The following is a 57,215-nucleotide window of genomic DNA, read 5'->3' on the forward strand; positions in this document are numbered from 1 at the left end:
ATATAGCTCTTGAAAATGACGAAGCTTGCGCTTCATTCAAAAATTGTAAAACTTATTTTTGCCTCATCGTTCAGTTTTCAAAGTTCGTCAGTTTAAATGGTGGGCCTAAGTGGACTCGAACCACCGACCTCACGCTTATCAGGCGTGCGCTCTAACCGGCTGAGCTATAGGCCCATAATAAAAATGGTGCACCCTGAGAGATTCGAACTCCCGGCCTTTAGATTCGTAGTCTAACGCTCTATCCAGCTGAGCTAAGGGTGCATATTGGTGCGGTCGAGAGGACTTGAACCTCCACGGTGTTAACCACCACTAGGCCCTCAACCTAGCGCGTCTACCGATTCCGCCACGACCGCAGCGTATTAAGGTGTTACGAGGGATAAAAAATGGTGAGTCATGCAGGGCTCGAACCTGCGACCCTCTGATTAAAAGTCAGATGCTCTACCAACTGAGCTAATGACTCAAATTATAAGCTGGGCCGGAAGGGATCGAACCTTCGCATGTCGGAATCAAAATCCGATGCCTTACCACTTGGCTACGGCCCAACGTAAATGGCGGTCTTGACGGGATTTGAACCCGCGATCTCCTGCGTGACAGGCAGGCATGTTAACCCCTACACCACAAGACCGTTATACGTGCTTAAATTTGAAATGGTGGAGGATGACGGGATCGAACCGCCGACCCCCTGCTTGTAAGGCAGGTGCTCTCCCAGCTGAGCTAATCCTCCGAATGATGGTGACCCGTACGGGATTCGAACCCGTGTTACCGCCGTGAAAGGGCGGTGTCTTAACCGCTTGACCAACGGGCCAGATGTATGTGTTTTCTAAAATTTAAGTGGCGGAGACGGAGGGATTCGAACCCTCGCACCGGTTTCCCAGCCTACTCCCTTAGCAGGGGAGCCCCTTATAGCCTCTTGGGTACGTCTCCAAAATAAAATGGCTCCGCAAGTAGGATTTGAACCTACGACCTACCGGTTAACAGCCGGTTGCTCTACCACTGAGCTATTGCGGAACGTTGCTTGAATTTATCGAAGTAACGATTTAAATTGTAACCGCAAACCAGAAACCTGTCAATCACTTTTTTAGAAAAGCTTTAATATTCCATGTCGTCTCTCGGCGACTTCTATAAGATAGCACGGGCAGAATAGACCGTCAACACTTTTTCATAAAAAAACCCGAGCAAAATGAAAAACATTTTGCTCGGTGCTAGTTCCTTCTTATTTAACCTTTCGGCTCCAACATCGTGAGACTGATCCGTCCACGATTGGCGTCCACTTGTTCAATCCATACGGTGACGATATCACCGACTGCAACGACATCAAGCGGATGCTTCACGTAGCGATTCGACAATTTCGAAATATGGACAAGTCCGTCTTGCTTCACCCCGATATCAACGAACGCCCCAAAATCGATAACGTTTCGCACCGTCCCTTGGAACTCCATCCCGACTTGAAGGTCTTCCAAGTTCATAACGTCCGTCCGAAGTAACGGCTTCTGAATATCTTCGCGCGGGTCACGCCCTGGCTTCGCGAGCGATTTCAAGATATCTTCGACCGTCGGCAATCCAGCATCCAGCTTCTCACTCAATGCTTTGGCATCGACCGTCTTCAATCGATCTCGCAGTTCAGCCGTGCCGACCGCTTGCTTTGAAACACCGAGTTCCTTCAATAGAGAGAGTGTCAGTTTATAACTCTCTGGGTGAATCTCCGTCTGGTCGAGCACATCGCTCCCGTTCGTGATCCGTAAGAAGCCGGCCGCTTGTTCATACGCCTTGGCCCCAAGCCGTGGTACTTTCTTGATTTCTTTCCGTGTATCGAAGCGCCCGTTTTCGTCGCGGTACGCCACGATGTTCTTGGCTGTCGTCTTATTCAACCCGGATACATATGTGAGCAGTGATTCCGAAGCCCGGTTCACATCGACACCGACCATGTTGACGACACTCTCAACCACGAACTCGAGCGACCCTTTCAACTTGTTCTGACTGACGTCGTGTTGATATTGTCCGACGCCGACAGACTGCGGGTCGACTTTGACGAGTTCCGCCATCGCATCTTGAATGCGTCGAGCGATTGAAACGGCTGAACGTTCCTCTACTTTCAATTCCGGGAATTCAGACCGGGCAATCTCTGAGGCAGAATAGACACTTGCCCCCGCCTCGTTGACGATGGCGTATGCAATTTCTCGTTCCGCTTTTTTCAGCCAAGTCGATACGAACTGCTCCGTCTCACGGGATGCGGTCCCATTCCCGATGACGATGACCGAGATCGGGTACCGCTTCACGAGCGACGTCAACACTTTCTCTGAGCCGGCGACATCGTGCTTCGGTGCCGTCGGATAGAAAACACCGACTTCTTCGACTTTCCCGATTTCATTGACGACGGCCCATTTACAACCGGTACGATAGGCCGGGTCGATTCCTAGAACAACGACCTCCCGAAGCGGCGGTTGCATGTAAAGCTGTTTCAAGTTTTTAGAGAATACGTCGATGGCCTGCTCTTCAGCCGTCTCGGTCAACTCACTCCGAACCTCACGTTCGATTGCCGGGAATACCGACTTCTTGAAAGCATCCTTCACGGCGAGGGTAACGAGTTCACGTTTCTCCGTCGGCAAGCGGTCGAATTTACCGAGCGCTTGTCGCATAAAGCCCGTCTCGTCAAAGACGATTTTCACTTGTAACACATCCGTGCGCTCTCCACGGTTCAAGGCGAGGATTCGATGCGGGACGATCCCCGCGATTTTTTCTTCATATTCGTAATACTGGGCGAATACCTCTTTCTCGTCTTCCGCCTGTTTTTTCTTCTGTGAACGAAGGAGTGCTTCTTTCCGGACTCGTGTACGGAGCGATTGTCGAAGCGTCGCCACTTCGCCCCACTCTTCTCCAATAATCGATTGCACGAACGGAAGCGCTTCTTCAAGAGAAAGGTCCCCCGTTAACGACTGCGCTTCGGTCACTGAGTACGGTGTTGGTTGGCGATACCAGTCAGCGAGCGGTTGGAGCCCTTTCTCCCGTCCTTGTTCGGCTTTCGTCCGTCGCTTCGGACGATACGGTAGGTAGATGTCATCGACTTGTTGCAGGCTCGTCGCCGCTTCAAGCGCACGGGTCAACTCTGGTGTCGCCTTCTCGAGTTCTTCAAGTTTGGCAAGGACGTCCGTCTTACGTTTTTGCAAGCTCTCTTCATATTGTAAGGCGTCGAGGATCGCTTTGATTTCCACTTCATCGAGATTCCCGGTCATTTCCTTGCGGTACCGGGCCATGAACGGAATCGTCGCTCCGTCCGCGGCAAGCTGTTGCACCGTCTCGACTTGACTCGTCTTCAACTTCAAATCTTTTGCGACTTTCGTAATCAATCGAATCACTTCCTTTTCTCTTCTCTCTTGAAGTGTAGCAAACTCACGCGGAGACGACAAAAAAACGATGACCGTTTAGTCATCGTTTGAGAATACTTCATTGAGCGGGACTTTGATGGCCTCGCGTAATTTCTCGAGCGCACGACGCTGCAAGCGCGACACGTGCATCTGCGAAATCCCAAGGAGCTCACCCGTCTCTTTTTGGCTCATGTTTTTGTAATAGGCGCATTCTAAAATCGCCTGTTCTCGTTCGTTCAAGACACTGAACGCTTTTTCAAGGATGAGACGCTGGTCGACCGATTCGTAGCCACGTTCTTGGCTCCCGACGAGGTCGAGGAGCGTGACTGTCGAACCTTCGTTGTCCGCTTCGATTGAGCTGTCGACGGAAAGGGCTTGATAGCTTTTCCCCATTTCAAGCGTCTCGAGAATCTCTTCATCTGAAACACCGAGGTAATCGGCGATCTCATCGATGCGTGGTGAACGTTGCAATTCGGTCGTCAATTCTTCAACCGTCTTCTTGATTTTCGGTCCGAGCTCTTTAATTCGGCGTGGAACGTGGACGCTCCACGTCTTGTCGCGGATAAAACGCTTGATTTCACCGATAATCGTCGGAACGGCGAATGATTCGAAACTGCGTCCAAACTCAGGGTCGAAACGGCGGAGAGCAGCGAGCAATCCGATCATCCCGACTTGAACGAGATCGTCATGAATGGCCCGGCCTCGCGAAAACTTTCGCGCGAGCGCCTCGACGAGATCCGAGTAGCGGTTGATGAGGAGCATTTGGACTTCTTCATTTTGATCGTCCTGTTGATACCGCTCAATCCACTCTAATACTTCATCATCACTGTGATGGCGTTGTTGAGATTTTGCTGGCACTCTGATCCACCTCGTCCCTATTAAGGAGTTTCGTCATCGTCACCTTGACACCATTGTCCTTGTTGATCGAGACGTCATCCATTAAGGCTTCAATGAGGAAAAGACCGAGTCCTCCTTCGTGAAGCGATTCGATTTCAGCCGTCTCTTCGACTGGCGCCGCTTGGCGTTTCACGTCGTCGGCAAATGTTTTGCCCGAGTCTTCAATCGTCATTTCGAGACGATCTTCATAGACGCCGCACGTGAGCTTCACTTCACCCTCTTGATCTTCATAGGCATGTTGAACAGCATTGCCACAGGCTTCCGAGACCGCGATTTTAATATCTTCGATCTCGTCGTACGTATATCCCATACGGTTAGCGATTCCTGAGACGACTAAACGGACCACACCGACATACTCCGGTTTGGCCGGGAACGTCATCACCGTCTGTTCGATGTTACTCATTGCGTGCCACCTCTTACGTTTGTATTGATTGAAAGCAATTTGTGAAGTCCTGTCAATTCAAAGAGACGGTTGACGCGGTCAGTGACGCCGACGAGCGACAACTCTTTCTCGTTACGTTTGGCAATTTTAAGGGCACCGACAAATACGCCGAGTCCAGTTGAATCCATATAGTCCACTTCATCCAAATGAACGGTAACATCTTGTTCCGTAATGGCCGGGTGCAAGACTTCCTTCAATTTTGGTGCGGTATATGTATCCACTTCTCCGGATACGTAAAGGTGTAATTGATCTCCAATGACTTGCTCGCGAATCGCTAAATCCATCGTATATTCCCTCCTAATGTGCGTACAGAAAAATTGAGTACGATTAATCAAAATTCCCGTTTTACAGAATTCTAAACTATTTTTTAAGATTTCTTTGAAAAAAAACCGATACCCATGTATCGGTTTCCTTATATGTAAGCTAGAGAGGGATTAATCCCAAACTAATCTCTAGCGCTCGGTCAACTTTGTGCATCGTCTCATCATCGAGATGAGTGACTTTATCTGTCAGACGACGCTTATCAATTGTTCGGATCTGTTCAAGCAAAATCACGGAATCTCGTTCGAGACCATGTTTGACTTGATATACCTCAACATGAGTCGGCAGTTTTGCTTTCTGGATCTGAGCCGTAATCGCAGCGACAATGACGGTCGGGCTAAAGCGATTGCCGATATCGTTTTGAATGACGAGAACCGGACGAACTCCACCTTGCTCTGAACCGACTACGGGCGACAGATTCGCATAAAACACGTCACCACGCTTTACGATCACTCCGCTCACACCCCGCTTACTTGACGTAAGAGAGCATGTTCGGCTTCCGTCTCAATCATCAGCATCTCTTCTGCCATATTCAAATTAAACGCGGCCATCTCTTGATAGCCTCTCGCCAATTCTTCGCGCAGTGTTTGTTGTCGATCAGCAATTTCTTTGGACAAGTACGTCACTACATCGTTCAATGACAATGATTCACGATCTTTCATCGAAATCGGACCCACATGTTGCGAGAACCGATCTGGAACGGACGCTAAAGCACCCGCAGTTCGCTGTTTCAACATCTTACACCTCCAGAATCGTTTCAATGACTGGCGGAAATCTTCCCGCGTTCTTTACCAATATAACACGCGAGTTTGGGAAAATATAGAGGATTCCCGAAAGAATTCAGATAATTTCACACGTTTTCCGCTTTACACATAACGTCTCGGGAGACGGCTCGTCAATTGGCAGACGACTTCATAGTTAATCGTCTCAAGATGTGTGGCCAGTTCATCAATCGCGACCGGTCCGCCGATGAGCGTGACGACGGTCCCAACCGGAACCTCTTCCGGAAGCCTCACCATGAAGCGGTCCATACAGACACGGCCGACAATCGGACAACGATGTCCGTTGACGTCGACTTCGAAGCCGCTCGCTTTGCGGATCCAGCCGTCGGCATATCCGACCGGCACGGTGCCAATCCACTCGTCTTCGCTCGTCGTATACGTCGCCCCGTAGCTGATCGTCTGTCCGGCCTCGAGCTGCTTCACTTGCATGAGCTTGCTCTTCAACGTGAACGCCGGGCGCAAAAATGAATAGAAGGAAGCCATCTCGGCCGACGGATACAATCCATAGAGCGCGATCCCGACGCGGACCAAGTTATACGGCACGTCTTGTCCCGCCATACGAATCGCTCCGGCCGAGTTCGACGTATGAATATACCGGAATCGCGAATGGAGGCCGTCCATCAATTGAGCGAATCGGTCCTGTTGGTCATAATACAACTGGCTGTCCGGCTCGTCCGCCGTCGCGAAATGCGTATAGATGCCTTCAATGACGACGCGGTCATCGGCCGCCTCGAGAAGCGCATCAAGTTCGGCGCGGGTCCGCAGACCAAGACGACCCATCCCAGTATCGACTTTCACATGGACAGTGAGCGGACGATCAGTCAAATACGCGCTCGCCTCGCGCAACCAGTCGGCCGAAAAGACGGACAACGTCACATCATGCTCGGCCGCGACACCCGCATATTCTGGGAATTGGGCTTCCATGACGAGAATCGGTGCTTCAACCCCAGCCTCTCGGAGCTCGATGGCTTCTTCAAGCAAGGCGACGCCGAGCATCGTCGCTCCGTTCTCGAGCGCGATGTTCGCGACTTCGATGGCTCCATGTCCGTAAGCGTTCGCTTTGACGACGGCCATGAGCGCTTGCGGGATCCGTTTTTTGATTTCGATTACGTTATGCTTGATTGCCGTCCGATCAATTTCAATCCAACTTGGACGAAACATCGTGATCCCCCTCTTCGATAATAACTTGGGCCACAGCGTACTGCTCACTATGGCTAATACTCATATGAATCCGGCCCGGGTGAGGCGCCGTCATGCAAGGGCGTCCCATCTCGTCCGGTAAAATTTCAATGTGTCGCCACGACAGGCCCCGGGCAATACCGGTCCCGACCGCTTTGGCATACGCTTCTTTCGCCGCAAACCGTCCGGCGATGAATTCGATGCGGCGCTGTTCCGGATAGGCATCCGCGAGCGCCCACTCGGCGTCGGTCAACAGACGCGCGACGAAACGGTCGTTCTTGATGGAGCGGGCAATCCGCTCGAGCTCGACGATATCGATTCCGATTCCCACAATCACAGGACACTCGCTCCTTCCCTTTTCCACTCGTTTCCTTATACAATTAAGGAAAGAGGTGATGCTATGTTTAGTCGTACTGAGAATGTTCAAACGTTCATACGGGCATATCCGCTCGTAACGCTGTTCATTGTAATCCAACTGCTCGTGTTTGTCATCGATTCTTTGGTGCCCGACCTCCGAATCGTCGCGCTCGGCGGCTCGTTCCATCTCGCGCTCGCCCAAGGGGAATGGTACCGTCTGTTGACGGCCAACTTCATCCATCTCGGACTCGGCCATCTGCTATTCAACTCGTTCGCTTTGATTATCTTCGGACCTGCCATGGAGCGCATGGTCGGTCACATCAAATTCGCCGTGTTTTATATCGTCGCCGGTGTGCTCGCCAACTTGTTGACGTTCTTCACCGTGAGCGAACTGTTTTATCTACAGGCCGGTGCGTCAGGTGCGATTTTAGCGATTCTCGGCTTCTACGTGTACATCGGCCGGTTCCGCCGGACGCTCATCTATAGCCAGGACGCGCGGCTCGTCTATATCTTCGTCGCCATCAGCGCCGTGTTCACGCTCATCGGTGCGAACGTGTCGCTCTGGGGACATGTGTACGGCTTCTTGGCCGGGTTCTTGCTCGCGATTCCGCTCTCGCGGTTCGCGGTCCCGTACTCGCGTCCGCTCCGGTACGGCAAGTACAAGCCCCGCAAGTATGCCCCACCGATCATTCATACGGGTGAGGGCAAATGGATTTTCTATGTGATTGTCGGACTGGCCGTGTTCGGTCTGTTCGCCCGCTTCTTATGACAGCAATAAAGAGAGGATTCGCCGCTGAGGCGAATCCTCTCTTTTTGGTTAGGCGAGCAAGGTGATCATGAGCGCCTTTTGGGCATGTAGGCGATTCTCGGCTTGATCGAACACGACCGACTGCGGACCGTCGATGACGTCGGCCGTCACTTCTTCGCCGCGGTGGGCCGGAAGGCAGTGCAGGAAAATCGCCTCTGACTTCGCTTGCTGCATGAGCGCGGCATCGACTTGGAACGTCGCGAACTGCGTCAACCGTTCCGCCGCCTCTTCCTCTTGTCCCATGCTCGCGAACACATCTGTGTAGATGACGTCCGCCCCCGAGGCCGCAGCGATCGGGTCTTGCCAAAGTGTGACGCTGCCTCCGGTCGTCGCCGCGAGTTCGTTCGCCCGTTCGAAAATGCCGGGCTCGACCGTATACGCTTCCGGCGAGGCGATACGGATATGCATCCCGCTGAGTGCGCCCCCGATCATGAGCGAATGGGCCATGTTGTTCCCATCGCCAATATACGTCAACGTTTTTCCTGATCTCGTGCCGAACATTTCCTCAACCGTCAACAAGTCGGCGAGCACTTGGCACGGGTGATGGGAATCGGTCAGGCCGTTGATGATTGGAATCGAGCCTGCCGAAGCGAGCGTCTCGACCGTCTCGTGGGCGTACGTCCGAATCATGAGCGCGTCGACATAGCGGCTCATCACTTGAATCGTATCCGTCAGCGGTTCTCCACGTCCGATTTGTAAGTCACTGCTGCTCAAGAACAGCGGATAACCGCCGAGTTCGACGACACCGACCTCGAACGACATCCGGGTCCGGGTCGACGCCTTCTCAAACAAGAGCGCCACTTTCTTGCCGGCGAGCGCGGATTGGAACGCTTCCGGCTGTCGTTTCACTTCGGCCGCAAGTGCAAGCAAGTCGTCGAGTGCGGACGGAGTCAGTTCCTCGAGTGTCAGTAGATGATTGATTGTTTTCGTCGTCATAATGGTAGTCCCTCTCCTGTCTGCATCGTTTGAAGTGAACGGACCGACATCGGTTCCGCTTGCATCGCTTGTTGATAGTACTCGGCGAGATGTATCTCCGAAATGACATGGACGCCGTTTCGGACCGCCGCCTCACGTGCCACTTGTTCTTCTGGCGCGTTCGAGAAGAGGACCGACACGTTTTGGAACTCAATCGTCTCATCGAGCGGCGCATCCCCATATGAGGCCCACCCTTCACCGTACACCGTGTGCTTCCGGTTCATGACGCGCGTCGTCGTCGCATCGTAACAGAACCGTTCCGACACGTAAGGGGTCATGCTGAATTGGAATGTCTCTCCGGTCGAACGCATGACCGGTCCAGTGAGCGGGTCGACGCCCGGCAATTTCAAACTCGAGAACACCGGTGTCTTGATGGCATAGCCGTTCCAGACCGGACGTGCGTCCGGGACGACGGTTGCCAACTCATGTCCAAACGCCGCGAGCGTCGCCCATTCGATGAGCGGTTCCCCGGTCACTTTACTGACGATCGGGACCGTTCGCGAGGCTCGTGGATTGATTTCGAGCACGTAAATGATGTCGTCTTTCAAGACAAATTGGATATTGAGTGCCCCTCGATATGTGAGTGCTTGTCCAATCGTTTGAACGATGGTTTCCATCTCGGCTTGTTGCGCGAGGGACGTATTGACCGGTGGTAGAATCATCGTCGAATCGCCCGAATGGACACCTGCTGCCTCAATCTGTTCGAGCAAGGCTGGGACGTAAACGGTCTTCCCGTCGGTGACACAGTCGACCTCAAGCTCACGCCCATCGATATACGCGTCGACGAGCAGTGGATAGTTCAAACTCGAGGCGATCCGCACCAAGTCCTCATTCGTCCGGATGATGTACATCCCTTTCCCACCGATGACGTAGGAAGGACGAACGACACATGGGTAGCCAAGACGATTGATTGCGGACGATAACGCGTCGGCTGACCCGACCTCTTCTCCAGGGATATGCGCCACACCGATCCCGTCGAGGAACTGATAGAACCGATCCCGATCCTCCATTTGATCGATGACATCAGCCGAGGCACCGAGCAGGCGATATCCTTTGTCTTCTAACGCATGCGCGAGCGCAATCCCGGTCTGACCGCCGAACTGAATCAACACGTCCTGACATCCTTCGGCTTCCAACACATGTACGACATCTTCAATCGTCAACGGTTCGACGTACAGTTTGTCGGCGACCGTGAAGTCGGTCGACACCGTCTCTGGATTGTTGTTGATCATAATCGTCTCGACCCCGAGCTTTTGAAGCGCCCAGACCGCATGCACCGAACTGTAATCGAACTCAATGCCCTGCCCGATCCGAATCGGACCAGACCCGATGATGGCGACTTTCGGTCGCTCACTCGGCACGACTTCAGACGTCCCGTGCCACGTCCCGTAAAAGTATGGCGTCCGACTCTCGAACTCGGCGGCACACGTATCAATCATCTGATAGACCGGATAGATGTCGTGTTCTAGCCGCATCGATGCGACCGCTCCGGCTGTGACGTTCAGCTGCTTCGCAATTTGGGCATCGGTGAAGCCGAACCGTTTCGCTTGTAGCAGGTTCGCTGGCGTGGACAAATCCAAGTTAGTCGTTGTGACAAGTCTGTCGAACATCGTCAAGAAGTGGGAGGCGATGCCCGTCAGCGCTTCAAGTTGTGACACCGTGGCGATGCCCCGGTCAAGTAGCGCGAGACACGCCAGAAGACGACGATCGGTCGGAGCCGAAATTTCAGCGTATAGCGCGTCTTCATCAGCGGTTGCCATCCAACTCGGATAGAGCGGACTCTGCTCGACACCGGCCCCGCGCCACGCTTTCTGCAATGCCTCTTCAAGCGTTTTGCCCATCGCCATGCTTTCCCCGGTCGCTTTCATCTGCGGTCCGAGCGTCCGGTCCGTCCCGCTGAACAAATCGAACGGGAACGTCGGCACTTTCGCCGTCACATAATCGAGGGCCGGTTCGAAGCTCGCCATCGTCCCGTTCGTCACCGGGTTGATGCAATCGTCGAGTCGTTCGCCGAGCGCGAGACGGGTCGCAATCTTCGCAATCGGATACCCGGTCGCCTTCGACGCGAGTGCCGAACTGCGCGAGACGCGCGGATTCACTTCAATCACGTAATAGGCGTCTTCCGTTGGATGGACGGCGAACTGAATGTTACATCCGCCGACGACACCGAGTGCCGACACGATTCGGAACGCGGCGCTCCGCAACGTCTGATGCATCGCATCCGACAACGTCTGGGCCGGGGCGAATACGACCGAATCTCCTGTATGGACACCGACCGGGTCAATGTTTTCCATATTGCAGACGATGATGCACGTCCCGTTCGCGTCACGCATGACCTCATACTCGAACTCTTTGTAACCGGCGATGCTCTGCTCGATCAAACACTGCGAGATGGGACTCGCTTCGAGACCACGTTTCGCAAGCGTGTATGCCGCATCGATCGTCTCGGCAATCCCGCCGCCAGTACCGCCGAGTGTGAACGCCGGACGGACGATGAGCGGGATGCCTGTCTCGGCGATAAAGCCGTCAAGGGCCTCAATAGATTCGATGGTCGTGCTAACCGGGAGCGGCTCCCCGAGTTCGTTCATCTTCTGCTTGAACCGTTCGCGGTCCTCCCCGTCACGAATCGTCTCGAGCGACGTCCCGAGGAGAGAGATGCCGTATCGTTCGAGCACGCCGGCCTCATCCAAAGCGAGCGCCAAATTGAGCGCGGTCTGCCCACCGACCGTGGCGAGCAAGTGGGTCGGTCGTTCCGCCTCGATAATCAACTCGGCCTTCTCTAACGTCATCGCCTCGATGTATGTGTGGTCAGCCAAACCGGGATCGGTCATAATCGTGGCCGGGTTCGAATTGAAGAGCACGACCTCACAACCAGCTTCTCGAAGCGCTTGGCACGCCTGTGTACCTGAATAGTCAAACTCGGCCGCTTGACCGATAATAATCGGGCCCGAACCGATGACGAGTACTTTTTTATGCATAGACGTTCACCCCTTGCTGAATCATTTCGTCAAAGCGATCAAAGATGGCTTGCGCTTCCTTCGGTCCCGGACTGGCCTCCGGATGGAACTGGGCCGATAGAATCGGAGCGGTCCGGTGCAACGTCCCTTCGACCGACAGATCGTTCACGTTCTCAAACAATAGTTCGAGCGGCGTCGCTTCTAAACTATCCCTTGTGACGACGTACCCATGGTTTTGCGACGTCATCCACACTTCACCCGTCTGGACGTTTCGGACCGGATGGTTGGATCCGCGGTGTCCGTACGTCTGTTTTTCAATCGCACACCCGAACGCGAGCGCGAGCAGTTGATGTCCCATACAAATGCCGAGTGTCGGATACGCCAGTGCCACTTCACGAACATTGTCGAGATAATCGACCAAATCCCGCGGGTCTCCCGGACCGTTCGACACGAGAATGCCGGTCGGTGCGAGCGCATGGACTTGGGCGGCTGTCGTATCGAACGGAACGACCGTCACCGTGTAGCCCCGCTCCACCATCGCTTGGACCATCGACGCCTTCACGCCGAAATCCAGGCAGACGATATGTCCGTTCACCCCATCACCGTGACGCACATGACTTGGCGTCGAAACGGTCTCGGTGATTTGATGTAAATCCCCGTCAAACGATGTCTCGATTTCAGAAGTCATCACACCCCATTGATCCCCGTGTTCACGGAGCGCATGGACGAGCGAACGTGTGTCGATATCAGAAAGTACGGGCACACCCGACTGTTCGAGCCAGTCTTTCAAGTCGGTCGCCGCCCCGTTCCCAGCTAGCGTCTGGACGAGCACGCCCGCCACTTGAATGTCTGCACTCTCCGAGGCTCCAGCATCGAGTCCATATTGCCCGATGAGCGGATACGTGAACGCGACTATTTGACCGGCGTACGACGGATCGGTCAACACTTCTTGATAACCAGTCATCCCAGTGAAAAATACGACCTCCCCTTTCGCCGAGCGTGCACTCGTCTCCCACGTCCCGTTGAACTGTTGACCGCTTTGTAACGTCACTGTCCCCGTCATGACACCATCTCCTTTGTAATCACGTGCTGAATGATGGCGAGCGCCTCATCCACTTCGGCTTCTGTAACCAGTAAAGACGGCAAGAAACGGATCACGTCCGAACCTGCCGCGACGACCAAAAGGCCAGCGTCTCGCAACTGTTCAATCCACGTCGCGATCGGTTGCGTCGCAACGAGCCCGAGCATCAAGCCGAGTCCACGCACCTCGGTGAACGTCTCTCCGTCGACAAATTGTTCCAAGCCCGCTCGTAATCGCGTGCCCATCGCATTGACATGGGCAAGTGCGTCCGCCTCGAACAAGATGTCGAGCGTCGCTTCCGCCGCGGCCATCGCGAGCGGATTGCCGCCGAACGTCGAACCGTGACTACCAGCCGTGAAGACGTGCTCCGCACCCGCCGCTGTCAAAATCGCTCCGACGGGAAAACCACTACCGAGCCCTTTCGCGAGCGTGACGACGTCCGGCTTAAGCGGTGTCTGTTCAAACGCGAAACGGGTACCTGTTCGGGCAATCCCGGTCTGCACCTCGTCGACGACGATTTTGACACCATGCTCGGTTGCTTTCGCTTGAAGCGCTTCGAGCCATGCCGTGTCAGCGACGACGACCCCGCCCTCGCCTTGGACGATTTCGAGCCAGACCGCAGCCGTCTCCTCGTCAATCATCTTGAGCGCGTCCATGTCGTTGAACGGGGCGTGCACAAAATCGGCCACCATCGGCCCGAACCCGGCTTTGACCTTGTCTTGTCCAGTCGCCCCGAGCATCGCGAACGAGCGACCGTGGAACGATTTCGTGAACGTCACGATTTTCGTCTTGTTCGTCCATTTCCGAATCAATTTGAACGCCCCTTCGTTCGCCTCGGTCCCGCTGTTACAGAAAAACGCATGCGTCAAATGCGTACCTGACACGAGCGTCTCAGCGACGCGAGCTTGTCCGCTGATGTTGTACAGGTTCGAGGTGTGCCACACTTTTTGCAGCTGCGCCTCGAGCGCTTGACTCACGTGCGGATGACGATGGCCCGTCCCACAGACGGCGATGCCCATGACGAAGTCGAGATACCGGTTACCGGCCGTATCGGTCACGTAAGAGCCGCTCGCCTGTTCGATTTCAATAAGTCGCTGTCCGTATGTCGGTAGTAGTGAATGCATGATGCACCTCCTGTAGTGTTGTCCCGGGATGATCCGGTTGCTTGCCGTCACGGATGACGGCGACTTCAATACCTCCTGTTAAAGCGCCTAGGAGCGCATCGGTCTTTGGAATCATGCCCCCATAAATTTGACCCGACGCGATGGCCGTTTCGATGTCTTCACGCGTGAGCGTTTGACGGAACGTCCCATCGATGCGAATACCCGGTACGTCAGTGATCATTTCAAAACGATCGGCCTGTAACGCCACGGCGACCGCAATTGCACAGTCATCTCCGTTACAATTCAACGTGCCTTCCGGTCCTTGTAAGAGTGACGTCACGACGGGCACGTAGCGATTCGCGAGCAACAGCTCGAACAAGCCCGTCTCGACCTGGTCGACTTCGCCGACCGCTCCGAGTTCCACCAATTGCTTTCCGGTCAACGTCTGTCCGTCCACACCCGAGAGACCGACGGCTTGAATGTCATGACGCCCGAGAGCAGCGACGATTTCGGTCTGCATCTCCCCCGCGAGCACACGCTCGGCCCCCGTCAACACGTCCGCGGTCGTGACGCGACGCCCGTCTCGGAATACCCGCTCGATCTGTTGCAACGCACAGTACGCCGACAACGCCGGTCCACCCCCATGGATGAGCACGAGTTCGTGCCCGGCATCAAGCCACGCCTTCCATTCCTTAAAATAGTCCGGATGGAGCGTGTCCCAGACGCTCCCGCCGAGTTTGACGATTTTCCGCTGTCTCATGTCCGGTAACTCGCATTGATTTTGACGTAATCGTAGGTCAAATCGCAGCCATACGCCTGACCTTGCCCTAACCCGTCCTGCAAGCGGATGTGAATCGAGACGACGTCTTGTCCCATCTCTTCTGTCGCGAGCGCCTCATCGAACCAGACCGGCGCACTTTCCATCAGGACGTGCTGTGACCCGATACGGATATCGACATGGTTCACGTCAATCGGTTGCTCCGAGGCACCGATGGCGGCGATGATGCGTCCCCAGTTCGCATCTTGTCCATAGACGGCCGTCTTCACGAGCGACGAACCGACGACTTGTTTCGCAATCATTCGAGCCGCCTCATCCGTCTTCGCCCCGACGACCTCGACCTCAATCAGTTTCGTCGCCCCTTCCCCGTCCCGGGCAATCGCCTTGGCGAGATCCGTGCACACGTCGGTCAACGCTTGGCGGAAGCGATCATAGGCGGGTGTGTCTTCGATGATTTCGTCCATCTCGGCCAATCCGCTCGCCAACGCGAGCACCATATCGTTCGTCGAACTGTCCCCGTCGACGGTGATGCTGTTAAACGAGGCGTCCACGCTTTGTTTCAGCGCGCGTTGCAAGACGTCGGGCGCAATGACGGCATCGGTCGTGATAAAGCCGAGCATCGTCGCCATGTTCGGATGAATCATCCCCGAACCTTTGGCCACACCTGCAATCGTCACGGTGGCATCACCTTCGGTATACTCAACGCCCGTACATTTCGTTCCCGTATCGGTCGTCAAAATCGCTTCTGCGAACGACTCCGCGCCCGTCTCTTCTTTGATCGGTTCAAGCAAGTCGATGCCGCTCAAGAGCGTCTCCATCGGTAACGGTTGACCGATGACACCTGTCGAGGCAATCGCCACTTCTTCCGGTTTGACCCCGATATGTTCGGCCGCTTTGTCGCGCATCGCATACGCGTCCTCGAGCCCTTGCGGACCGGTGCAGGCGTTGGCGTTCCCGCTGTTGATTAGGACGGCACGAATCTTCCCGCTCGTCGCAAGAAGCGATTCTTTTGTCACTTGAATCGGCGCCGCTTGGAACTGGTTCGTCGTATAGACCGCGGCGGCGCTGGCCAGCTGTTCGCAGACTAGCAACGCCAAATCTTTACGTTTTCGTTTCAACCCGGCGTGGACGCCGCACGCTTGAAACCCTTTCGGCGTGACGACATGGACGACAGGGCTAATCGTTGTTTCAATCATCCGTTTGACCTCCTTATATGTATTGGGGCTGTTCATTCAACCCGGCTGTTTCGTTTATCCCAAAGCGGACGTTCGCGTTTTGAATCGCTTGTCCGGCCGCACCTTTTTGCATGTTGTCGATGACCGAGACGATGGTCAACCGGTTTGTCCGTGCATCGGCGTACACCCAGATGTCACAGTAGTTCGAGCCGACGGCCGTCCGAATCTCCGGTTCGCCTTGTTGCACCCGGATGAACGGTTCGTCCGCATACGTCTCATCCAACACGTGCACCCAGTCCGCCTCGCTCTGCATGACTGTCGGCACGACACTCATCGTCGCCATGATGCCCCGATTGATTGGCAGCAGATGTGTCGACAGCGACACCGTCGCTGGGATGCCAGACACTGCGTGGAGCGTCTGTTCAATCTCTGGGATGTGTTGATGCGTATGAACTTTATAAAGTTGCACGTTCTCGTTGGAGCGGGCATGGTGCGTCTTGGCGCTAAGTCCCTTCCCGGCTCCCGTGATACCGGAGCACGCCGAGACGATGATTTCGTTCGGGTCAATCCAACCGCCGTTCACGAACGGTAACAAGCCGAGGGCGACCGCCGTGGCGTAACACCCGGGATTGGCAATCCAATTCGCCGTCTTCACGACGTCCCGATTCCATTCCGTCAATCCGTATACGGCCTGCGCCTGAAGCGATGCCGGTACGGCCGGTTTGTCGTACCACGTCTCGTAGCTCGATGCCGGCAGACGCAAGTCGCCGCTCAAATCGATGACGACTCCTTCATACTCGGTCAACTGCGTCACATATTGCGCTGACACCCCACTCGGCGTCGCTAAAAAGATGATGTCGATGTTCTTCAATGCATCCACTTGGAACGGCTCGAGCGTCAAATTGTCGATTTCTAACCATGGATACAGTTCTTCGAGCGTCAATCCCGCGCTCGAATCGCTCATCGCCCGGACGAGCGTGAACTCGGGATGCTTCCCGATGAGCTTCAACAGCTCCATGCCGGCGTACCCCGTGACGCCGACGATTCCACAAGTGATCATTTGCCGAACCTCCTTAAAAGAATAAATTGATTAAAACATACGTATATTTATACTGTCAATTGTATTTTTATACAAAATAAACAGAGCGAGGCTCGCCGGAGCATAAAAAAACGGCCCGGTGCAACAGCACCGGACCGTGAACATGAATTAGATTTGATTTTTATGACGAGCGTCTTGAAGCGCATCGACCAAGTCTTTCACGTCTTCGACGAGATTTTGAATCGTATCTTGGTTCTCTTCATAGAGCGCCTTCAAATCCATGACGCGATCTTTCAAACTCGCTTTCGACGAGGCTTGGAGGCCGACCGAATGAGCTTGTGTAGACGTATCGTGTGACTTGAGTCGTGATTTCATATGCTTGAGCTGACTGACTTGTTGCTCACGCGTCTCTCTGTGGAGAAGCGATGCCCCGGCTCCGATGATGGCACCTGCGGCCATTCCCATCCAGAAGTAGTTCTTGTTCATAAAAAATCCTCCCCTAACGTGACGTTATGTTTATTATAGGTCATCCGCTCCATCGACGACATAGTGTTTTATGATCGGACCGGCTCCTTTTTGTTCAACGGCTTCTTTCAGCCATTCTTGGAACAAGACGTAATCGGTCGAATCACGGAAACGATTCCCGCCCTCGGTGAATTGGATGAAGATAATCCCGTGGTTGTCGTCCGGGTCGACACCGAGCCGATAGGCGGCAAAACCGCTATGGCCAGAACCCAAACGTGACTTTTCTTTCAACAAACGATGGAACAAGAGCGACCGGGCGTTCGAATCGACCGGAATGTTCGCATAGACAATATTCCCTTTCGGGGCGAATTGTCCTTCCGCTTCCTCGATTTGAAACGTCTTTCCACTCTGGAACGGGGACTTGTCCCCTTCGGCGAGCAGAATCGTTTCTGTCCCGTTCGCGACGATGACGCCGGGTTGTTGACGCAATCGTTCAGCGACCGTACCTGAGGCGAATGTCATGAATAGCTTAGACAAGCTCCTCACAACCTTTCGCGAGCATGATGTCTTTCTCCGTGATGCCGCCTTCGTCATGCGTCGACACGGTCAACGTGACGTTCCGATACTCGATTAAGATGTTCGGATGATGGTCGAGCGTCTCAGCCAAATCGGCGACGAGATGGACGAATTGAATCGCCTCCGGAAACGTCTCGAGTCGATACGTCTTTTGTAACTCCCCTTCGACAACGTCCCAGCCGTTTAAGCGGGACAGTTGCTCTGACAGTTCGGTTGATGACAGCAGCATGTGCTGATTCCCCTTTCGCAAACAGTTCTTCTTACACCTAGTACCCGACCGCGATCAAAAATAATCTTTTTCGCTTCACGTAAAATGATTTAGAATAAGAAGGATAGCCAACTATTCTTTACATGAGAGAGGAGTTCTCACCATGCGAGCATTGATTGTGATCGACTACACGTTTGATTTTATCGCAGACACGGGTCGTTTGACTTGTGGAAAACCAGGGCAAGACATAGAAGAACGAATCGTCCAGTTGATTGAGGAGTTTGCCGACGAGGATTATGTCGTCGTCGCGAACGATGTCCACGACGCTGGTGACACGTATCATCCCGAGACGACGCTCTTCCCGCCTCATAACATTCGTGGGACGGAAGGCCGCGAACTTTACGGCGCTGTAAAAACCGCGGCGAGCCGGGCCGACCATTGGATCGATAAGACACGCTATAGTGCCTTCGCCGGGACCGACCTTGATTTGCGTTTGCGCGAACGGGCCATCACGGAGATCCATCTCGTCGGTGTGTGCACAGATATTTGTGTGCTCCATACGGCAGTCGACGCGTACAACCTCGGCTATACAATCGTCGTTCACGCCGATGCCGTCCAAAGCTTCAACCCAGTCGGTCACGATTGGGCGCTCGAACATTTTGTCACGACACTCGGGGCAACTGTGACCGGGAAGTGACATAAAACAGAAAGGAACGATTATGTTACATCGCAACCTAGCGCTTCACACCGATCTATACCTCCCACGTTGGATGTATATTTATTGGAAACAAGGCCGTCACAACGAACAAGTTGTGTTCGACCTGTATTACCGCTCGAATCCGTTCAGCGGAGGCTACGTCGTCTTCGCCGGCCTGCAAAACATCGTCCACTACTTGGAGAACGTCTCGTTCACGGAAGAGGACATCCGTTATTTGAAACAGCAACTCGACTTCGAGGACGAGTTCGCGGACGTGCTCCGCAACTTTAAGTTCACCGGCTCGCTCTATAGCGTCCGCGAAGGAGAAGTCATCTTCCCGAACGAACAAGTCGTCCGTATCGAATCGACGATTTTTGAGGCGAAGCTGTTCCAGACGGCGCTCTTGAACATTGCCAACCACGAGTCCCTCATCGCGACGAAATACGCACGCATCCGTCAAGCCGCGCCGAATGAGACGCTGCTTGAAGGCGGAGCCCGTCGCGCCCAAGGTGTCGATGCCGCGTACTACGGAACTCGGGCCGCCTATATCGCCGGCTTCGACGTCACGAGTTTGGTTTCGGCTGGACGCGACTTTGATGTCCCGACCGGGGGAACGATGGAGCACGCCGATATTCAGTTCCACGACGAGGAGCTCGAGGCGTTCCGCTCGTTCGCCGAGATGTATCCGGACAACACGAGCCTGTTGATCGACACGTATGACACGCTCAAGTCGGGTCTCCCGAATGCGATCACGGTCGCCAAGGAACTCGAGGAAAAAGGCTATCGCTTGAAGTCGGTCCGACTCGACTCGGGCGATTTGGCTTACTTGTCGAAACGGGCTCGCAAAGCACTCGACGCGGCCGGACTCGACTACGTCAAAATCGTCGTCTCAGGCGACCTCGATGAGTACGTCATTCAAGACTTGCGGATGCAGGGCGCTGAAGCCGACACGTTCCTCGTCGGGACGCGCGGCATCACGGCGTATGAACAGCCCGCACTCGGCATGGTATACAAGCTCGTCGCCCGCGAAGGCGCCGACGGGAAGCTGAAGCCGGTCATCAAAGTCTCGTCTTCGAAAGTGAAGACGACGACGCCGCACAAGAAAGAATTGTATCGCATCATCGATAACGAGACCGGGAAATTCAAAGGGGATTATATCGCCCTGGCTGATGAGCCGGTCGAAACGTATAACGAGATCGACTTGATTGACGTCCGCGACCCGGCGTTCCGGATCAAGACACGCAACTTTAGCGTCAAACGTTTGCTCGTCCCGATTTTCCAAGACGGCGAACGCGTCTATGACTTGCCGAACGCGAAAGAGATTCGCGCGTATCATCACGAACAGATGAACGGTCTATGGGAAGAGTACAAACGTCTCCGCTTGCCGGAAGTGTACTCGGTCACATTCAGCAAACCGCTCTGGGACTTAAAACTCGAGATGATTCGTCAAACACGGATCCCGAAATAAAACGAGAGGCTACGGATTTGTTCCGTAGCCTCTTGTTTATGCTGTCGTCATCTCGTTCGCATGGATTTTATCTTCTTTTCTCCGAAAGTAAAGTGCGATTGAAAGAGAGATCAAAATCAATATGAAGTAAACGGTCCGTTGCCAAAACGTCGCTTCCGTATCCCCTTGGAACAACGCGATGATATAGTCACTCCCGCTCACGAAGAACAGTCCCGCGAGCAAGAGAAAGATTCGATATCCGGCCCGACTCCGCTCTTGCTTTACTTTGAAGAAAAGGACACCATAATAACCGATTGCTAGAATCGTGATATACCCGATTATGCCAACAACCCAACTCATCTTGATGCCTCCTTATCCTCTATTTTTTTACTTCGCTTCCCCGCTATCGTAACACAATCTTCGAACCAGACTATGTTAAGATGGATTAAAGAAAATGTGGAAGGGATCGATACGATGAAAACGTTCCGCCTAGTCCAAGTTCGCCTCGTCCAAGACGAGTATGGCAACGAGTTGAACCTCCCCGTCGAACTGCTCGATGGGTTGATTATCTCGAAAGAGCATGACAACGAATGGCTCCTCGAGATGCTCGTTCCGACCGAATTTGCCGTCACGCTTCATCACTATTTGAATAAGCGAATCCTGCTCCTTGCCGAAGCCGTCATCACGTCACCGGCGAACCGCCCGGCCGCCCTCGCGTTGACGTTCACGAGCGAGCGTTCGCTCAGTGACCACCACACGTTCGTCGCCGAAGGGCTCATGCTGATGCCAAAACAAGATCCGACCAAGCAAGTGCTCGATTCGTTGATTTCCGAAGGCGTGGCCAACGCCGAACTTAAACCGTCCTTCTTCGAAAAACAAGTCGAACAGCAGCAATCGTTCAGCCGTTCCGCCTTCACACAGCTCGTCAAGACAGGATCGTTCGAATAAGTCGAACGGTCTTGTTTTTCTTTCCCCGTTTTTATAAAACTCTCAACCCAAAAAGGCGAAGAAATTTCTTCGCCTCAGATGTAGATGAAAAACAAGATGACCATCATCGTCATCCCGACGACTTTGAGCATCGTGCTGCCGAGGAAAGCAAGGACGGTCCCAACACCGATACTCCATGCTTCACGCGTTGACTTCCCGAGCGTGAGTTCCGCTAAAAATGCGAAGATGAACGGGAAGATGAGCACCCCGACGAGCGGGAAGATGAATGGTCCTGCAATCAACCCGATCGTCGCCCCCCATTTCGCCCGTTCCGAACCGCCACGTTTATCGACCGTAGCCCGGGTGACGATATAGTCGACCACGAACAAGAAAATCAAGAACAAACTCTGCCAGAGCCAAAACGTCCATGTGAGCGGCTCGAATGAGAAGCCGAAGCCGTAAATCACATAACCGATGAATAAGAACAGGACGCTCGGAATGACCGGATAAATCAATCCTGCGAACGCGACAACAAATGATGCGATGATGAAAATCCAGAGCAATGTCGTCATGAGCTTCTCCTCACTTTGCGACGATCACATTCGTAATATGGTCGGCGACATTGACCGCCTTGACCACGAACTGACCATCTTGATGTTCAATATAGTTCGAGCAGGCGTTGCGCATCGCATGGCGGAACGTATACGTGTCATCGATTGCCGATAGCGCGGCTTTAATCGCATGCGAATGACAGACGACGATGACACGTTTTCCGGCATGTGTCTCGACGATGTCATGCATGCCACTCAAGACGCGGGCGCGCATCTCGTCTTCGGACTCGAGACCAGGGACACGGTCTTGGTCATCGGCTTGAACAGCCTCATAAATGCCCGGTACCGGTTTTCCCGATGCTGCCCCGAATTCACGCTCGATGAAACGTTCGTCTTGAATGATGTGTGCTTCGTCGATGCCGCACGCCTCCGCGATGTAACGCGCCGTATCGACGGCCCGCGACAACGGGCTCGCCACGATGACGTCCCACGATTCTTGACTTAAAAAGGCCGCACTCTCTTCGGCCTGCCGATGTCCGAGTGCGTTGAGCGGAATGTCTTCCCGTCCTTGAATGATTTCTTGAAAGTTCCAATCGGTCTGACCATGTCGGACCAAGCATAGTTCTGTCACGCGAGTCACTCCTTTTTGATTCCTAAATCCTACCCCATCGTACCATCTTTGCGCAAAAGCGCAACGTCACATCATCGCGTCATCGATGAAACGATCGATGCGGGCCATGAGCTGCGTCTCTTTGATTGGGTTGTCGGATTGGAGGAAGCTCGCCAACGAATGCGTCCCGTTCGGGAAGGAAATCAACTGCACGTTCGCACCGACCTCACTCGCATGTTCGACGAAGTGGAGCGCCTGTCCGAACGGGACGATCGGGTCTTTCTTTCCGTGCAAGATGAGGATGGGCGGGGCATCGTCATAGAGATGCGTGACCGGAGAGCACTTCACCATCAGTTCACGCCACGCCTCGCGGCTGCCCTCATAAAACTTCAAATGCGCGAGCCACGTCTGGATGAACTTGAACAATAAGAAGTTCGTCGGCGGATAGAGCGCAATGACTCCTTTGATTGGCGGGACGTCATCTCCAAGCTCACCGGTGAACTGTTTGCTTCGATCGAGCGCCGTCGCTAAGACGAGTGCCGCACCGGCCGAGTCGCCCCAGACGATTAACCGGTTGATGTCCAAGTTGAGCAGACCGTCATGCTGTTTCAGATAACAGAGCGCATCGGAGACGTCGATGATGTTGTCCGGGAAATAGACCCCATCCTCGAACAGCCGATAGTCGATGCTGATGACCGCGAACCCTTTGGCAAGAAAATGGTCGAGCAACGGATGGAACAACGTCACCATCCCTCGATTCCCGCGCACGAACGCTCCCCCATGGGCATACACTGCGACCGGGAACGGTCCATCCCCTGGCGGATAATACACGTCAAACTGGAGCGGACGGTCGTCGACAATCTTGTACGTGTGCGTCCGGCGTTTACGGGTCGAAGGACGCACCGGTAACTCGGGCTCTTGCCAACGCACGAGCGATCCATACTGGTTCCATACGCTGGCTCCAGCTGCCGTGGCGGCCGCGAGCGCCGCCCCACCAACGAACCAGGCGGTCTCCTTTCTCATATACATCCACTCCTCGTTCTTTTTTTAATCATATTCCCTTTTTCTCGAAAAACCATCCATCTGAAGTCGGACTTGACGTGCACGGATTCGCCCCCTATAATATAACTCGCAGTCACAGAACGTAACGGTTACGATTTAAAGGTTCACATAGAGAGGACAGGTGGAAGAGTTCATGAATAAGAAGTTATTGGGTGTTGCCGCTGCCGGCACACTTTTATTAGGTGGATGTGCCAGTAATGAAGAGAGCGGTGCGACGGAGGAGACGAGCGACCAGTTGACCGTCTATGCGTCAACGTTCGCCTTGAAATCGTTCGCCGAGGAAATTGGCGGCGACCGTGTCCGCGTCGAGATGGTCATCCCGCCTGGCGCTGATCCCCATACGTACGAGCCGACCTCGAAGCAGATGACCGATATCGCCGAGGCGGACTTGTTCTTGACGGTCGGCCATGACCTCGAGCCATACGTCGAGTCGATGGAAAAGAGTTTGGCCAATGAGAACGTCACGTTTGTGAAGACGGCCGAAGACGTCACACTCCTTTCGGCTGAAGGCACGGTCCACGTTCACGGTGAAGATGAGCATAGTGAAGACGAGCACGGACATGAGGAAGACGAGCACGCCGAGGAAGAAGCCGGTCATAGCGAAGATGACGGGCATAACCACGGCCAATATGATCCCCACGTCTGGCTCGATCCAATGAACGCTGTCTCGATGGCGGAAGCATTCGAAGCGGCATTCAGCGAACAGGCACCTGATTATAAAGATGAGTTCGCGGATCGTTTAAGCGCCTTTAAAGAAGAGGCCGACACGCTCGACGCCGAGCTCAAAGCAGCAGTCGACGCTGGCTCGAAATCAGAGCTTCTCGTGACACACGCGGCCTATGGTTACTTGGCTGAACGGTACGGTTTTGAGCAGCTCCCGATCACCGGCCTCACCCCGTCAGAAGAACCATCCCAACAAGCGCTCAAACGCGTCATCGAGGAAGCACAACTTCACGATTTGACACACATCGCTTTCGAGGACACGGTCACACCGAAAGTGGCTCAAGTCGTTCGAAACGAGATCGGTGCGGAAACGGTGACGATTTACAACTTGGAGTCGGTCACGAAAGAGCAGATGGACAAGAGTTACTTCGATCTCATGCGTGAGAACGTCAAAGCGCTTGAGACGGCATTGAAATAAGAGTTACTAAAAACAGCTCGGTGCGCAGGCGCCGAGCTGTTTATGTATGTTCTGGTTCCCGGTCGATTTGTCGAAGTCTCGCCCAAATGACACCACAAACGAAAAGCGGAACCGTCAGCATCAAGGTTTGGAGAAGTGTATCGATTAGCACGTTCGTCGGGTATATCAGTTCAATGAACACGAAACAAAGCACCGTCAAACAGAGAACCGTTGCGAGCAACTTCTTCAAACTCAGCAATGGATTGCGCTTGCGCAGGAAGAGTATGCTATTCCCTATGGCGAAGCCACAGTTCACTACAATCAAGAGGTAGAAGAAAATCGAAATCGGATGATTATAGGCCGGACCCGTCGAGATGACGTAAAACCATATAATTAAAAATGCAAACACGGTGACCAGATTGATTCGACCTACATTTTCCCGATCTGCCCGATACGCAAAGATTGGGCTTAAGATACCGATGACAAAAGTCATTTGGGCAAAGAAATCAAGCATATGTCCACTCCTTGATAAACCATTTGTAATAGTTTACCAATTCTCAAAATGTTTTCATAGCCTTTTCATTCGTAGTAAACCAACACGAGTTCATCCCGTTCCATCGCTTCTTCGCAGAATCGTTTTAACAGCGTCCATTTGAGCCAAACGTCATCGAGCCCCTCATGGTCAACGAAAGCCATATCGGCGACATCCTCTTTCGAGAACGCATTCATCGCATCTTTGACGATGTGAAGCAGTTGCGGTGTCAAAATCCCGACGACGACCGCCTGTTTCTCATTGACGATCAATTCTTCCCCGATGACGGCCATCTCTAAGTTGTACGTGTCGTCCCCATCGATATAAATCTCGATTTGTCCAAGAATCTTTTGGAAACGTTCGATGTTCGGGAGCGTCAACGTCTCATACGTATCACGTAGTTGACTGTGCACGTGCAACAGCCAATCTAAAATCATTTCCGGGTCTTGTTCGAACGAGACCCATACTTCCGGGGAAATGCGTATATAGTGTGTCGTCTCCATGATTGAACGCCCCCCTTTTCTTCAGTTTACCCATCTTTTGGGTGCAAAAAAACCGTCTACGCGCTTTCGTAGACGGTTTGTCGTTTATGAACGGATGGTACCTGTTTTGACTTCTTCCTCTGATTCCCAAGCTTCGATGTGCTCGCGGCCTGGCAAGTTGTCAATCGAATCGGCGTAGAAGACCGGATCTTCACCTTGACGGCGTTGCTCCAAGTAATCGTCGAGGACGAGACGGGCAACTTTCGCGAGGCGGAAAATCGCATACAAGTTAACGAGTGCCATGAGGCCCATGAACACGTCCGCGATTGACCAGACGAGACCAGCCGAACGGACGGCTCCGAAGAGGACCATGCCGACGACACCGATGCGGTAGAGCATGACGTAAATCTTTTTATCCGAGATGAACTGGATGTTCGTCTCGCCATAGTAGTAGTTTCCGAGAATCGAGCTGAACGCGAACAAGAAAATCGCGATCGTGAGGAACGATGTCGCCATCGGACCAATCTCTGCCGTGAGCGCCGCTTGTGTCAATTCGACACCTGCGAACGACTCTGAACCGGCGACACCTGACAACAAGATAATCATCGCGGTCGACGTACAAACGAGCAGCGTGTCGACGAAGACGCTGAACGACTGAATCAAACCTTGTTTGACCGGGTGCGATACTTCAGCAGTCGCCGCCGCGTTCGGGGCTGAACCCATTCCCGCTTCGTTCGAGAAGAGACCACGACGAATCCCTTGGAGCACCATCGCCCCGATGGCACCACCGAACAATTGTTGCAGCCCGAAGATTCCTTCTGAGAAAATCAAGCCGAATACTTCCGGCAACAACGAGGCGTTCGAAATCATGATCCACCCTGCGAGCAAGATGTAACCACCGGCCATGATTGGAACGATGATACTCGAGAGCACGGCAATCGATTGAATCCCACCGAAGATGATGATGGCTGTCACGACAGCCAAGACGAGACCGACTGTCGTCGTGCTAATCCCGAACTGGTTGCTGACTGACAGCGAGATCGTGTTCGACTGAACCGAGTTGAAGGCGAAGCCGAACGAGAATGTAATCAAGATGGCGAACAAAATCCCGAGCCAGCGCTGACCGAGCGCACGTTCCATATAGTAAGCCGGGCCACCGCGCCATGTGCGACCGTCGCGAATCTTGTACACTTGCGCGAGCGTACTTTCGACGAACGCCGAAGCCGATCCGATGAGCGCGATGAGCCACATCCAGAAGACGGCTCCCGGGCCTCCGAGCGCGATGGCCGTCGCGACACCCGCGATGTTCCCTGTTCCGACGCGTGCCGCCGTCCCGATGGCGAACGCTTGGAATGACGAGACCTGGCCTTTTTCACGCTTCATGCCGTCTTTGAACAAGAGACGGAGCATTTCAGGAAACATCCGGAACTGGACGAACCCCATGCGAATGGTGAAGTACAAACCTAAGGCGACAAGGACAACGATTAGCACTGACGACCAGAGCAGGTCGTTGGCTGATGAAACGAGATTTTCTACGAATTTCTCCATCTTTTAATCCTCCGTGTATGTGTAAGTTATAAGAAAAAGTTATGTCAACTTTATTTACATGAGTAGAATTATAGGAAAAACGTTTTAAAAATGCAATCTTTTTCGACAATTTTCCCCATCGCGAGTGAGCATGAAAAGGCGACCGGTCACGTGACCGATCGCCTAACTTCCAACATTTGATTAGATAAACAGGTTCAAGTTACCGCCTTCGGCTGCTCCGAGGTACGCTGCCACACCACCGAGGTCGATACCGTCGATTAACTCTTCTTCTTTGATGCCCATGACGTCCATCGACATCGTACAAGCGACCATTTTGACGCCTGCCTCTTGAGCCGATTTGATCATTTGGTCAAGGGATGGCACGTTTTTGTCGCTCATCACTTTCTTCATCATCTTCTGACCCATACCACCGAAGTTCATATTCGAGAGCGGAAGCTCACCCGCATGCGACGGCATCATCATGCCGAACATCTTCTCGAGGCCTTGCTTTTTCACTTCTGGCGCGTCTGGTTTACGGATGACGTTGAGTCCCCAGAACGTGAAGAACATCGTCACGTCTTTGCCCATCGCCGCAGCACCTTGGGCGATGATGAACGAAGCGAGTGCCCGGTCGAGGTCCCCACTGAAGACGACCATCGATGCGCCGTCGCCTGCTGGCGCGCCCGCTTGGACGGTAGCAGGACCATTTCCTTTTTGAAGCACCGCTTCGACGCGACCATTCACAAATTGTTTCGAGACGAGTTGGTTGCCCGTTTTCTTCGCCCATGCTTCGATGTCTGCGAAGAAACCTGGATCGCTTGCGAGGACACGGAGCGTCTCTCCTTCGCCGAGCTCGGCTACTTTTTTATTCACTTCTAAGATCGGTCCCGGGCATTGCAGACCGCACGTATCTAGGAAAATCGGTTCCCCGACTGGTTGATTCGTCATTGCTGGCGGTGCCTCCTCCGTTGCTGTAGCGGCAGTCTCATTGACTGCCTGCGTGCCTGCCTCGATGGCATCGAAATCACGTTTTACTTGTGACCACGTCTTGTAGCCACCGCTCAAGTTTTTCACCTTGAAGCCGTTTTGACGCAAGATGCGGGATGCGAGATATCCGCGAAGCCCGACTTGGCACGTCACATAAATCGTTTCATCTTTGTTGTAGTGATCCAAGTTCTCGCGTAGCGAGTTGAGTGGTACGTTGATCGAGCCAGGAATTTTACCAAGTTCGTGCTCCGACTCGTCACGGACGTCGAGCAATGTCGCGCCATTTTGAACCAAGTCGTCAATCTCATTCCAGTGCACGACTTCGTTATCGCCGAGGACGACGTTCGAGGCGACGTAACCGATCATGTTGACCGGATCTTTCGCCGAGCTGAACGGTGGTGCGTAGCTGAGTTCAAGGTCTGGGAGGTCAAGCACCGTCAAGCCGCCTTTCATCGCTGTCGCAATCACGTCGATACGTTTATCGACGCCGTTCATCCCCACGCCTTGCGCGCCGTAGATTTCACCTGTCGTCGGATGGAACAACAGTTTGAGTGACACGGGTGTCGATCCTGGGTAATACCCTGCATGTGAACCCGGGTGGACGTGGACGGCTTCGAATTCTTTCCCGGCCGCCGTCAAACGCTTCTCGTTCCAACCGGTCGAGGCGACCGTCATATCGAAGACTTTGGCGATTCCAGTCGCCATCGTTCCGTTATATTTGACGTCACGACCGTTGATGATGTCGGCGACAAGACGCCCTTGGCGGTTGGCCGGCCATGCGAGCGGAACGACCGTCGGCTCTTTAAAGATATAGTCGAGCACTTCGACGGCGTCACCGATGGCGTAGATGTTCGGGTCTGACGTGAGCATCTTCTCGTTGACGCGGATGGCGCCACGGATGCCTGTCTCAAGTCCTGCTTCCGTTGCGATTGACGATTCTGGTACGACACCGATTGATAGGACGATCATATCAGTATCGATGACGCGACCGCTCTTCAAGTGGACACGTTTCCCTTTCTCAGAGAACGAATCGACACCGTCAGAAAGCTTAAGATCGACGCCATGGAGACGCATATGCTCCTGAACCGGTGCGACCATCTCACGGTCGAGCGGTGTCATGACTTGATCGGCCATCTCGACGAGTGTGACGTCGACGCCACGTTCCCGTAAGTTTTCAGCCATTTCAATCCCGATGAAACCACCACCGATGACTGTCGCATGTTTCGGCGCTTTGTCATCGACGTAGCTGCGGATTTTATCCGTATCCGGGATGTTGCGGAGCGTGAAGATATCTTCTGCTTCTTCGATCCCTGGGATGTTCGGACGAATCGGTTTCGCACCTGGTGACAATACGAGTACGTCGTACGACTCCTCGTACGTCTCACCTGTCTGGACGTGTTTCACCGATACCGTCTTCTCGGCACGGTTGATTTTTGTCACTTCCGTCAAATTACGGACGTCGAGTTGAAAACGCTTGTTCATCCCCTCGACCGTTTGGACGAGCAATTTTTGACGATCTTGAATCACGTCACCGATGTAATAGGGAAGTCCACAGTTCGCGAACGAGATATACTCGCCCCGGTCGAACATGACGATTTGGTTCTCTTCATTTAAGCGTCGAAGACGGGCGGCTGCCGAAGCACCACCGGCGACTCCACCGACGATTACGATTTTTTGACTCATTGCTCATTTCCTCCTTTGACGACTTCACCTGGCCAACTCATCAAGCCATCTTCTATATTGGCCACTTTATAACCTTTCGCTTCCATTTGCCAAGTCGCTTGCGTGCTGCGAGCGCCTGAGAGGCAAAGGACGATGTACTCTTCTTCAGGATTGAGCGAATCAATCCATTCCGACATTTCGGAGAGCGGATAGTTTGCCGCGCCCTCAATGTGCGCTTCTTGGAACTCGTCCCGTTCACGAACGTCGACGATATTTACCGGTACTTCAAAATCCATTTGCCGTTTCAACGCAGATGCTTTCATGTCTGTTTATCCATCCTTTGTATCTATAAAGTTTCACTTATTTATTCGTCAGCTTGGTAGCGGGCGTCCGTTAAAAGTTTGTGATTTTATGAACATATCGCTTCCACGTCATTAATATACCCCCTGCGGTATTTGATTGCAAGCGATTTGTTTGTCGAATCGGTAAACGTTTGAAAAATCTTCACATCAAACGTTGTTGCTCGACACATACTCCCCCACGTATTAAGATGAGACTACACATTAAATAGTTGGATTACTGAACGATTTGAATATAGAGGTGAAGCGAATGGAACAGTATCAATACGATGCAAAAGTGTTGAACCGGATGAAACGGGTCGAAGGACAAATTCGGGCCATCATCCGCATGATGGAAGAAGGGAAAGAATGTCGTGACGTCGTGACGCAGTTAAGTGCGGCCCGATCAGCGCTTGACCGTGCCTCGACCATCATCGTCGCGAAGAACTTGGAGCAGTGCATCATCACTGCCCAACAAGATGGCGAAGATACGTCGGAAACCGTCGAAGAAGCCATCAAAATGTTGATGAAACGCTAGTTCCCCTTGCTTTCCCTACGCAAATGGGCGAAAGTTAGAGTAACGACTTTTAAGGGGGACTTGTTTGTGAACTTCGAAGAAAAAGTAGAATCATTTAAAGCGCTCGTCGCTGAACGCAATATGACGTTCAAAGAGAGCGAAACTGAAACGCACGTCACATTTTTGACGCGTGAAACGACTAAATCCGGGGCTCAACCCGTTATGATTATCGCCTTCAACAAAAAGACGACAGATGCGGAGCTGTATGCCGCGACGGTCACACACGTGCCGGATTACGTCGAAGACCTACCGATTCTGAACGCGTTGAACGAGTTCAACCAAGAGTTCAAATACTTCCGCTGCGTGCTCGACAGCGACCGTGATGTCACGCTCGCCTCGACGCTCGACCTCGACCTCGGCTTCTCGCCAGAGATCATCTTGCAACATTCATTCATGATGTTCCAAGCGGCCGACGAAGTGAACGAGTACATGCAGAAGTTGTATACGCAAGTCCAATAACAAACAGCCGCCCCGGACGAATCCAGGGCGGCTGTTTTTGAATCATTCTTTCGAGCGGACTCGTATAAGGAGAAAAAGGAGGAATTGCTGATGATGACACGTTACACCCATTACCTCGAAGCACTCGAAGGAATCAGGGGGGCGACAAAATGGTTCACTGACGATTTCCGACGTTTGATGGCAATCAACTACGCCATGCACGATGCCCCGTTCGATTCGAAACGGTTCGAACACGCTCAAGCGGTTCTGAAACAAAAGACCGGCATGTTCTCAAAATTTCGCGGCAGCAATAATTTCGTCTGGCTGTCGTTTCTCGACGCCAAGTATGAAGACATCGAACCGGCCATCGACGAGGTACTCCGGCTCGACACGTTGCTCGACCGAAAGCACTTCCGCTTCAGTATGTTACGGCCTTTCATCGCGAGCCAGCTGATTAACGTCGAGGAGCCTGAACGCCGGCTCGATGAGGCGAGCGCGCTCTATCAAACGTTCAAACGAAACCACCCTTGGCTGACGACCGAGGAGGACCTGTTGTCTGCCCTCGTTCTCGTTCAAGCGTTCGATGACCACGATGCGTTGAGTCAACGGATTGAGGCGTATTACGAAGCGTTGAAAGTCGAGTTGTCCCGCTCGAACGAGCTCCAACTTGTCTCCCATCTGCTCGCTTTTAGCGACTTGCCCTCAGACGAGGTCATCCGCCGCTTTTTGGACTGGCGTACGCGGCTCCAAGGACAAGGAATCGCCGTCAAAAACGAGCATCTGCCAGCACTCGCCCTGTTGGCCATCGTCGCGGCCCCGAACGACAACGATGAGCGCGACCTGATGGAAATTACGAGCGCCGAGAAAGAACGAAATCGTTGGTTCCATGCCCACGCGTTGACGGTCGCTCTGCAGCTCGTTGCGGCGAACAACATTACGGAAGACGCGAGCGATTTACTGTTGCACGGTACGTTCGCCCATTTGCTCGCCATGCAACAGGCCGCAACGGCCGCGGCGACCGTTGCCATCATCTCAAGTACGTCTTCGAGCGACTAATCCCCTCAACTAAACAAGTACCAACTGAGACAACCGAGCACGAACACCGAGTTGGCGATTTCGACGATCCCGATCTTCATGATGGGGATCTTTTTGCCGTAGAACGCGATTGCTCGGATTAGGCTCGGCGCGTAAGCGAGCGCGAGCACTGGGTAGCTGAGCACGACAAAGAGGGTGACGAGGACGACGTGATACCCCCACGATACGTTCCGATAGAAGCGGCTCTTTTTCTCCCGAATCATCGTCTTGACGAAAAAGATGCTTCCGAGGAAATATAAATACGGCAAAGCAAATACCCACAGCATCGTCGCGTCGAAGGCGCGCGCCCCGAGATAATAGCTCGCCATCCCGCCGATGCAAAACGAGGTGACGGCGCTGACGTCATTCCAGACGTTACGCTCGTCCTTGATTTTGGCGAAATAAGCGTTGACGAGACCGAATGGCATCATCGCAAGGACGAACCAGACGAGACGCCAATCAGACAGAAACACGGGGATGGCCGCGACGATCGCAATCGTCAAATACGTGATGACCGTGCGCAACATCTGCTGCGATTTCTTCCGTTGCTTGATGAATTGGAACAAGAAAAATGTCCCCATATAAACGAACAACCAGGCGATGGCGAACGGGATGTGCGCGAGCGTCCACCCACCGACAATCCCGCCGAGTAAGAACGGTAAGATGAGCATCGACCAAGCGCCGTGTTGTTTTGGAATCATCCATTTCATGTGACTCCCTCCTTCTACGTTCAGTGTAGAAGAAAGACGGCTATAAAACTGTGATAAATTTTACAAAACAAAAAACGATCTCAGGCGAGATCGTTTTTTGGTGCAAGCTTGGGTTTGATGACCGTCGGCTTGGTATGTTCGACCACGTCGTCCGTCAACATCTTCGTGACGACACGACCCGCGATCGAGACCGCGACGAGCGTATACAGTGCATTCGACAGTGGCAAATAGATGAGCGAGATTGCCAAGACGATGACATCAAACGTGATGAGAATCGTCCCGACCGATACGCCGGTCCATTTCGATAAGCCGAGGGCGAATAAATCGTCGCCTCCGGTCGCCCCGCCCGATTTCAAGACGAGACCGAGACCGTAACCGGTCACAATCCCGCTCGCGATGGCGGCAAACAACGTTGCCGGCCACACTTGGATATCGAACGTGAGTAAATCCAAGCGATCCCATATGGCATAGCTGAGCGACAGTGACGTCGCGGCAAGCACGGCTTGTCCCACGAAGCGCCAGCCTTTCCACCAAAGGGCGATTAAAAAGAAGGGGATATCGAGTACGATCATCGAGATCGCCGGATCGATATCAAATAGATAGCGGCCGAGCAATGCTAGCCCGACGAACCCTCCTTCTGCCAAACCAAACTGTTCATTCAAATAATAATAACCGAACGCCATGATCAGCGTTCCGAGCACTATGGTAGCAACTCGTTTCATTCCGATTGTCCTCCCCGTTTTCAACGGAGAGGAGGATCCTCAGTCGTAGCCGCGGTTCCATCTGTTCCATCTCCGATCTTCCGTTTGTTGATTTTTACATTGATGTTGCTTGTAAAAAAATCAACGCTAGAAGTCCGGTAATTGAAACAGAGGCCATGTCCTCTCGGTATCCATAAAGACCTTCCTTTCCCAAATTGCGCGTAGTCATGTGACCAGTCTAACACAATTCCGGAGTTGTTTCATTAACTGTACATTTAGTGTAAGTTACGTTTCGGTAAATCTTTCTTCCCGAACCACCACCAGTTCCAGTCCCCGAACAGTTTCATCAAGGATGGGACGAGCAGCATTCGAATGATCGTCGCATCGATGAAGATGGCGAGCGCGATGCCGACGCCGAGCTGTTTGATCGGGCTGACGCCGGTGAAGGCGAACGCGCCCGTGACAACAATCATGATGACCGCGGCCGACGTAATGATTTTACTCGTCTTGGCGAGTCCCATCTCGGTCGCGTAATCGTTATCGCCTGTCTCCCGGTAATATTCCTCGATCCGTGAGACGAGGAACACCTCATAGTCCATCGACAGACCGAACACGAGCGAGAAGATGAACACCGGGGTCAAGATACTGATTGTCTCGGCATCGTACACGTAGCCCGACTCGAAGATGATGACGAGCAGACCGAACGTCGCCCCGAGACCGAGCACGTTCATGATAATCGCCTTAATCGGAATCAAGACCGAGCGGAACGCCCACATGAGGATGACCATCGTTGCCAAGATGACGGTCACGACCGCATACGGGATACTGTCATAAATCTCCTCATAGATTTCTTCGTTGAACGCAGCCGGTCCCCCGACATTAAAACCGCTCTCGCGCCAATCTCTGACGAACGCCTGGGCGTCTTTGTCGCTCGGCGCGACGTTGAAACTGACGTTGACGAGGGCGAGGTCCGTATTCCCTTCGAGCGTGACGAGGCGTTCGAACGCCTCGAGCTGTTCCGGCGCCGCTTCAGCGAGTTGTTGGAATTCGGCTGGTTCGAGCCCGGACGCCGTTAAGAACGTCGTCACGTTGTCGACGATTGGATCCTCGGACAGCTCATCGGTAAGTGCCGTCAATTCATCGAGAATCATCGAGTCGGTCAAATCGTTCGCCTCAAATAAAAGCACCGCATCGGTCGACGTCTCTCCGAACACGTCGTCCCAACGTTCAAGGGCGGCCCGAGATTCATATGACGTCGGAAGTGCGTCGGCACCCGGGATGTTCAGCTCAAGGTCGCGGACGAACCAGAGGCTCGGTAACAATAACAACAGCGCGACGATTGTCATGACGACAGGACGTCGCATCACAAAACGGGCCAACTTCTGCCACCGCACCTCGGAGCGCGTCTCATTCGTCTTGATGAGACGCCCTTTATTGATGGCATCCCCGACGATATATAAGGCAGACGGCAACAACGTGAGCGCCGACAAGACCGCACCGGCGACCGCCATCAATGCGCCGAGCGCTACCGCCTGAAACACGTCGACTTGGATGAATAGCAATCCGGCCAGTCCGACGAACACACAAAGTCCCGAGAACAGAATCGACCGGCCGGCCGTTGCGACCGTTCGGACGATGGCCGCCTCACGTGAATTCCCATGCGCGAGCTCTTCCCGGTAACGGTTGACGAGCAAGAGCGAGAAGTCGATGCCGAGCGCGATAGCGATCATCGCGACCGCATTCAAGACGAAAATGGACAGTTCCATCGTCTGGGCAAAGAAGAACAACGAGCCGGCCGCCACGATGAACGTAATCAAGCCAACGAATAAAGGCATGACCGCAGCGAGCGGTGTCCCGAAGACGAGCAAGAGGACGAGCAATGCGACCGGAATCCCGATCAACTCGGCCCGAATCAAGTCATTCTTCGACGCCTCATTCAAGTCATCCGCGAAGACCGGTTCTCCGGTCAGTCGCACGTCTGTATCCGTATCTCGAATCAAGGCGTCGCGAACATCAGCGATGGACGCTTCAGCCGCATCGTAGTCCTCGAACTCGAGCAATAAGTAAGCCGCGTCTCCAGAGCGGGCGTCTGGGTTTTCCGTTGGTGTAATCACACCATCGACCCCGTCGACCTCAGCGAGCCGATCGCGTTGCTGTTCGATGACCGTCTCTAAATCGCCACCTTCCAACAAGACGATCATCGAGGCCCCGGCCCGGTCGAACCGGTCGTTCAACGTATCTTCCACTTGGGCGAAGCGCCCGTCTTGAATCGCAAACCCGTTGCCGCGCAATTCACCTGGCAACTGTAATCCGAAATACACCGATACCGCGAGTAACACCGTCCAAATCAATACGACAGCGTAGCGCCATCGGACTAACGCTTGTCCTAATCGTTCCATCCCTGTCCACTCCTCTCCATCTAAGAAGACTGTTCCCGTTTTTAGGCGAGATTGTATAAGCCTTCGTAAAAAAATCCTGAACCATGTCCCGGTCCAGGATTATCAACGCTCGAACACTTGCAGCCAGCTATGGCAGAAGCGGCGCGGCGTCGATAGGACGACAAGTCTGTCGCCCGGCTCGTCCAATAAGACGACTTTCAATAATTCGGTCTCGGCACATACTTCCGAAGAGAACACTTCACAATCGCGCTCAAACAGTTGAAACGATGTCATCGAGGTGATGGCGGTCGTCACACCGATTTGATCGACGATGACCAAATCACGGTCACCCCCGTATGGAATCTTCCAACGCGCGCCCGCTTCGACGTCCTCGACCATGAACTGTTGATTCCGTTCATCGTACAAGGTCACGAGGCCAGGTGCCGTGAATCGTTCGAAATCATAGGTCGGTTGATACGCGAGTTCGATAATACGTCCGAACTCCGGGATTTCCTCGTAACGGCTATACCGAAACGTGTGATCGTTCAAATTCAAGGCGACGAGATCTGATTCAGCCGAGTACAAATACAAATCGTCTCCTGACCAATAGTGCAGGTTACTGAACCAATCGTCATGGAACGTCCGTGGAATCTGGTGACGTTCCATCGTCCCGTTTGTCAAATCCATGACTCCGTATGTCTGTAACTCTCGAAATAGCGCGACGGCTCTTCTACCATGTGGTTCAATATATAGTGCGCAAGGTGCCCATTTCCACTCGAGTTCCCATCGGATTTGGAACGTCTCGTCAAAAAACAGAAACCCGGTTTGCGCCAAATACAACATCCATCCTCCACCAACACGCTCTAACCACTCAACCGTCTGATGAAATTGATAGTCTGCTACTTGTTTGTACATTTGATCACTTCCTAGTTTCAGCTTAGCAACGCCTGACGCTTTTTTCGATTTTGAATGTGTTCACCGAACACATTCTCCAACCGTCCGCTTTTCCTGTATACTGGCAGTAGCATACCCGTAATTGGAAAGGAGGAACCTTCATGCGCCCACTTCAACTCTCTCCCGAGACGGCGGTCGAGCTTGCCAAAAAGCTAAACGTCCCGCTCGAGGAACTCATGCATATGCCTAAACACATCATCGTCAAGAAGATGATGGAGCTCGAGGCAGCCAAAACTGAAACGAACGATGAAAAGGAGACGGAATGACGTCTCCTTTTTTCGTGCTTACTGTTGTTTCGTTTTCCGTTTTTTCGCGACATACCAGAGACCGACGATGGCCAAGGCAGCTCCACCGGCGACCGCATATTTGCTGTAGTCCGGACGGCGCTCTGTCACGACAAGGGTCGATAGCGGCGCGACCGTGACATGCCGCTCTTCAAGCAGACGTGGTGCCGTCAAATTGACGGTATGGTCTTCGACGTGGACCTCGAACTTGCCAGCCGGGAGTTTCACCTCGACCGCTTCCTCGAGTCCGTTATGGTAGACCCGATGTCGTTCGACGTACCCCTCGACGTGGCGACTGAGTTCGAAGGCGATGACCCCTTCCTCTTCATCGAAGAAGCGCAGATGTTTGCGAATCTGTTCCGTGTTCTCGAGACGGAACAACGGATATTGTTTGCGGAGACTGATTAAGCCCTTCACGTATTCGACGCTCGGCGTCTCTTGCTCGGCTCGCGTCCAATCGAGACGGTTGACGACCTCGCCCGAGTTGAAACTGTTCTCGTCCCCGTCTTTCGTGCGGAAGAACTCTTGACCGCTATGCAGGAACGGGATGCCTTGACCGAGCAACACGATCGACGTCGCGAGGCGATGCCGACGGCGGCGTGTCGTCTCATCATCGTCTGGATTCGTGACGGCCAGTTTGTCCCACAGCGTCAAGTTGTCATGACACTCGACATAGTTGACGACTTGGTTCGGCTCATCGGCAAAACTTTGGCTCGTGACCGCACCGGCAATACCGCGTTTCACGTCCGCCGTCATATCCGTGTTGCCACTGATCCAACCCGGCAAATCGTCGATGAACACATCCCCACGCACGCCGTCGCGAATCGCATCGTTGAACTGGGCGATGCGCGGCATCTTATGGGCGTTATGTTGGTTCGCTTTTTTACGGACCGACAGCGGTGTGTCGAGATCCCAGCCTTCGCCGGTCACGAGAATCGATGGGTCGATGCGATCGAGCGCCTTGCGGACCTGATTCATCGTCTTGACATCATGGAGTCCCATCAAATCGAAGCGGAAGCCATCAATCATGAACTCTTTCGCCCAATACGACACACATTCGACGATCAATTTGCGCATCATTGCGCGCTCGGATGCTGTATCGTTTCCGCATGCCGAACCGTCGGCGAGCGTGCCGTCCTCGTTCAACCGGTAATAGTAGTCCGGCACGAACTGTCCGAGCGGTGTCGTCAACGCATCGTACGTATGGTTGAACACGACGTCCATGATGACACGGATGCCACGATCGTGCAGTGCTTGAATCATCGCTTTCAACTCGATGATGCGAGCGGCCGGGTCATCCGCTGACGAGGCGTATGAGCCCTCGACGGCAAAATAGTGGACCGGGTCATAACCCCAGTTATAGTTCGCCTCGCTCTCACGCGACTCGTTCACTGAACCGTAATCGAAGAATGGCATGAGTTGGAGATGCGTGATACCGAGACCGGTAATATAGTCGAGACCTGTCGGATAACCCGTCGGTGTCTTCGTGCCGACCTCGGTCATCCCGAGGAATTTCCCACGATGCATGACGCCGCTGTCCGGATGACTCGTCAAATCACGGACGTGCGCCTCATAAATGACCGCTTCTTGTGACGAGTGGAAGAGCGGACGTTCTTTGATCCAATGGTCCGGGTTGAGCGTGGATGGGTCGAGCAGACACCCGCGCTTCCCATTGACCCCGACGACTTTGGCATACGGGTCGAGCGATTCGACACGTTTGCCGGCGACGACCGCCTCGAACACATAAAACTGACCTTCGAACAAGGCACGATCGAGTTCGATGACCCACGTCCCTTTCTCGGCCCGCTCTAGCGGCAACCGTTCGAACTTCCGCGCTCGCGGCGTCCGGTATAGTTTCACCGTCATCTCTTCGGCGACCGGCGACCAGACCCGCAACCGGATCAGGTCACTTTTAAACGTCACCCCGAGGTCTTTGCCGTGATATGCCATATGGTCTAAATCTACATTTGTCTGTTGATCGATAGTATGTTCCATCTCTTTCACTCCTTCACTACTTCAAATCTGCTATCATTATAACAAAACCCTTGTAAAGGATGGATGAAACATGGCAAAAGACAATTCTTTTGATATTGTGTCAGAAATGAACCTCGAAGAAGTGAAGAACGCGATTCAAATCGCTGAGAAGGAAATTTTGAACCGTTACGACTTTAAAGGATCGAAGAGTGAGATGTCACTCGAGAACGGCGATCTCGTCCTCGTCTCAGATGACGACTATAAGCTCGAGCAATTGAAAGACGTCATGATCACGAAGTTGATTAAACGTGGCGTCCCTACGAAAAACTTAGATTATCAAAAAGTCGAACGTGCCCTCGGGGGGACGGTCCGTCAACGCGTCAAATTAAAGAGCGGCATCGATAAGGACGATGCGAAAAAAATTAACAACGCCATCAAAGAATCAAAACTAAAAGTGAAGTCGCAAATTCAAGACGATCAAATCCGTGTCACGGCCAAGTCGCGTGATGACCTTCAAGCCGTCATGCAACTCGTCCGTGAGCTCGAATTGTCCGTCGACGCCCAATTCACGAACTACCGATGAAACTCGCCATCATCAGTGACCCGCATGGTTCGTTTGATGATTTGAAAGCCGTGCTCGAGTCGGTCCGTCGCGAGACGGAGCACATCCTTTGCCTCGGCGATTTGTACGAGTGCCACATCGGGAAGAAACGGCGCAACGAACGCTTTCATGAAGTGTCCGATGTCGTGACGTTCGATTCGGACTATGAGGCGCTTCTCACCTTCCCGAGTCTGCGCGGCAATCAAGAGGAACGGATTGACGAGGTGCTCGTCGTGTCGCACCCGGTCAAGACACGCATCGCCTTATTACCGGAGCAGACGACGCTTGACGAGGCGTTGTTCTTGCACGGGCACCAAGTGAAATGGAGTCCGGACTGGGAACCAATCGTCGAGAAAGGCAAGTATCCGCTTGTCTTTATCGGACATAGCCATATCCCTGGGATTTATCGGAAAGGCCGCTCGATTCCTTGGGAAATCGGACAGCCGTTCGTCCTGAAGAAAAAACGCTACATCATCAACGTCGGCGCCGTCATCTTCGACCGGGAGTGGTGTTTATACGACACGAAAGCCCGGACCGTCACACGCATGAAAGCATAAGAAAAGGGACCCCTCAAACGGGTCCCTTTTGTCGTCCTTACATTTCTTCTGGAGCTTGCACACCGATCAATCGGAGTCCTTCCGTCAACACGATCGTCACCGCTTTGACGAGGGCGAGACGTGATTGTTTGCCTGCATCTTCTTCAAGGACACGGACATGACCGTAGTACTTGTTGAACGCTTGCGCCAAATCGAGCACGTAACGGCTGATGATTGACGGTTCGCGGCGTTCATGGGCACGTGTGATGACGTGCGGGAAGGCGTTGAGCATCGTCACGACGCCCCACGTGTGGTCGTCGTTCGCACCAGCGAACGTCGAGCCGTCGTAGTTGCCTTTACGAAGGAGCGAGTTCGCGCGCGCGTTCGTGTACTGCACATACGGGCCGGTCTCACCTTCGAATTTGAGCATGCTGTCGAGGTCGAACTCGATGTTGTTGATGCGTTCGTTCTTCAAATCGTGGAAGATGACCGCGCCGACACCGACCATGCGAGCCACGTCTTCCGCGTTCGCAAGTTCCGGGTTCTTCTGAGCGATGTTCGCCTGTGCTTTCTCGATTGCTTCTTTGAGCACTTCCTCGAGCAGGACGATGCGACCTTTACGTGTCGACATCTTCTTCCCTTCTTGCAAAATCAAGCCGAACGGCACGTGATGCATGCCGTCGACGAAGTCGTAGCCGAGCTTGCGCAAGACGGAGAACAGTTGTTTGAAGTGAAGTGCCTGTTCGCCACCGACGACGTAGTTGGCTTGGACGAAATTGTACGTCTCATGACGATAGACGGCAGCTGCCAAGTCGCGTGTCGCATAAAGCGTCGCGCCGTCTTTCTTTTTAATCAAGCATGGCGGCAAGTTCTCATCTTCGAGCGAGACGACCATCGCGCCTTCACTTTCGACGAGAAGGTTCTTCTCTTCGAGCATGGCGACGACACGGTCCATCTTGTCGTTATAGAACGCTTCTCCGTTAAAGCTGTCGAATTCGACACCGAGCAGGTCATATACTTTTTGGAACTCTTTGAGCGACTCGTCGCGGAACCACGTCCAAAGCTCAGTCGCTTCCTCGTTGCCGTCTTCAAGTTTCTTGAACCACGCCCGGCCCTCGTCTTCAAGTTCCGGTTGCGTCTTCGCTTCTTCGTGGAAATGGACGTAGAGCTTCAAAAGCTCGGCAATCGGATGGGCCCGGACCGCTTCCTCGTCGCCCCATTTTTTATAGGCGACCATCAGTTTACCGAACTGTGTGCCCCAATCTCCGAGGTGGTTGATGCCGACGACGTCATAGCCGTTTTTACGGGCGATTTGGTTGATGGCATTCCCGATTACCGTCGAACGAAGGTGACCCATCGAGAACGGTTTGGCGATGTTCGGTGACGAGAAATCGGTCACGATCGTCTCGTTGCGCGTCGCATGCGTCGCATAGTCCGCTTGTTCATCGAGCACCGTGTTGATGATCTCTTGTGATACGACGTCACGGCTCAAGAAGACATTGACGTATGGGCCGGCCGCCTCGACTTTCGTGAACAACTCGTCGTTCAAGTCGTTGGCGATATCTGTCGCAATCATGACCGGGGCTTTCCGGTAAGCTTTTGCGAGTTGGAAACATGGGAACGCGAGATCCCCGTGTGCCTCATGTTTTGGTTTTTCAATCAATGCTTCAATCTGGTCGAGCGTCAACTCGTCCCCGATGACACGGGACAAGGCTTCCGCATATTTGCGTTCATAACTCATTCTAATTCCTCCTTATTCATTTCTTCATAAAAAAAACGCCCTTTGCACAGATGCAAAGAGACGGGATGGCCCGCGGTACCACTCTTCTTGCCTGCTTGACGCAGACCGCTTTATCGGTGATAACGGGGGTCCCCCGGCTACGCCTACTCAAGTTCGGATAGCATCTCAAAAGTGCGTTTCGCGATGTTTGTCAGCCTAGGCTCTCACCAATCCCTAGGTCGCTTTGTTGACGGAACAATCGTTACTCTCTTTTTCATCGACTTTCGTCTATGTGGTTGAAAAGCAATTTCATTATAGAGGAAATTTCATATAGACTCAATGCTAGAATTCCGCCATTATGATGGATAGGCAGGACTCGGGCGTGATTATGCCGAATCTCCTACCATACATAATTGAATTTTTCCCACATAGGAGGGAACCATGAACCATTTCCGCAAGATGTCCGTCCTTGGTTGGAGTATTTGGAGTATGCTGTTCGGTTTAACGCTCACCTTATTCGCGACAGGCGTGTTGAACATGCCGGCCATCGAGCCGTTACCGTTCATCTTGATCGCGCTGCTCGTCATTATTTTTCAAATGGACTCCATCGAACGGAAAGGCGTCTACTTTACCTTTTCGGAAAGTATCGTCTTAATCATTTTCTTATTCTTCGATTTCGAGACGGCGTTGTTCGTCAACCAAATCGGCCTAATCGTCTTTCAGTTCGTCAACTTGAAACCGCGTGTCGCGTTAAGGCGCTTCCGCTTCACGTATCCGTGGAACGCCATCACGTCGTTTTTGGAAATCGCCATCCCAGCCAGTGTGTACTTGGCGCTCGGCGGTGTGACCGGTCTCGGCTTCTATTCCCAAGACTCGTTCTTACCGCTTGCCGGATTGATCGTTGCCATCATCTTGAACACGGTCGTCCAAAAGTATCAAGTCGGTTGGTGGTTCCGTGTCGACATCCCGGTCCGCGACTTTTTAAGCATCGCATTTTACACGTATATCGTCAGTCTCGTCTTTATTTTGGCGGCCTCACTCTTCCGTGAGACGAACTTGCTCGTCGTCAGCAGTATCGCCGCCGCCCTCACCTTCTTTATTAAACGGCTCATCATCCAGAAAGGGCGACAAGACGCCTTCAAATCATTGATTGAACAATATGATGAGGCAAAAGAAGCCGTGTCGTTGTCGCAAAGCGAGGCGCAAGCCATTGAAGTGTTCCTCAGTCAATGTGAACGACTCAACGAGTACGACGAAGGGTTTGTTGAGTTCAAACTGTTCGACCGTAGCCTTTACTTTGATTTAAAGACGCGCCAGCCGATTGATCGTCACGTCGTCTTCGATATACTCGATGCCACTTACCCGAACGAAGCTTCGGTCGAATATGAGATGCGCTTCGAATGGGATGCCCCGCTGTCGAACGAATTCAATGAAGACTATCATAGCTTCATCTCGGTCCGTTCCGAGGAAATCGAAGGGATTCGCACGTGGCTCGTCATGACGGGTGAGCACGTCTATGGCTATCCGCCCATCATTCAACGCGAGATCGTTAAACTACTCAAATCGTTCAATCGAACGATCAGTCGTTGTCACGAACGCGACCGCCTCTATACCGAAAGCCGGACGGACAGCTTGACGTTGCTTGCCAATGCGCGGGCTTTTTATGAATACGGGATTCAACAAATTTCGGACGGCTCGATGTATCCGATTTCCGTCGCGATGCTCGATATCGACTTCTTCAAAAAAATTAACGATACGCACGGTCACCAAGTCGGAGACAGTGTGCTCCAAGAGTTCGGTCGCCGCATCCGCCAAGTGCTCCGTACCGATGATTTCGCGGCCCGTTACGGCGGCGAGGAGTTCATCTTGCTGTTAAACCGGTGCGATGTGGAGGCCGCCGTTGAGATTGCCGAGCGCATCCGGCAACAAATCGAAAACAAACCGTTCCACGTCGATGGGATTGATATACCCGTCACCGCTTCCATCGGTGTCGATACGATTCAGGCGTTCGGGGACAAACGTCTGGACGATACAATCCGCAACGCCGACCGAGCGCTCTACGTCGGTGGGAAGTACGCCGGACGCAACCGCGTCGCCCATTACAATTTCTTGACGTCCTGACTCGCCCCCGCGTTCATCGCGTGGGGTTTTTTCTATTGACAAACCGCTTCGAAACCTATAGGTTAGGGAACGTGTCTTATAACTATATATCGCGACTTTTTATCAAGAGAGACTGAGGGACTGGCCCAGTGACGTCTCGGCAGCGGGTAACCTGTGCCAAATCCAGCGAGCGGTCTGCTCGAAAGATGAAAAGGGTATTTCTTGTAGAGAGCCTTTTTCGAAGGCTCTCTTTTTTATTTTCATTGAATGAGGTGAATCGATTGGAACAACCAACAGCTAACAAATGGGCCTTGTTGCCTTTGCTCGTCTTCCTCGTCTTCTTTATCGGGGCAGGCATCTACTATGACGACTTTTATAAATTCCCTGTCTTGATTGCGGCCTTGATTGCCGTCATCGTCGCAGCAGTGATGACGAAAGGAAGCGTCACCCAGACCGTCGAACGCGTCGCTCAAGGTGCCGGTAATCCGAGCATCCTGATCATGGTGTTCATCTTCTTGCTCGCCGGCGCGTTTTCGAGCGTCGCCGAAGCGATTGGGGCGATTGATGCGACCGTCAATGCGGCCTTGACGTTATTACCACCCTCGCTCCTATTGAGTGGCCTGTTCGTCATTGCGGCCTTCATCTCGATGGCGATGGGCACGTCGACCGGGACGATTGCGGCGCTGGCGCCAATCGCCCTCGGCATCCATGAGGAAAGCGGCGTCAATATCGCCATCGCGGCAGCGGCCGTCGTCGGCGGTGCCATGTTCGGAGATAACTTGTCGTTCATTTCGGACACGACAATCGCCGCCGTCCGCACCCAGCGGACGAACATGCGCGACAAGTTCCGGACCAACTTTTGGATCGTCTTGCCGGCAGCCGTCATCACGACGATTCTACTCGCCGTCTTATCGAGCGGCGAATCGACCATCGAGCCGGCGGCATTTGAATGGTATAAGCTGATTCCGTACCTTGCGGTCATCGTACTCGCCTTGACGGGCATGAACGTCATCCTCGTCTTGCTCGGCGGGATCGCCTTGACCGGCATCATCGGTCTGTTGGACGGTAGCCTCGCTGTCACCACATACGTCACCGCCATGGCGGACGGCCTGATGGGCATGGCCGAGATTTCACTCCTGACCCTACTCATGGGTGGGCTCGTCGGGCTCATCTCGCACAACGGCGGACTCACGTACTTGCGTGACACGCTCACGTCCCGGATTAAACGTCGGGCCGGTGCCGAGTGGAGCATCGCCGGACTCGTCAGTGCGACGAACGTCGCGACGGCGAACAACACGATTTCGATTCTCGTCGCTGGTCCGCTCGCCGCGAACATCGCCGACGATTATGACATCGAACGTAAAAAATCAGCGAGTGTACTCGATATCTTCTCGTGTGGGGTTCAGGGACTACTACCTTACGGGGCACAGCTTCTCATCGCGGCCGAATTGACGAACACGGCGTCACCGGCGCTCGTGCCGTATATGTTCTATCCGTTCTTGTTGTTCATTTGCGGAGGATTGGCCATCGCCTTTAACTTCCCGCGTTTCAAGAAACGCACTTAACGAAAACGACCTTGTGAGGCAGTCGCTTCACAAGGTCGTTTGTCGTTTCGCTTCGAGTTCACGTTTCAGTTGCTCGTTCCGTTTTCTGAAGGCACGCCGTTTGAGCAGTTCTTCGAGTCCGCGGCTAATCGCCCACAGGACGAACAGCAAGAGGGCGAGCATCGATAATCGAAACGGGCTTTGAATAAACTCTTCCCATTGGTCACCGATCACGGAGAAAATCAAGACGACGAGCAACTTTCCGAACCCGGCCGCCATGATGAACGTCCGGAGCGGCATTTGGATGAGGGCGAGTAAGTACGTAATCAAACTGACTGGAATGAACGGGAGAGAGTAGAGGAACCCGAGCGAAATCGGACTCATATGATTGATGCGTTCGAGCCAGTAGACGCCTTGTTTATGTCGCTCAAGCCACCGCGTCATCGGCTTTCGGAAGACGTAGCGAACCGCTGCAAACACAAGGATCGTCCCGAGCAAACTGCCGACCCAAGACAATAACGTCCCGAGCAAAAATCCGTACGTCGCTGCGTTCGCCGAGATGATGAGGACGAGCGGGAGAAATGGAAAGATGGCTTCTAAGAAAGGTGCCCCGAGTCCTGCCCAAGGCCCGCCCGGAAGTCCTTGCAACCATTCAATCAAGTTTAAAATATATTGTTGGAGTGATGTCAGCATATCTGTTTCCACCTTCAACTTTCGTTATTCCCTTTTTACCCGATTTCGCTCAGGAAGACGCATCCCCCTGCCCACCGCCGTAAAAAAATAAAAAGTATTTGCGAAATCTCCCTGTGATATCTATCATATAATATGGACTTGTGGTTGCAGGCAAGTCCGTTTGTCGAACGACACAACCCAACGTTCGTTTTCCTGCAAAAAACTGAACACAGGGGAGTAACACACATGGAAACAAAACCAATGCGGGTCTTGCTATACTATAAGTACGTCAATATCGAAGACCCAGAAACGCTCACACAAGAGCACCTCAAGTATTGCAAGGACCTCGGCATCAAAGGACGCATCTTGATTTCTTCCGAAGGAATCAACGGGACGTGCTCTGGGACTTGGGAACAGACCGAGCAGTACATGAACGACTTGAAAGCGAACCCGTACTTCAGCGACATCGAGTTCAAAATCGATGAAGTCGAAGAGCATGCGTTCTCGAAAATTTTTGTCCGTCATAAGAAAGAGCTTGTGACGTGGCGCTTTGATGGTGAGTTCGACGTGCCTAAACAGCACGGTGCGTACCTCGAACCGGCAGAATGGAAAGAGATGATGAATCGCGACGATGTCGTCATCCTCGATGTTCGTAACAACTACGAGTACGATCTTGGTCACTTTAAAAACGCGATCAAAATCGATGTAGAGGCTTCTCGTTACATGCCAGATTGGCTCGAAGAGAACAAGGACCTCTACGAAGGGAAAACGTTACTCACGTACTGTACCGGAGGCGTCCGTTGCGAGAAATTTACCGCATATATGCGTGACCAAGGTCACGACAACATTTTCCACCTTAAAGGCGGCGTCGCCATGTACGGCAAAGACGAAGCCACGAAAGGTGAAGACTGGGAAGGCGAGCTTTACGTCTTTGACGAGCGCATCAACGTCCCCGTCAACACGGTCAACCCGTCCGTCGTATCGGAGTGCATGCACTGCGGAACGAAGACGGTCCGCTACGTTAATTGTGCCAACCCGGTGTGTAATGCCCAACACTTCTGTTGTGAAGAGTGTGAGCCGAAACAAATGCGCTCATGCTCGAAAGAGTGCCAGGAGCATCCACGCAACCGCTATATCATCGAGAATATCGCGGACAAACTTCAGGAGACTGAAGGCGTCGTCGGGTAACAAAAATCGACCAGAAAGCATTTCGAGCCTACGCTCGGAATGCTTTTTTTGACAGAAACTTTACGTCTAGCGCCGGACAGAATCGGGTATAGTGTAGATACTATTGTCAGACAGGAAGTGACTCGATTGCTGTTTAACGAACCTTTACTCGCCGCAGTATTGGCCTGGTTTATTGCCCAGGCCGCCAAACTAGTGACTGAACTTATTAAAACACGCGATTTTGAATTAGAAATCATGTTCGCCTCGGGTGGAATGCCGAGCTCCCATAGCTCGACCGTCGTCGCGCTCGCGACCGCAATCGGTCGAGCAGAAGGGATTGACTCGAGTATGTTCGCCCTTGCCCTCATTTTCGCCACGATCGTCATGTACGATGCGACCGGTGTCCGTCAAGCTGTCGGCTTCCAAGCCCGCTTGTTGAACGATTATTTCAAAGGTATCAAACATGAGACGCCGATTTTGAATGAACTTGTCGGTCATACGCCGTACCAAGTCATCGTCGGTGCGTTGCTCGGTCTCGTCGTCGGTCTGTTTTTCCCAATGTAAGCAAATCATCAAATGACTTAGGCATGTCGGTCCCTCTCTAAACTGTCTATCTTTTTGTGAACTTTCACAACAGAGACGGTATAGTAAAAGAGAGGAGGAATCGACATGCCTTTTTTACAGAAATCTTATGAGTCGCTCGACACGCTCGCCGAAGCCATCGGTCAGGCCATCCGTGCTCCGATTACAATCGAAAACCGCCACCATCAGTTACTTGCCTATAGCACCCATCCCGACTCGACCGATCCGGCACGTATCGCGACGATTATCGGCCGCCGTGTCCCGGAAGCGGTCATCGAGGACTTATGGGAAAGCGGGATTCTGCAAGAAGTGATTGACCGGGACGAACCAGTCGTCGTCCCCGCTCGCATGGCTGTCGGACTCGGCGAGCGAGCAGCCGTCGTCATCAAGCAACAAGGTGACGTGCTCGGTTACATTTGGAGTCTGGCCCGAACGACGCCGTTCTCGGAACAAGAGCTCACCGTCCTACAAGAAGGGGCGAACATCGCCAAAAAGCTATTGATGACCATCGCGATGCACGAACGGCGCATCGATGCCGAATTGGAACGGTTCTTTTTGGAAGTGTTGGCCACTCCGGTCTTGTCGCCACCTCAGCGCGACCGCTTGAATGAGCTCGCACCCATCGCCGTCGCTAGCCGCCTAACCGTCATTGAGTGCGTCCAACCGGTCACTCCGCAGCTGGCGGAGCGGTTGTTTTACGTCTTGGCGACCCAACAAGCGATTGAAGTCGTCTTGCACGCCATCGACGGGCAACAGTTGCTCGTCTGGCATTATATGAAATCGGACTTGGCCGAGGAAGAAACGGCGCTCTTGCAGTGGGCCGACCGATTTGAAACGCAACTCCGCGACAAATTCAGCGAAGCAGAGCCGCGCCTCGGCATCAGTCGGCGTTTCTTTGAGAGCGACCTACTCTATGCGGCGATGGAAGAAGCACGACGCGTCACGTCGCTGCGCCGAAAGTTCCCGTATGAGCTCGCGACTTCGCGCACGTTCGAACAGATTGGGATTTATCAGCTCGTTCCGGACTTGGCTCGACGCATCGGACTCCGTCTCGAGACGCACCCGATCATCGAACGCCTCCAGACCTATGACGCCACACATCACACCGAACTCGTCACGACGCTCGAATGGTACTTCTATTTTGATGGGAACGTCAAACGTGTCGCCGCCCATCTTCATATCCATCCGAACACCGTGCTCTACCGGATTCGCCGGATTGAGGAGTTGACGAATATCACGCAAGTGTCCCTCCCCGAACGCGCCGCCGTGTACCTCTCCATCAAGGCCGGTCAATACCGCCAAGATGATTGACGCCTACTTTGTGATTTTTCACAAGGTGGGTGTTCTCTCTTTTAGAATCCATGCTAAAGACAGCGTTTTCGGATGGGTCTATACTAGAGGTGTGAACAAATTGTGTCAGTAGAGAAAGGGGAACTTTACATGAAAATCGGGGTATTGAAAGAGATTAAAAACAACGAAAATCGTGTCGCTTTGACGCCAACGGGGGCAGCCGTATTGACAGAACTTGGACACGACGTCCTCGTCGAGACGGAAGCAGGCGTAGGGAGCGGCTTCACGAACATGGAATATGTCGATGCGGGAGCAACCATCGTCGACACAGCCGCAGGCGTTTGGGAAAACGTCGAATTGGCGTTAAAAGTAAAGGAACCGCAACCGTCGGAATATCGTTATTTCCGTCCTGATTTGACGCTCTTCACTTACTTGCATTTGGCGGCCGAACCAGAACTCACGAAAGCACTCGTCGATTCTGGTGTGACGGCAATCGCCTATGAAACGGTCGAAATCGATCGGACGTTGCCACTCCTCACGCCGATGAGCGAAGTGGCTGGACGGATGGCCGCTCAAATCGGAGCTCAAATCCTTGAAAAACCGCACGGTGGTAAAGGGATTCTCTTATCTGGCCTACCAGGCGTACCACGTGCGAACGTCACCGTCATCGGGGGTGGTGTCGTCGGGATGAACGCGGCCCGAATCGCTATCGGTCTCGGGGCCAACGTCACGATCATGGACATCAGTCCGGCTCGTCTGCGCCAAATCGATGATCAGTTCGGGAACACGATTAACACGCTCATCTCGAATAGCTACAACATCGCCAAACAAGTGGCTGAAAGCGACCTCGTCATCGGGGCCGTCCTCATCCCGGGCGCAAAAGCACCGAAACTCGTCACGAAAGAAATGGTCCAACAAATGTCACCAGGTTCGGTCATCGTCGATGTCGCCATCGACCAAGGCGGAATCTGCGAGACGATCGACCATATCACGACGCATGACGCGCCAACATACGAGCGCTACGGGGTCCAACATTATGCCGTCGCCAACATGCCAGGTGCCGTCCCACGCACGTCGACGCTCGGTTTGACGAACGCGACGATGCCGTATATCGTCGAATGCGCACAAAAAGGGATTTTCCCGGCAATCCGCGGGAACGCAGCCTTGCTCAAAGGATTGAACGTCATCGACGGGACGGTCACGTATGAAGCTGTCGCCCGCGACCTCGGTTATACGTACGTCGCACCTGCCGAAGCCATCACGAAGCAATTACAAGCGTAAACGTAAAGCCGCCAGCAACGATGCTGGCGGCTTTTTTTGATGTCGTCACTCTATAAAAAAACGCTCGAACCGATCGGTTCGAGCGTTTGCACGCTTATGCGTTCTCGACAGCGATGTCCTCGCCGATGATTTTCACTTCCGGTTCAAGCTCAATCTCGAACTTCTCCTTCACCGTCGCCTGGACGTGACGGATGAGCGAGATGTACTCCGTCGCTGTCGCTTCATCGATGTTGACGATGAAGCCAGCGTGTTTGAGCGAGACTTCCGCTCCACCGATCCGCTTCCCTTGCAAGCCGCAGTCTTGAATCAATTTACCGGCGAAGTAGCCAGGCGGTCGTTTGAAGACGCTGCCGCATGATGGATATTCGAGCGGTTGCTTCGATTCGCGCTTGTACGTCAAGTCGTCCATCACGTCTTTAATCGCTTCATAGCCGAGCGGTTCGAGTTCGAACGTCGCTTCGAGCACAATCAAGCCGTCTTTCGAAATCCGGCTCGTCCGGTAGTCGAGATCGAGTTCGTCTTTCGACAGTGTCATGAGTTGCCCTTCAGGTGACAACACGACGGCACTCTTAATGACGTCCTTCGTCTCTCCACCGTAGGCGCCTGCGTTCATATACACGGCGCCACCGACCGTTCCGGGGATGCCGCAGGCGAATTCTAAACCTGATAACTCCTCCGTCAACGCTTGGCGTGAGACGTCGATGATGGCCGCACCGGCTTGGGCGATCAGCTGATTCCCGTCTCGACGAATCGTTTTCAGTTCGTTCAAATTCAAGACGATGCCACGAAGGCCTCCGTCGCGGACAATCAAGTTCGATCCGAAGCCGAGAATCATGAACGGGACGTTCTCGCGATGCGCGAGCTCAAGCACGGCTTGCACTTCTTCATACGTGTGCGGGGCCACGAAATAATCGGCCTGTCCGCCTAATTTTGTATACGTGTGAGCCGACAGCGGTTCATCTTGCTTCACGCGATCGGCCGGAATGATAGTGAGTAGTTGATTTAAAAAGCTCATGCGTTGCCTCAATCCTTTACGTTCTATTTTAAGAGTGCCTCGGTTCGTCAAGATGGAGGCAAACACGGCACTGAATCGTGTCAGTACGAAACACAGTATACAAATCTTTGACAGGAGTGACAAGCATCGTTTTCTTTACAATGAGGGAATTGGTTTATAACAATAACGATGAGGCAACGGCCACCACGATTGGAATTGTAAAGTTATCCCAGTCCCGATATGAAATCGCTTCTGTCAGTGTGGCAATGATTGAAATAATGAATCCATATGTTACCACTTGCCAAAGTGGAATATCATCCCACAAAAATAATAAAAAGAGGACAGCATATGAGCTGAGGAACATGGCCATACTCCCTTGGAATGAGCGCTTCTGCCCGTACAAGTCATACGTCACTGTACCGTACTTCCGTCCGATGAGCGCGGCCAGACCATCTCCCCACGCCAAGACGAGCGATCCCGCCAAAAAGGCGAGCGGCTCCGATTCAAAGAAGAAGTATAGAATCACGAGCAAGGCGATCGGATAATAGACGGTGCCGAGCGATTTCCGTTCGGTCTGGTGGACGGGTGACGGACTCTTATAAAGAAGAAACGCGTTCGCGAACGTGAAAAAAACGAGCGGCACGGCGGCGACGTACCACGTCTCCATTAACCAGACTGCAAGCAGCGACCAATGGCCGACCGCGATATGTACACTTTTACGAATTGTCTCATCCGTCCAGCCGAGGCGTTTGCCAATCTGTTCAAGACCGACGAGGAACACCAGGACAATGACGATGGACAGGATGGAACTGACCCATTCATTCATCGTTGTACCACCTTTATCTACATTTTTTGTACGTTTTCATTATACCTTAATCAAGCGATAGCCTAGCTTCCTTTTCAAACATTTGGTAGAATGAGGTCAAATGACTGTATAGCCAACGAACGAAGGCGGCTATAGAAAGGATGCCTGTATGCGCGACGCAATTTCGATTCAAACTTTGGCTGATTGCCTTCACTATATGCGGGTTGGCGACGTTGACCGGGCCATCTCCCTTTTCCCTGAGGACGTGCGTGAGCATTTCCCGAAAGAGCTTCGTAAAATCCATTTGTTTCATATTGAAAAGAACGGATTGTCAATCAATCAAATCGTCGCTTTGGCGAACACGTTGACGGGAGAACATCTATCCGCGACCACGATTCAAAACTGGACGAAGCGAGAGGTCCGCAAAATCATCGGCGTTCCTCGCGTCGGAAAGAAATACTCGCTCCAACAGGCGGCCATCATCTATTTACTGGATGATTTGAAGCACTTGTTCTCGCTTGAAGAAACGAGTTCCCTTCTCGCGCTCATCTTCAACAATCCTGACCGCGACGAGGACGACCTCATCTCGCCGATCGACTTTTATCGGCTTTATGCCGAATACGCCAAATCGACGAGCCCCATCGAGCTCCTCGACACGCGTGCGAAGCGTTCGATTGAAAAGATGGGTGTCGCCCACCCGAACATCTTGCACGTCCTCAAGCTCTGTCTATACGCCCATCGCGTGACGACCCTCGAGCTCGAGGCGAAACATTACTTGAGCCGCTTCATTTGACCACCGTCGAATGAGGCTTTTTTGTTAGCAAAAAACACCAGTCGCAGTGACTGGTGTTCGTCATATTGGTTACACCGATACCGCGATTGGCATCCGTGATTTGACTGTCAACGTTTTAAGGACAGACAACAACTCGAACATCGAGAGCTGATCGGCCTCTTTCGTCAAACAGAAGCAGTCATCGTCTTGTTTACGGAGTTCCGCAACAAGTTTGCCTGCTTTGTCTCGAACGCTGAACTTGTAACGCTCGACATCGTATTGAATCGTATAGAGACCGCGTTCATAGACGTTGTACTCACACTTTTTCCCGAATAACGAGAATTTGTCCTTCAACTGACCGATCGCTTGTCCGTCGTGGTTCATGACGACCCACTTCTGACAATTCGGGATATACTTCCCGTGAGCGATTTGACGGCCTGACAAGTTGTGCACTTGAACACTGCCCTCCGCGTCGCGGTGAACAGATCCGATCGCATCGTTTGTCTCGTCATAAATGGTCGCTTCGCCTTGCGTAAAGACGCAACCTTTTACATAAATTAATTTGCGCACCGCTTTTCCTCCTAATACGTTCCAACCGTGGATTTGTGTGTGTTTGGTTGGTCTTTCTATGAAACCCCCAAATTGGTACTGTGCGTCGCGTTTTCTCGTTTCAGCGACTACATATTTCATATGACGAAGATGATTATTGCACCGATTCGTGAAAAAGACAACCCCTTTTTCTTCGACACAATCCGCCATTCTGTCAAAGTTGTGAACACGCCTGATATTATCGCTTGAAACCGGCCTGTTTCAACATCTCTTCGAGCTCCGTTCTTGCAATCAGACGAACTTGATTTGGCTCTGCCAATTCGTACGCACTCTCCGTATAAGACGAGTTCGTCACGACCCACCCTTCGTTCACCCCATAGTATGGGACAGACGCTGCGACTTGTTGGACCGCCTCGAGTCCGACCGCTTTTTCATAGCGCTTCGCTTGGACGGCGATTGACCATCCATCCTCTGCCTCAAGCAACAGGTCCGCCCCGAAGTCACGAGACGCCGGCGTCACCGTCACCGTGTAACCGAGGGCGGTGAACACTTCTTCTAAAAACAATTCAAACTCACGACCGTCCATTCGATCGATGCGGTGAATCGTCGACAGACGCATCCGCCAGATGAGCCAGAGCAAGCCGATGCCTAAACACGCGACGATACTCCATATCGGCGCATCTCCCCACCATAATCCGATGGCGATCAACAAGCTGAGTCCCATTCCCTTCACATCCATCGTCCTCTCTATCTGTTCTTGTCTTCACTTTACCGTTTGGAGGCAGGAAAACAAAGGGGGAGCTGTCGAATGTATTGAAGATGTACCCGTGTGACATAGAGAAGGAGGGATCATCGTTAATGGAGAATCAAGGACATCTCCAAAACGAATTGCTGCACGCCTTGCCTTACGGTGTAGCGTTAATTACGACGGACGGGACGATCGTCCAAGCGAACCGGCCGTTCTTAGAGCAATTCCCTGAAGACTTACAAACGCGAACGAACATCTTTCATATGGTCAACCAATCACCGATTACGATGGAACTATCGAGACGGATGGAACAAGGATTGCCTTGGACATACGAGATGCCAACAATCCGCATCCATGCCATCCCGAACGGTGACGTCTATATCTTATCAATTGAACCGCTCCCGCTCGATACGCGCGTGACGGTCCAACATAACGCGTTCGAAGCGATGATGCACACCGAACTCGATATGGCGATGATTATGACCGATGCCAATCTGTTAATCAATCGCTTCAATAAAGGGGCAACCGCGCTGTTCGGCTACGAGCCGCACGAAGTACTCTATGAAATGACCCCGTTCGGTCTGTTCGAATCACGCGAACTGAGCGAAAAGCGGACCCATTATCAAGACGAGACGGAGCGGCTGTTGTCATTCGAACAGATGTTGCGTGTGGCGCTAGACCGTGGCGACCGGGAATGGAAGTTCCAACGAAAAGATCGGACCCATTTCGTCGGAAAACTGTTCATGCATCCGGTCTATGAACAAGATCGCGTCATCGGCTTTTTCTTTTTCGTCTTCGACGTCAGCCCTGAAATCGCCTTGAAAGGCGAATTATTGCATAAAGAACAACGATATCGCATGTTCGCCGAATCGGTCATTGAAGCCGTCCTGTTTCACGAAGGAGGGACCATCTTAGATGCGAACAAGGCGGCCGAGTCGATTTTCCGAATCCCGGCGGAACAGATGGTCGGGCGCCAGACGATTGAATTTATCGCCGAAGGTTACCGAGCTGACGTATTGCGCCGCATCCGGAACCACATCCAAACACCGTACGAGGTCATCGGCCGGCGTGAGGACGGGACGTTCCTCGAGATGGAAGTATATCCGAAGGAAGTGACGTTCCAAGGCCAGACACTCCGTGTCGCCGTCATGCGCGACATTAGCGACCGGAAGAAAGTCGAGCGGATGCTCGAACGGGAGAAGAACGCCATCGCCCGGCAGCGGGACATCATCCAATCGATTTTACAGGCGTCCAATGAAGCGTTCGTTTTGACCGAATCGAACGGCAGCGTCCTGTTTATGAACGTGCACGCCCGTCGCCTGCTCGATTTGCCAGGAATCGCCCCGAACAAGATGCAAGAGCGCATCCCACTCCTGTCGACGTTCCGCCCGCGCGACCGCACCGAGATGTTGAAAAAAATCGACTTGTTGCTCGACGGTTCGGCCCGCGAAGTGTCGATGCGCTTCTCCATCCCACAACCGAACGATCGGGACGAGCAGTATTATGAGATGTACGGGACCGGTATGGATACGAAACGCCAAATCGGCATGGACAGCGGCTTCTTATTCGTGTTCCGCAACCGGACCGAGGAAGAACGGATGGACCAAATCAAAAATGAATTGGTCAGCACCGTCTCGCACGAACTCCGCACCCCACTCTCGTCGCTGTCGGGATATATCGAGCTGATGCTCGCCCGCGACTTGAGTCCCGAGAAGCGCGAGCGTTACTTAAAGACGATGGCGAAAGAAGCGAAGCGTTTGACCGACCTGTTGAACGATTTTCTCGACATTCAGCGCATGGAAGACGGCAACCAAGAGTATAAGAAAGACCATTTCGTCTTGAATGAACTCGTCCGTGACGTCGTCGAACGCTTCCGCGAGACGAGCAACCATTCCATCCATTTCGATGACGCCGATGAAGCGCTCCACCTCGTCGCCGATCAGGACCGCATCGAGCAGGTCATCATCAACTTGCTATCGAACGCCATCAAGTATTCCCCGAACCATCACGAGATTGAGGTGCGGGTGCGCAAAGAACGCAGCCAAGCCCACGTCTCGATTCAAGACTTTGGCATCGGGATTCCGGAGCATGCGTTCGAAGAACTGTTCAAGAAGTTTTATCGTGTCGACAACTCGGATACACGTCAAATCGGCGGGACGGGTCTCGGGCTATCCATCTGTAAGGAAATTATCGAATCGCATGGCGGAAGTATCGAGGTCGAGTCGAGCGTTGGCGTTGGCTCGACATTCACGTTCACGTTGGACTTAGCGGAGGAGACACTATGAACCATTACGCTTTCACCGGTTTTCCTGGCTTT

At 53.0% G+C, this 57,215-nt stretch carries 58 protein-coding genes, 10 tRNA genes, 1 riboswitch and 1 other annotated feature (1 of these 70 running past the window's edge); of the genes, 20 read left to right on the forward strand and 48 right to left on the reverse strand.

Features of this window, described 5'->3' with window-relative positions; genetic code table 11:
• Positions 1-97: 97 nt before the first annotated feature.
• From KNP83_RS10455 to acpS, 18 genes are all read right to left on the reverse strand, one after another.
• Positions 98-174, reverse strand: a tRNA-Ile gene (locus tag KNP83_RS10455).
• A gap of 10 nt (positions 175-184) precedes the next feature.
• Positions 185-261: transfer RNA gene (locus KNP83_RS10460), tRNA-Arg, on the reverse strand.
• A gap of 4 nt (positions 262-265) precedes the next feature.
• A tRNA-Leu gene (locus tag KNP83_RS10465) sits at positions 266-353 on the reverse strand.
• 31 nt (positions 354-384) lie between these two features.
• Positions 385-460, reverse strand: a tRNA-Lys gene (locus KNP83_RS10470).
• 10 nt (positions 461-470) lie between these two features.
• Positions 471-542: transfer RNA gene (locus KNP83_RS10475), tRNA-Gln, on the reverse strand.
• A 7-nt stretch (positions 543-549) separates the two neighbouring features.
• Positions 550-625, reverse strand: a tRNA-Asp gene (locus KNP83_RS10480).
• Positions 626-648: 23 nt separating this feature from the next.
• Positions 649-724 (reverse strand) — tRNA-Val (locus tag KNP83_RS10485).
• A 6-nt stretch (positions 725-730) separates the two neighbouring features.
• A tRNA-Glu gene (locus tag KNP83_RS10490) sits at positions 731-805 on the reverse strand.
• Positions 806-832: 27 nt separating this feature from the next.
• Positions 833-924: transfer RNA gene (locus KNP83_RS10495), tRNA-Ser, on the reverse strand.
• 9 nt (positions 925-933) lie between these two features.
• A tRNA-Asn gene (locus KNP83_RS10500) sits at positions 934-1,008 on the reverse strand.
• A gap of 209 nt (positions 1,009-1,217) precedes the next feature.
• Complete coding sequence (locus KNP83_RS10505; RefSeq protein ID WP_214762687.1) at positions 1,218-3,344, reverse strand: Tex family protein; 2,127 nt, start codon at positions 3,342-3,344, stop codon at positions 1,218-1,220.
• Positions 3,345-3,419: 75 nt separating this feature from the next.
• Complete coding sequence (gene sigB, locus KNP83_RS10510; protein ID WP_016510526.1) at positions 3,420-4,220, reverse strand: RNA polymerase sigma factor SigB; 801 nt, start codon at positions 4,218-4,220, stop codon at positions 3,420-3,422.
• Positions 4,186-4,662, reverse strand: a complete 477-nt coding sequence (gene rsbW, locus KNP83_RS10515; RefSeq protein ID WP_029596221.1) for an anti-sigma B factor RsbW — start codon at positions 4,660-4,662, stop codon at positions 4,186-4,188. The genes sigB and rsbW overlap by 35 nt, the downstream gene beginning before the upstream one ends.
• Positions 4,659-4,985, reverse strand: coding sequence for an STAS domain-containing protein (locus tag KNP83_RS10520; RefSeq protein ID WP_131471548.1), 327 nt, complete (start codon positions 4,983-4,985; stop codon positions 4,659-4,661). The genes rsbW and KNP83_RS10520 overlap by 4 nt, the downstream gene beginning before the upstream one ends.
• Positions 4,986-5,124: 139 nt before the next feature.
• The gene (locus KNP83_RS10525; RefSeq protein ID WP_029596222.1) at positions 5,125-5,475 is read right to left on the reverse strand and encodes a type II toxin-antitoxin system PemK/MazF family toxin; all 351 of its coding nucleotides are present in this window, start codon (positions 5,473-5,475) and stop codon (positions 5,125-5,127) included.
• Positions 5,476-5,480: 5 nt separating this feature from the next.
• Positions 5,481-5,759 carry a hypothetical protein gene (locus KNP83_RS10530; RefSeq protein ID WP_021068181.1) on the reverse strand — a complete coding sequence of 93 codons (279 nt, stop codon included), beginning with the start codon at positions 5,757-5,759 and terminating at the stop codon, positions 5,481-5,483.
• A 129-nt stretch (positions 5,760-5,888) separates the two neighbouring features.
• Positions 5,889-6,965, reverse strand: a complete 1,077-nt coding sequence (alr, locus tag KNP83_RS10535; protein ID WP_214762423.1) for an alanine racemase — start codon at positions 6,963-6,965, stop codon at positions 5,889-5,891.
• Entirely contained in the window at positions 6,943-7,320 is a 378-nt protein-coding gene (gene acpS, locus KNP83_RS10540) for a holo-ACP synthase (RefSeq protein WP_214762424.1), read from the reverse strand. The genes alr and acpS overlap by 23 nt, the downstream gene beginning before the upstream one ends.
• A gap of 63 nt (positions 7,321-7,383) precedes the next feature.
• Between acpS and KNP83_RS10545 the strand changes: the two genes are divergently transcribed.
• A complete protein-coding gene (locus KNP83_RS10545; RefSeq protein ID WP_214762425.1) occupies positions 7,384-8,109 on the forward strand; it encodes a rhomboid family intramembrane serine protease in 726 nt (241 codons plus the stop codon).
• 48 nt (positions 8,110-8,157) lie between these two features.
• On the opposite strand, the gene argF is transcribed toward KNP83_RS10545, so the two are convergent.
• The 10 genes from argF to KNP83_RS10595 all read right to left on the reverse strand — a co-directional run bounded on the left by argF (position 8,158) and on the right by KNP83_RS10595 (position 18,526).
• On the reverse strand, positions 8,158-9,084 hold the full coding sequence (gene argF, locus KNP83_RS10550) for an ornithine carbamoyltransferase (protein WP_214762426.1): 927 nt from the start codon (positions 9,082-9,084) through the stop codon (positions 8,158-8,160).
• Positions 9,081-12,101: a carbamoyl-phosphate synthase (glutamine-hydrolyzing) large subunit gene (gene carB / locus KNP83_RS10555; RefSeq protein WP_214762427.1), complete on the reverse strand. Its 3,021-nt coding sequence runs from the start codon at positions 12,099-12,101 to the stop codon at positions 9,081-9,083. Before carB ends, argF begins: the two co-directional genes overlap by 4 nt.
• Positions 12,094-13,143, reverse strand: a complete 1,050-nt coding sequence (locus tag KNP83_RS10560) for a carbamoyl phosphate synthase small subunit (RefSeq protein WP_214762428.1) — start codon at positions 13,141-13,143, stop codon at positions 12,094-12,096. Before KNP83_RS10560 ends, carB begins: the two co-directional genes overlap by 8 nt.
• On the reverse strand, positions 13,140-14,285 hold the full coding sequence (locus tag KNP83_RS10565) for an aspartate aminotransferase family protein (protein ID WP_214762429.1): 1,146 nt from the start codon (positions 14,283-14,285) through the stop codon (positions 13,140-13,142). The genes KNP83_RS10560 and KNP83_RS10565 overlap by 4 nt, the downstream gene beginning before the upstream one ends.
• Positions 14,245-15,024, reverse strand: a complete 780-nt coding sequence (gene argB, locus KNP83_RS10570; protein ID WP_214762430.1) for an acetylglutamate kinase — start codon at positions 15,022-15,024, stop codon at positions 14,245-14,247. Before argB ends, KNP83_RS10565 begins: the two co-directional genes overlap by 41 nt.
• A complete protein-coding gene (argJ, locus tag KNP83_RS10575) occupies positions 15,021-16,238 on the reverse strand; it encodes a bifunctional glutamate N-acetyltransferase/amino-acid acetyltransferase ArgJ (RefSeq protein WP_214762431.1) in 1,218 nt (405 codons plus the stop codon). Before argJ ends, argB begins: the two co-directional genes overlap by 4 nt.
• Positions 16,239-16,251: 13 nt before the next feature.
• A complete protein-coding gene (argC, locus tag KNP83_RS10580) occupies positions 16,252-17,277 on the reverse strand; it encodes an N-acetyl-gamma-glutamyl-phosphate reductase (RefSeq protein WP_214762432.1) in 1,026 nt (341 codons plus the stop codon).
• Positions 17,278-17,424: 147 nt separating this feature from the next.
• Positions 17,425-17,742, reverse strand: coding sequence for a hypothetical protein (locus tag KNP83_RS10585; protein ID WP_214762433.1), 318 nt, complete (start codon positions 17,740-17,742; stop codon positions 17,425-17,427).
• Positions 17,743-17,775: 33 nt separating this feature from the next.
• On the reverse strand, positions 17,776-18,258 hold the full coding sequence (locus KNP83_RS10590) for a hypothetical protein (protein WP_251139337.1): 483 nt from the start codon (positions 18,256-18,258) through the stop codon (positions 17,776-17,778).
• A complete protein-coding gene (locus tag KNP83_RS10595) occupies positions 18,251-18,526 on the reverse strand; it encodes a 4a-hydroxytetrahydrobiopterin dehydratase (RefSeq protein ID WP_131471574.1) in 276 nt (91 codons plus the stop codon). Before KNP83_RS10595 ends, KNP83_RS10590 begins: the two co-directional genes overlap by 8 nt.
• Positions 18,527-18,668: 142 nt before the next feature.
• Between KNP83_RS10595 and KNP83_RS10600 the strand changes: the two genes are divergently transcribed.
• Together KNP83_RS10600 and KNP83_RS10605 are read left to right on the forward strand one after the other, a co-directional pair.
• Positions 18,669-19,202: a cysteine hydrolase family protein gene (locus tag KNP83_RS10600; RefSeq protein ID WP_214762434.1), complete on the forward strand. Its 534-nt coding sequence runs from the start codon at positions 18,669-18,671 to the stop codon at positions 19,200-19,202.
• A gap of 22 nt (positions 19,203-19,224) precedes the next feature.
• Positions 19,225-20,670: a nicotinate phosphoribosyltransferase gene (locus KNP83_RS10605; RefSeq protein ID WP_214762435.1), complete on the forward strand. Its 1,446-nt coding sequence runs from the start codon at positions 19,225-19,227 to the stop codon at positions 20,668-20,670.
• Positions 20,671-20,706: 36 nt separating this feature from the next.
• On the opposite strand, the gene KNP83_RS10610 is transcribed toward KNP83_RS10605, so the two are convergent.
• Entirely contained in the window at positions 20,707-21,009 is a 303-nt protein-coding gene (locus KNP83_RS10610; RefSeq protein WP_131471580.1) for a hypothetical protein, read from the reverse strand.
• Positions 21,010-21,123: 114 nt separating this feature from the next.
• Between KNP83_RS10610 and KNP83_RS10615 the strand changes: the two genes are divergently transcribed.
• Entirely contained in the window at positions 21,124-21,597 is a 474-nt protein-coding gene (locus tag KNP83_RS10615; RefSeq protein WP_021068164.1) for a YwpF family protein, read from the forward strand.
• A gap of 74 nt (positions 21,598-21,671) precedes the next feature.
• On the opposite strand, the gene KNP83_RS10620 is transcribed toward KNP83_RS10615, so the two are convergent.
• The 3 genes from KNP83_RS10620 to KNP83_RS10630 all read right to left on the reverse strand — a co-directional run bounded on the left by KNP83_RS10620 (position 21,672) and on the right by KNP83_RS10630 (position 23,760).
• On the reverse strand, positions 21,672-22,148 hold the full coding sequence (locus KNP83_RS10620; protein ID WP_214762436.1) for a DUF456 domain-containing protein: 477 nt from the start codon (positions 22,146-22,148) through the stop codon (positions 21,672-21,674).
• Between the two features lie 10 nt (positions 22,149-22,158).
• Positions 22,159-22,758: a histidine phosphatase family protein gene (locus tag KNP83_RS10625; protein WP_214762437.1), complete on the reverse strand. Its 600-nt coding sequence runs from the start codon at positions 22,756-22,758 to the stop codon at positions 22,159-22,161.
• A gap of 66 nt (positions 22,759-22,824) precedes the next feature.
• Positions 22,825-23,760: an alpha/beta hydrolase gene (locus KNP83_RS10630; RefSeq protein WP_214762438.1), complete on the reverse strand. Its 936-nt coding sequence runs from the start codon at positions 23,758-23,760 to the stop codon at positions 22,825-22,827.
• Positions 23,761-23,932: 172 nt separating this feature from the next.
• Here KNP83_RS10630 and KNP83_RS10635 point away from each other — a divergent pair, with 172 nt between their 5' ends.
• Positions 23,933-24,940 (forward strand): metal ABC transporter solute-binding protein, Zn/Mn family, encoded by a 1,008-nt coding sequence (locus tag KNP83_RS10635; protein ID WP_214762439.1) that lies wholly within the window; start codon positions 23,933-23,935, stop codon positions 24,938-24,940.
• A gap of 40 nt (positions 24,941-24,980) precedes the next feature.
• Here KNP83_RS10635 and KNP83_RS10640 read toward each other — a convergent pair whose 3' ends face one another.
• The 5 genes from KNP83_RS10640 to KNP83_RS10660 form a co-directional block, all read right to left on the reverse strand.
• Positions 24,981-25,433: a hypothetical protein gene (locus tag KNP83_RS10640; RefSeq protein ID WP_214762440.1), complete on the reverse strand. Its 453-nt coding sequence runs from the start codon at positions 25,431-25,433 to the stop codon at positions 24,981-24,983.
• A gap of 65 nt (positions 25,434-25,498) precedes the next feature.
• Positions 25,499-25,954, reverse strand: a complete 456-nt coding sequence (locus tag KNP83_RS10645) for a DUF1877 family protein (RefSeq protein WP_214762441.1) — start codon at positions 25,952-25,954, stop codon at positions 25,499-25,501.
• An 84-nt stretch (positions 25,955-26,038) separates the two neighbouring features.
• A complete protein-coding gene (locus KNP83_RS10650; RefSeq protein WP_214762442.1) occupies positions 26,039-27,481 on the reverse strand; it encodes an alanine/glycine:cation symporter family protein in 1,443 nt (480 codons plus the stop codon).
• A gap of 180 nt (positions 27,482-27,661) precedes the next feature.
• The gene (locus KNP83_RS10655) at positions 27,662-30,130 is read right to left on the reverse strand and encodes a CoA-disulfide reductase (RefSeq protein ID WP_214762443.1); all 2,469 of its coding nucleotides are present in this window, start codon (positions 30,128-30,130) and stop codon (positions 27,662-27,664) included.
• The gene (locus tag KNP83_RS10660; protein WP_214762444.1) at positions 30,127-30,432 is read right to left on the reverse strand and encodes a rhodanese-like domain-containing protein; all 306 of its coding nucleotides are present in this window, start codon (positions 30,430-30,432) and stop codon (positions 30,127-30,129) included. The genes KNP83_RS10655 and KNP83_RS10660 overlap by 4 nt, the downstream gene beginning before the upstream one ends.
• 286 nt (positions 30,433-30,718) lie before the next feature.
• Here KNP83_RS10660 and KNP83_RS10665 point away from each other — a divergent pair, with 286 nt between their 5' ends.
• The 3 genes from KNP83_RS10665 to KNP83_RS10675 all read left to right on the forward strand — a co-directional run bounded on the left by KNP83_RS10665 (position 30,719) and on the right by KNP83_RS10675 (position 32,518).
• A complete protein-coding gene (locus tag KNP83_RS10665; RefSeq protein ID WP_021068154.1) occupies positions 30,719-30,985 on the forward strand; it encodes a metal-sensitive transcriptional regulator in 267 nt (88 codons plus the stop codon).
• A 66-nt stretch (positions 30,986-31,051) separates the two neighbouring features.
• Positions 31,052-31,483, forward strand: coding sequence for a type III secretion system chaperone family protein (locus KNP83_RS10670; protein WP_016509669.1), 432 nt, complete (start codon positions 31,052-31,054; stop codon positions 31,481-31,483).
• Between the two features lie 90 nt (positions 31,484-31,573).
• On the forward strand, positions 31,574-32,518 hold the full coding sequence (locus KNP83_RS10675) for a DUF4003 family protein (RefSeq protein WP_251139338.1): 945 nt from the start codon (positions 31,574-31,576) through the stop codon (positions 32,516-32,518).
• 5 nt (positions 32,519-32,523) lie between these two features.
• Here KNP83_RS10675 and KNP83_RS10680 read toward each other — a convergent pair whose 3' ends face one another.
• The 4 genes from KNP83_RS10680 to KNP83_RS10695 all read right to left on the reverse strand — a co-directional run bounded on the left by KNP83_RS10680 (position 32,524) and on the right by KNP83_RS10695 (position 37,240).
• Complete coding sequence (locus tag KNP83_RS10680; RefSeq protein ID WP_214762445.1) at positions 32,524-33,246, reverse strand: YwiC-like family protein; 723 nt, start codon at positions 33,244-33,246, stop codon at positions 32,524-32,526.
• An 80-nt stretch (positions 33,247-33,326) separates the two neighbouring features.
• A complete protein-coding gene (locus tag KNP83_RS10685) occupies positions 33,327-33,968 on the reverse strand; it encodes a YitT family protein (RefSeq protein WP_214762446.1) in 642 nt (213 codons plus the stop codon).
• 254 nt (positions 33,969-34,222) lie between these two features.
• Entirely contained in the window at positions 34,223-36,346 is a 2,124-nt protein-coding gene (locus KNP83_RS10690) for an MMPL family transporter (RefSeq protein WP_214762447.1), read from the reverse strand.
• A gap of 102 nt (positions 36,347-36,448) precedes the next feature.
• Positions 36,449-37,240, reverse strand: coding sequence for a hypothetical protein (locus KNP83_RS10695; protein ID WP_214762448.1), 792 nt, complete (start codon positions 37,238-37,240; stop codon positions 36,449-36,451).
• 140 nt (positions 37,241-37,380) lie between these two features.
• Between KNP83_RS10695 and KNP83_RS10700 the strand changes: the two genes are divergently transcribed.
• The gene (locus KNP83_RS10700; protein WP_214762449.1) at positions 37,381-37,545 is read left to right on the forward strand and encodes a YycC family protein; all 165 of its coding nucleotides are present in this window, start codon (positions 37,381-37,383) and stop codon (positions 37,543-37,545) included.
• Positions 37,546-37,563: 18 nt separating this feature from the next.
• Here the strand turns inward: KNP83_RS10700 and pulA are convergent, their stop codons facing one another.
• Positions 37,564-39,558, reverse strand: a complete 1,995-nt coding sequence (gene pulA / locus KNP83_RS10705) for a type I pullulanase (protein WP_214762450.1) — start codon at positions 39,556-39,558, stop codon at positions 37,564-37,566.
• A gap of 70 nt (positions 39,559-39,628) precedes the next feature.
• Between pulA and KNP83_RS10710 the strand changes: the two genes are divergently transcribed.
• Positions 39,629-40,120 carry a YajQ family cyclic di-GMP-binding protein gene (locus tag KNP83_RS10710; RefSeq protein ID WP_214762451.1) on the forward strand — a complete coding sequence of 164 codons (492 nt, stop codon included), beginning with the start codon at positions 39,629-39,631 and terminating at the stop codon, positions 40,118-40,120.
• Positions 40,117-40,695 carry a metallophosphoesterase family protein gene (locus tag KNP83_RS10715; protein ID WP_214762452.1) on the forward strand — a complete coding sequence of 193 codons (579 nt, stop codon included), beginning with the start codon at positions 40,117-40,119 and terminating at the stop codon, positions 40,693-40,695. Before KNP83_RS10710 ends, KNP83_RS10715 begins: the two co-directional genes overlap by 4 nt.
• Before the next feature lie 37 nt (positions 40,696-40,732).
• On the opposite strand, the gene argS is transcribed toward KNP83_RS10715, so the two are convergent.
• Positions 40,733-42,415, reverse strand: coding sequence for an arginine--tRNA ligase (gene argS / locus KNP83_RS10720; protein WP_214762453.1), 1,683 nt, complete (start codon positions 42,413-42,415; stop codon positions 40,733-40,735).
• Between the two features lie 53 nt (positions 42,416-42,468).
• Positions 42,469-42,681: a binding site (T-box leader), on the reverse strand.
• A gap of 154 nt (positions 42,682-42,835) precedes the next feature.
• Here argS and KNP83_RS10725 point away from each other — a divergent pair.
• The gene (locus KNP83_RS10725) at positions 42,836-44,515 is read left to right on the forward strand and encodes a GGDEF domain-containing protein (RefSeq protein ID WP_251139339.1); all 1,680 of its coding nucleotides are present in this window, start codon (positions 42,836-42,838) and stop codon (positions 44,513-44,515) included.
• Positions 44,516-44,611: 96 nt separating this feature from the next.
• Positions 44,612-44,707: riboswitch (SAM riboswitch) on the forward strand.
• A gap of 68 nt (positions 44,708-44,775) precedes the next feature.
• Complete coding sequence (locus KNP83_RS10730) at positions 44,776-46,059, forward strand: Na+/H+ antiporter NhaC family protein (protein WP_214762454.1); 1,284 nt, start codon at positions 44,776-44,778, stop codon at positions 46,057-46,059.
• Between the two features lie 27 nt (positions 46,060-46,086).
• Here the strand turns inward: KNP83_RS10730 and KNP83_RS10735 are convergent, their stop codons facing one another.
• The gene (locus KNP83_RS10735; protein ID WP_214762455.1) at positions 46,087-46,731 is read right to left on the reverse strand and encodes a TVP38/TMEM64 family protein; all 645 of its coding nucleotides are present in this window, start codon (positions 46,729-46,731) and stop codon (positions 46,087-46,089) included.
• A gap of 225 nt (positions 46,732-46,956) precedes the next feature.
• Between KNP83_RS10735 and trhO the strand changes: the two genes are divergently transcribed.
• The 4 genes from trhO (at position 46,957) to ald (ending at position 51,030) form a co-directional block, all read left to right on the forward strand.
• Positions 46,957-47,898 carry an oxygen-dependent tRNA uridine(34) hydroxylase TrhO gene (gene trhO / locus KNP83_RS10740; RefSeq protein ID WP_214762456.1) on the forward strand — a complete coding sequence of 314 codons (942 nt, stop codon included), beginning with the start codon at positions 46,957-46,959 and terminating at the stop codon, positions 47,896-47,898.
• Between the two features lie 117 nt (positions 47,899-48,015).
• On the forward strand, positions 48,016-48,441 hold the full coding sequence (locus KNP83_RS10745; protein ID WP_214762457.1) for a divergent PAP2 family protein: 426 nt from the start codon (positions 48,016-48,018) through the stop codon (positions 48,439-48,441).
• Between the two features lie 105 nt (positions 48,442-48,546).
• The gene (locus KNP83_RS10750; RefSeq protein WP_214762458.1) at positions 48,547-49,770 is read left to right on the forward strand and encodes a PucR family transcriptional regulator; all 1,224 of its coding nucleotides are present in this window, start codon (positions 48,547-48,549) and stop codon (positions 49,768-49,770) included.
• A gap of 129 nt (positions 49,771-49,899) precedes the next feature.
• The gene (gene ald, locus KNP83_RS10755) at positions 49,900-51,030 is read left to right on the forward strand and encodes an alanine dehydrogenase (RefSeq protein ID WP_214762459.1); all 1,131 of its coding nucleotides are present in this window, start codon (positions 49,900-49,902) and stop codon (positions 51,028-51,030) included.
• 94 nt (positions 51,031-51,124) lie between these two features.
• Here ald and murB read toward each other — a convergent pair whose 3' ends face one another.
• The gene (gene murB / locus KNP83_RS10760; protein ID WP_214762460.1) at positions 51,125-52,045 is read right to left on the reverse strand and encodes a UDP-N-acetylmuramate dehydrogenase; all 921 of its coding nucleotides are present in this window, start codon (positions 52,043-52,045) and stop codon (positions 51,125-51,127) included.
• 154 nt (positions 52,046-52,199) lie between these two features.
• Positions 52,200-52,850, reverse strand: coding sequence for a diacylglycerol/polyprenol kinase family protein (locus KNP83_RS10765; RefSeq protein WP_214762461.1), 651 nt, complete (start codon positions 52,848-52,850; stop codon positions 52,200-52,202).
• A gap of 148 nt (positions 52,851-52,998) precedes the next feature.
• Between KNP83_RS10765 and KNP83_RS10770 the strand changes: the two genes are divergently transcribed.
• Positions 52,999-53,622, forward strand: a complete 624-nt coding sequence (locus KNP83_RS10770; RefSeq protein ID WP_214762462.1) for a DUF1836 domain-containing protein — start codon at positions 52,999-53,001, stop codon at positions 53,620-53,622.
• A 69-nt stretch (positions 53,623-53,691) separates the two neighbouring features.
• On the opposite strand, the gene KNP83_RS10775 is transcribed toward KNP83_RS10770, so the two are convergent.
• A complete protein-coding gene (locus tag KNP83_RS10775) occupies positions 53,692-54,171 on the reverse strand; it encodes an LURP-one-related family protein (RefSeq protein WP_021068133.1) in 480 nt (159 codons plus the stop codon).
• 217 nt (positions 54,172-54,388) lie between these two features.
• On the reverse strand, positions 54,389-54,874 hold the full coding sequence (locus KNP83_RS10780; RefSeq protein ID WP_251139341.1) for a restriction endonuclease: 486 nt from the start codon (positions 54,872-54,874) through the stop codon (positions 54,389-54,391).
• 134 nt (positions 54,875-55,008) lie between these two features.
• On the opposite strand from KNP83_RS10780, the gene KNP83_RS10785 reads away from it, so the two are divergent.
• Complete coding sequence (locus KNP83_RS10785; RefSeq protein WP_214762463.1) at positions 55,009-57,183, forward strand: PAS domain-containing sensor histidine kinase; 2,175 nt, start codon at positions 55,009-55,011, stop codon at positions 57,181-57,183.
• Positions 57,180-57,215, forward strand: the beginning of a protein-coding gene (locus KNP83_RS10790; protein ID WP_214762464.1) for an SDR family oxidoreductase. The gene runs 1,035 nt beyond the window's last position; only the first 36 of its 1,071 coding nucleotides appear in the window; its start codon is at positions 57,180-57,182; its stop codon lies beyond the right edge, outside the window. The genes KNP83_RS10785 and KNP83_RS10790 overlap by 4 nt, the downstream gene beginning before the upstream one ends.

Origin of the sequence: Exiguobacterium sp. s146 (genome assembly GCF_018618415.1) — a bacterium.
Taxonomy (GTDB): Bacteria; Bacillota; Bacilli; order Exiguobacteriales; family Exiguobacteriaceae; genus Exiguobacterium.

Coding starts and splice junctions, on each gene's coding strand:
- KNP83_RS10620 (WP_214762436.1), bottom strand. CDS start 22,148: ATGACGACATTGCTCTGGATTTTCATCATCGCATCATTTGTTGTCGCG.
- KNP83_RS10630 (WP_214762438.1), bottom strand. CDS start 23,760: ATGAGAAAGGAGACCGCCTGGTTCGTTGGTGGGGCGGCGCTCGCGGCC.
- KNP83_RS10645 (WP_214762441.1), bottom strand. CDS start 25,954: ATGGAGACGACACACTATATACGCATTTCCCCGGAAGTATGGGTCTCG.
- KNP83_RS10635 (WP_214762439.1), top strand. CDS start 23,933: ATGAATAAGAAGTTATTGGGTGTTGCCGCTGCCGGCACACTTTTATTA.
- KNP83_RS10605 (WP_214762435.1), top strand. CDS start 19,225: ATGTTACATCGCAACCTAGCGCTTCACACCGATCTATACCTCCCACGT.
- KNP83_RS10660 (WP_214762444.1), bottom strand. CDS start 30,432: ATGAAAGCATCTGCGTTGAAACGGCAAATGGATTTTGAAGTACCGGTA.
- KNP83_RS10600 (WP_214762434.1), top strand. CDS start 18,669: ATGCGAGCATTGATTGTGATCGACTACACGTTTGATTTTATCGCAGAC.
- KNP83_RS10765 (WP_214762461.1), bottom strand. CDS start 52,850: ATGAATGAATGGGTCAGTTCCATCCTGTCCATCGTCATTGTCCTGGTG.
- KNP83_RS10545 (WP_214762425.1), top strand. CDS start 7,384: ATGTTTAGTCGTACTGAGAATGTTCAAACGTTCATACGGGCATATCCG.
- KNP83_RS10640 (WP_214762440.1), bottom strand. CDS start 25,433: ATGCTTGATTTCTTTGCCCAAATGACTTTTGTCATCGGTATCTTAAGC.
- KNP83_RS10690 (WP_214762447.1), bottom strand. CDS start 36,346: ATGGAACGATTAGGACAAGCGTTAGTCCGATGGCGCTACGCTGTCGTA.
- alr (WP_214762423.1), bottom strand. CDS start 6,965: ATGTTTCGTCCAAGTTGGATTGAAATTGATCGGACGGCAATCAAGCAT.
- KNP83_RS10715 (WP_214762452.1), top strand. CDS start 40,117: ATGAAACTCGCCATCATCAGTGACCCGCATGGTTCGTTTGATGATTTG.
- KNP83_RS10565 (WP_214762429.1), bottom strand. CDS start 14,285: ATGCATTCACTACTACCGACATACGGACAGCGACTTATTGAAATCGAA.
- KNP83_RS10785 (WP_214762463.1), top strand. CDS start 55,009: ATGGAGAATCAAGGACATCTCCAAAACGAATTGCTGCACGCCTTGCCT.
- KNP83_RS10680 (WP_214762445.1), bottom strand. CDS start 33,246: ATGAAATGGATGATTCCAAAACAACACGGCGCTTGGTCGATGCTCATC.
- KNP83_RS10595 (WP_131471574.1), bottom strand. CDS start 18,526: ATGCTGCTGTCATCAACCGAACTGTCAGAGCAACTGTCCCGCTTAAAC.
- pulA (WP_214762450.1), bottom strand. CDS start 39,558: ATGGAACATACTATCGATCAACAGACAAATGTAGATTTAGACCATATG.
- KNP83_RS10650 (WP_214762442.1), bottom strand. CDS start 27,481: ATGGAGAAATTCGTAGAAAATCTCGTTTCATCAGCCAACGACCTGCTC.
- argJ (WP_214762431.1), bottom strand. CDS start 16,238: ATGATTGAAACAACGATTAGCCCTGTCGTCCATGTCGTCACGCCGAAA.
- KNP83_RS10615 (WP_021068164.1), top strand. CDS start 21,124: ATGAAAACGTTCCGCCTAGTCCAAGTTCGCCTCGTCCAAGACGAGTAT.
- KNP83_RS10695 (WP_214762448.1), bottom strand. CDS start 37,240: ATGTACAAACAAGTAGCAGACTATCAATTTCATCAGACGGTTGAGTGG.
- rsbW (WP_029596221.1), bottom strand. CDS start 4,662: ATGAGTAACATCGAACAGACGGTGATGACGTTCCCGGCCAAACCGGAG.
- KNP83_RS10735 (WP_214762455.1), bottom strand. CDS start 46,731: ATGCTGACATCACTCCAACAATATATTTTAAACTTGATTGAATGGTTG.
- murB (WP_214762460.1), bottom strand. CDS start 52,045: ATGAGCTTTTTAAATCAACTACTCACTATCATTCCGGCCGATCGCGTG.
- KNP83_RS10560 (WP_214762428.1), bottom strand. CDS start 13,143: ATGACGGGGACAGTGACGTTACAAAGCGGTCAACAGTTCAACGGGACG.
- KNP83_RS10610 (WP_131471580.1), bottom strand. CDS start 21,009: ATGAGTTGGGTTGTTGGCATAATCGGGTATATCACGATTCTAGCAATC.
- KNP83_RS10780 (WP_251139341.1), bottom strand. CDS start 54,874: ATGGGACTCAGCTTGTTGATCGCCATCGGATTATGGTGGGGAGATGCG.
- KNP83_RS10725 (WP_251139339.1), top strand. CDS start 42,836: ATGAACCATTTCCGCAAGATGTCCGTCCTTGGTTGGAGTATTTGGAGT.
- KNP83_RS10655 (WP_214762443.1), bottom strand. CDS start 30,130: ATGAGTCAAAAAATCGTAATCGTCGGTGGAGTCGCCGGTGGTGCTTCG.
- argC (WP_214762432.1), bottom strand. CDS start 17,277: ATGATCACTTGTGGAATCGTCGGCGTCACGGGGTACGCCGGCATGGAG.
- KNP83_RS10530 (WP_021068181.1), bottom strand. CDS start 5,759: ATGTTGAAACAGCGAACTGCGGGTGCTTTAGCGTCCGTTCCAGATCGG.
- KNP83_RS10665 (WP_021068154.1), top strand. CDS start 30,719: ATGGAACAGTATCAATACGATGCAAAAGTGTTGAACCGGATGAAACGG.
- KNP83_RS10675 (WP_251139338.1), top strand. CDS start 31,574: ATGATGACACGTTACACCCATTACCTCGAAGCACTCGAAGGAATCAGG.
- carB (WP_214762427.1), bottom strand. CDS start 12,101: ATGCATAAAAAAGTACTCGTCATCGGTTCGGGCCCGATTATTATCGGT.
- argB (WP_214762430.1), bottom strand. CDS start 15,024: ATGAGACAGCGGAAAATCGTCAAACTCGGCGGGAGCGTCTGGGACACG.
- ald (WP_214762459.1), top strand. CDS start 49,900: ATGAAAATCGGGGTATTGAAAGAGATTAAAAACAACGAAAATCGTGTC.
- KNP83_RS10585 (WP_214762433.1), bottom strand. CDS start 17,742: ATGAACAAGAACTACTTCTGGATGGGAATGGCCGCAGGTGCCATCATC.
- KNP83_RS10685 (WP_214762446.1), bottom strand. CDS start 33,968: ATGAAACGAGTTGCTACCATAGTGCTCGGAACGCTGATCATGGCGTTC.
- KNP83_RS10710 (WP_214762451.1), top strand. CDS start 39,629: ATGGCAAAAGACAATTCTTTTGATATTGTGTCAGAAATGAACCTCGAA.
- trhO (WP_214762456.1), top strand. CDS start 46,957: ATGGAAACAAAACCAATGCGGGTCTTGCTATACTATAAGTACGTCAAT.
- argF (WP_214762426.1), bottom strand. CDS start 9,084: ATGACGACGAAAACAATCAATCATCTACTGACACTCGAGGAACTGACT.
- KNP83_RS10770 (WP_214762462.1), top strand. CDS start 52,999: ATGCGCGACGCAATTTCGATTCAAACTTTGGCTGATTGCCTTCACTAT.
- KNP83_RS10700 (WP_214762449.1), top strand. CDS start 37,381: ATGCGCCCACTTCAACTCTCTCCCGAGACGGCGGTCGAGCTTGCCAAA.
- KNP83_RS10750 (WP_214762458.1), top strand. CDS start 48,547: ATGCCTTTTTTACAGAAATCTTATGAGTCGCTCGACACGCTCGCCGAA.
- argS (WP_214762453.1), bottom strand. CDS start 42,415: ATGAGTTATGAACGCAAATATGCGGAAGCCTTGTCCCGTGTCATCGGG.
- KNP83_RS10520 (WP_131471548.1), bottom strand. CDS start 4,985: ATGGATTTAGCGATTCGCGAGCAAGTCATTGGAGATCAATTACACCTT.